Origin of the sequence: Algoriphagus boritolerans DSM 17298 = JCM 18970, from assembly GCF_900108085.1 — a bacterium.
Taxonomy (GTDB): domain Bacteria; phylum Bacteroidota; class Bacteroidia; order Cytophagales; family Cyclobacteriaceae; genus Algoriphagus; species Algoriphagus boritolerans.
Map to the genome: position 1 here is coordinate 1 of NZ_FNVR01000012.1, position 57,671 is coordinate 57,671.

Annotated in this window: 50 protein-coding genes (1 of these 50 running past the window's edge); 24 read left to right on the forward strand and 26 right to left on the reverse strand. The window is 43.8% G+C overall.

The features are described 5' to 3' along the window. From C4S61_RS11675 to C4S61_RS11725, 11 genes are all read right to left on the reverse strand, one after another. Positions 1 to 323: hypothetical protein (locus C4S61_RS11675; RefSeq protein WP_200820574.1), on the reverse strand; the 323-nt coding region annotated here is incomplete at its 3' end. A 202-nt stretch (positions 324 to 525) separates the two neighbouring features. Then, positions 526 to 795 (reverse strand): Txe/YoeB family addiction module toxin, encoded by a 270-nt coding sequence (locus C4S61_RS11680; RefSeq protein ID WP_103924987.1) that lies wholly within the window; start codon positions 793 to 795, stop codon positions 526 to 528. Next, the gene (locus C4S61_RS11685; protein ID WP_103924988.1) at positions 792 to 1,052 is read right to left on the reverse strand and encodes a hypothetical protein; all 261 of its coding nucleotides are present in this window, start codon (positions 1,050 to 1,052) and stop codon (positions 792 to 794) included. Before C4S61_RS11685 ends, C4S61_RS11680 begins: the two co-directional genes overlap by 4 nt. A 202-nt stretch (positions 1,053 to 1,254) precedes the next feature. Beyond that, a complete protein-coding gene (locus tag C4S61_RS11690) occupies positions 1,255 to 2,418 on the reverse strand; it encodes a Gfo/Idh/MocA family protein (RefSeq protein ID WP_407640577.1) in 1,164 nt (387 codons plus the stop codon). Between the two features lie 182 nt (positions 2,419 to 2,600). Next, complete coding sequence (locus C4S61_RS11695) at positions 2,601 to 3,623, reverse strand: sugar phosphate isomerase/epimerase family protein (RefSeq protein WP_200820575.1); 1,023 nt, start codon at positions 3,621 to 3,623, stop codon at positions 2,601 to 2,603. Between the two features lie 194 nt (positions 3,624 to 3,817). Then, positions 3,818 to 5,026, reverse strand: coding sequence for a cupin domain-containing protein (locus C4S61_RS11700; protein ID WP_103924990.1), 1,209 nt, complete (start codon positions 5,024 to 5,026; stop codon positions 3,818 to 3,820). 240 nt (positions 5,027 to 5,266) lie between these two features. Continuing rightward, entirely contained in the window at positions 5,267 to 6,325 is a 1,059-nt protein-coding gene (locus tag C4S61_RS11705; RefSeq protein ID WP_103924991.1) for an aldose 1-epimerase family protein, read from the reverse strand. Positions 6,326 to 6,544: 219 nt separating this feature from the next. Then, on the reverse strand, positions 6,545 to 7,285 hold the full coding sequence (locus C4S61_RS11710; RefSeq protein WP_103924992.1) for a 3-keto-disaccharide hydrolase: 741 nt from the start codon (positions 7,283 to 7,285) through the stop codon (positions 6,545 to 6,547). Positions 7,286 to 7,408: 123 nt separating this feature from the next. Continuing rightward, positions 7,409 to 10,096, reverse strand: a complete 2,688-nt coding sequence (locus C4S61_RS11715) for a c-type cytochrome (protein WP_103924993.1) — start codon at positions 10,094 to 10,096, stop codon at positions 7,409 to 7,411. 325 nt (positions 10,097 to 10,421) lie between these two features. Then, the gene (locus C4S61_RS11720; RefSeq protein ID WP_103924994.1) at positions 10,422 to 11,933 is read right to left on the reverse strand and encodes a RagB/SusD family nutrient uptake outer membrane protein; all 1,512 of its coding nucleotides are present in this window, start codon (positions 11,931 to 11,933) and stop codon (positions 10,422 to 10,424) included. 45 nt (positions 11,934 to 11,978) lie between these two features. Then, the gene (locus C4S61_RS11725) at positions 11,979 to 15,017 is read right to left on the reverse strand and encodes a SusC/RagA family TonB-linked outer membrane protein (protein ID WP_235009959.1); all 3,039 of its coding nucleotides are present in this window, start codon (positions 15,015 to 15,017) and stop codon (positions 11,979 to 11,981) included. A gap of 411 nt (positions 15,018 to 15,428) precedes the next feature. On the opposite strand from C4S61_RS11725, the gene C4S61_RS11730 reads away from it, so the two are divergent. From C4S61_RS11730 to C4S61_RS11765, 8 genes are all read left to right on the forward strand, one after another. Next, a complete protein-coding gene (locus C4S61_RS11730; RefSeq protein ID WP_103924996.1) occupies positions 15,429 to 18,584 on the forward strand; it encodes a PVC-type heme-binding CxxCH protein in 3,156 nt (1,051 codons plus the stop codon). A gap of 369 nt (positions 18,585 to 18,953) precedes the next feature. Next, on the forward strand, positions 18,954 to 20,066 hold the full coding sequence (locus tag C4S61_RS11735; protein WP_103924997.1) for an FG-GAP repeat domain-containing protein: 1,113 nt from the start codon (positions 18,954 to 18,956) through the stop codon (positions 20,064 to 20,066). 118 nt (positions 20,067 to 20,184) lie between these two features. Then, positions 20,185 to 21,609 (forward strand): PQQ-dependent sugar dehydrogenase, encoded by a 1,425-nt coding sequence (locus C4S61_RS11740; protein ID WP_103924998.1) that lies wholly within the window; start codon positions 20,185 to 20,187, stop codon positions 21,607 to 21,609. Between the two features lie 216 nt (positions 21,610 to 21,825). Next, entirely contained in the window at positions 21,826 to 21,972 is a 147-nt protein-coding gene (locus C4S61_RS11745) for a DUF2975 domain-containing protein (RefSeq protein ID WP_103924999.1), read from the forward strand. Positions 21,973 to 21,974: 2 nt separating this feature from the next. Further along, a complete protein-coding gene (locus C4S61_RS11750; protein WP_103925000.1) occupies positions 21,975 to 22,181 on the forward strand; it encodes a helix-turn-helix domain-containing protein in 207 nt (68 codons plus the stop codon). Positions 22,182 to 22,399: 218 nt separating this feature from the next. Then, a complete protein-coding gene (locus C4S61_RS11755; protein WP_103925001.1) occupies positions 22,400 to 23,041 on the forward strand; it encodes a YdeI/OmpD-associated family protein in 642 nt (213 codons plus the stop codon). A gap of 215 nt (positions 23,042 to 23,256) precedes the next feature. Next, the gene (locus tag C4S61_RS11760) at positions 23,257 to 23,592 is read left to right on the forward strand and encodes a HopJ type III effector protein (protein ID WP_103925002.1); all 336 of its coding nucleotides are present in this window, start codon (positions 23,257 to 23,259) and stop codon (positions 23,590 to 23,592) included. 38 nt (positions 23,593 to 23,630) lie between these two features. After that, entirely contained in the window at positions 23,631 to 23,897 is a 267-nt protein-coding gene (locus C4S61_RS11765) for a hypothetical protein (RefSeq protein ID WP_103925003.1), read from the forward strand. 11 nt (positions 23,898 to 23,908) lie between these two features. Here C4S61_RS11765 and tamL read toward each other — a convergent pair whose 3' ends face one another. Together tamL and C4S61_RS11775 are read right to left on the reverse strand one after the other, a co-directional pair. Continuing rightward, positions 23,909 to 26,200, reverse strand: coding sequence for a translocation and assembly module lipoprotein TamL (gene tamL / locus C4S61_RS11770; RefSeq protein WP_235009939.1), 2,292 nt, complete (start codon positions 26,198 to 26,200; stop codon positions 23,909 to 23,911). Then, on the reverse strand, positions 26,187 to 31,103 hold the full coding sequence (locus tag C4S61_RS11775) for a translocation/assembly module TamB domain-containing protein (RefSeq protein ID WP_235009941.1): 4,917 nt from the start codon (positions 31,101 to 31,103) through the stop codon (positions 26,187 to 26,189). The genes tamL and C4S61_RS11775 overlap by 14 nt, the downstream gene beginning before the upstream one ends. Positions 31,104 to 31,514: 411 nt before the next feature. Between C4S61_RS11775 and C4S61_RS11780 the strand changes: the two genes are divergently transcribed. Further along, a complete protein-coding gene (locus C4S61_RS11780) occupies positions 31,515 to 32,543 on the forward strand; it encodes a glycosyltransferase family 4 protein (protein ID WP_103925005.1) in 1,029 nt (342 codons plus the stop codon). Here C4S61_RS11780 and C4S61_RS11785 read toward each other — a convergent pair. Next, positions 32,540 to 33,187: a Crp/Fnr family transcriptional regulator gene (locus C4S61_RS11785; protein WP_103925085.1), complete on the reverse strand. Its 648-nt coding sequence runs from the start codon at positions 33,185 to 33,187 to the stop codon at positions 32,540 to 32,542. The two genes, C4S61_RS11780 and C4S61_RS11785, sit on opposite strands and share 4 nt — an antisense overlap. Before the next feature lie 96 nt (positions 33,188 to 33,283). On the opposite strand from C4S61_RS11785, the gene C4S61_RS21830 reads away from it, so the two are divergent. The 11 genes from C4S61_RS21830 (at position 33,284) to C4S61_RS11840 (ending at position 44,883) form a co-directional block, all read left to right on the forward strand. After that, positions 33,284 to 33,481 (forward strand): hypothetical protein, encoded by a 198-nt coding sequence (locus C4S61_RS21830; protein ID WP_160111235.1) that lies wholly within the window; start codon positions 33,284 to 33,286, stop codon positions 33,479 to 33,481. Continuing rightward, positions 33,478 to 34,872 carry a cytochrome ubiquinol oxidase subunit I gene (locus C4S61_RS11795; protein ID WP_103925007.1) on the forward strand — a complete coding sequence of 465 codons (1,395 nt, stop codon included), beginning with the start codon at positions 33,478 to 33,480 and terminating at the stop codon, positions 34,870 to 34,872. The genes C4S61_RS21830 and C4S61_RS11795 overlap by 4 nt, the downstream gene beginning before the upstream one ends. A 2-nt stretch (positions 34,873 to 34,874) precedes the next feature. Beyond that, positions 34,875 to 35,951 (forward strand): cytochrome d ubiquinol oxidase subunit II, encoded by a 1,077-nt coding sequence (gene cydB, locus C4S61_RS11800; RefSeq protein WP_103925008.1) that lies wholly within the window; start codon positions 34,875 to 34,877, stop codon positions 35,949 to 35,951. Between the two features lie 210 nt (positions 35,952 to 36,161). After that, entirely contained in the window at positions 36,162 to 36,809 is a 648-nt protein-coding gene (locus C4S61_RS11805; RefSeq protein WP_103925086.1) for a peroxiredoxin, read from the forward strand. 634 nt (positions 36,810 to 37,443) lie between these two features. Further along, a complete protein-coding gene (locus tag C4S61_RS11815; RefSeq protein ID WP_103925010.1) occupies positions 37,444 to 38,163 on the forward strand; it encodes a VIT1/CCC1 transporter family protein in 720 nt (239 codons plus the stop codon). A gap of 8 nt (positions 38,164 to 38,171) precedes the next feature. Further along, complete coding sequence (locus tag C4S61_RS11820; RefSeq protein ID WP_103925011.1) at positions 38,172 to 38,954, forward strand: DUF5995 family protein; 783 nt, start codon at positions 38,172 to 38,174, stop codon at positions 38,952 to 38,954. Positions 38,955 to 39,149: 195 nt separating this feature from the next. Next, positions 39,150 to 39,680: a GNAT family N-acetyltransferase gene (locus tag C4S61_RS11825; protein ID WP_103925012.1), complete on the forward strand. Its 531-nt coding sequence runs from the start codon at positions 39,150 to 39,152 to the stop codon at positions 39,678 to 39,680. A gap of 59 nt (positions 39,681 to 39,739) precedes the next feature. After that, complete coding sequence (locus C4S61_RS11830) at positions 39,740 to 40,546, forward strand: metallophosphoesterase family protein (RefSeq protein ID WP_200820576.1); 807 nt, start codon at positions 39,740 to 39,742, stop codon at positions 40,544 to 40,546. Between the two features lie 122 nt (positions 40,547 to 40,668). Further along, positions 40,669 to 41,112: an aldo/keto reductase gene (locus tag C4S61_RS22315; protein WP_235009943.1), complete on the forward strand. Its 444-nt coding sequence runs from the start codon at positions 40,669 to 40,671 to the stop codon at positions 41,110 to 41,112. A 224-nt stretch (positions 41,113 to 41,336) separates the two neighbouring features. After that, positions 41,337 to 41,552 (forward strand): hypothetical protein, encoded by a 216-nt coding sequence (locus tag C4S61_RS22320; protein WP_235009945.1) that lies wholly within the window; start codon positions 41,337 to 41,339, stop codon positions 41,550 to 41,552. Between the two features lie 370 nt (positions 41,553 to 41,922). Continuing rightward, a complete protein-coding gene (locus C4S61_RS11840) occupies positions 41,923 to 44,883 on the forward strand; it encodes a DNA polymerase III subunit alpha (protein ID WP_103925013.1) in 2,961 nt (986 codons plus the stop codon). A 59-nt stretch (positions 44,884 to 44,942) separates the two neighbouring features. Here C4S61_RS11840 and C4S61_RS11845 read toward each other — a convergent pair whose 3' ends face one another. Further along, on the reverse strand, positions 44,943 to 45,587 hold the full coding sequence (locus C4S61_RS11845) for a hypothetical protein (protein WP_103925014.1): 645 nt from the start codon (positions 45,585 to 45,587) through the stop codon (positions 44,943 to 44,945). 51 nt (positions 45,588 to 45,638) lie between these two features. After that, entirely contained in the window at positions 45,639 to 45,869 is a 231-nt protein-coding gene (locus tag C4S61_RS11850) for a hypothetical protein (RefSeq protein ID WP_146064386.1), read from the reverse strand. Between the two features lie 527 nt (positions 45,870 to 46,396). Here C4S61_RS11850 and C4S61_RS11855 point away from each other — a divergent pair. Both C4S61_RS11855 and C4S61_RS11860 read left to right on the forward strand, forming a co-directional pair. Beyond that, positions 46,397 to 46,858 (forward strand): antitoxin Xre/MbcA/ParS toxin-binding domain-containing protein, encoded by a 462-nt coding sequence (locus C4S61_RS11855; protein ID WP_103925016.1) that lies wholly within the window; start codon positions 46,397 to 46,399, stop codon positions 46,856 to 46,858. Positions 46,859 to 46,863: 5 nt separating this feature from the next. Beyond that, positions 46,864 to 47,319, forward strand: coding sequence for an RES family NAD+ phosphorylase (locus tag C4S61_RS11860; RefSeq protein WP_103925017.1), 456 nt, complete (start codon positions 46,864 to 46,866; stop codon positions 47,317 to 47,319). 41 nt (positions 47,320 to 47,360) lie between these two features. On the opposite strand, the gene C4S61_RS11865 is transcribed toward C4S61_RS11860, so the two are convergent. The 5 genes from C4S61_RS11865 to C4S61_RS11885 all read right to left on the reverse strand — a co-directional run bounded on the left by C4S61_RS11865 (position 47,361) and on the right by C4S61_RS11885 (position 51,515). Next, positions 47,361 to 48,032, reverse strand: coding sequence for a 3-keto-disaccharide hydrolase (locus tag C4S61_RS11865; protein ID WP_103925018.1), 672 nt, complete (start codon positions 48,030 to 48,032; stop codon positions 47,361 to 47,363). Between the two features lie 66 nt (positions 48,033 to 48,098). Then, positions 48,099 to 48,332, reverse strand: coding sequence for an acyl carrier protein (locus C4S61_RS11870; protein ID WP_103925019.1), 234 nt, complete (start codon positions 48,330 to 48,332; stop codon positions 48,099 to 48,101). Positions 48,333 to 48,704: 372 nt separating this feature from the next. Next, complete coding sequence (locus C4S61_RS11875) at positions 48,705 to 49,745, reverse strand: hypothetical protein (RefSeq protein ID WP_103925020.1); 1,041 nt, start codon at positions 49,743 to 49,745, stop codon at positions 48,705 to 48,707. 131 nt (positions 49,746 to 49,876) lie between these two features. Next, positions 49,877 to 50,272, reverse strand: a complete 396-nt coding sequence (locus C4S61_RS11880; RefSeq protein WP_103925021.1) for a group III truncated hemoglobin — start codon at positions 50,270 to 50,272, stop codon at positions 49,877 to 49,879. Position 50,273: 1 nt separating this feature from the next. Further along, complete coding sequence (locus C4S61_RS11885; RefSeq protein ID WP_103925022.1) at positions 50,274 to 51,515, reverse strand: alkaline phosphatase family protein; 1,242 nt, start codon at positions 51,513 to 51,515, stop codon at positions 50,274 to 50,276. A gap of 251 nt (positions 51,516 to 51,766) precedes the next feature. Between C4S61_RS11885 and C4S61_RS11890 the strand changes: the two genes are divergently transcribed. Together C4S61_RS11890 and C4S61_RS11900 are read left to right on the forward strand one after the other, a co-directional pair. Then, positions 51,767 to 52,447 carry an OmpA family protein gene (locus C4S61_RS11890; protein ID WP_103925088.1) on the forward strand — a complete coding sequence of 227 codons (681 nt, stop codon included), beginning with the start codon at positions 51,767 to 51,769 and terminating at the stop codon, positions 52,445 to 52,447. Between the two features lie 226 nt (positions 52,448 to 52,673). After that, the gene (locus C4S61_RS11900) at positions 52,674 to 53,345 is read left to right on the forward strand and encodes an OmpA family protein (protein WP_103925024.1); all 672 of its coding nucleotides are present in this window, start codon (positions 52,674 to 52,676) and stop codon (positions 53,343 to 53,345) included. Here C4S61_RS11900 and C4S61_RS11905 read toward each other — a convergent pair. The 5 genes from C4S61_RS11905 to C4S61_RS11925 form a co-directional block, all read right to left on the reverse strand. Beyond that, positions 53,342 to 53,866, reverse strand: a complete 525-nt coding sequence (locus C4S61_RS11905) for a GNAT family N-acetyltransferase (RefSeq protein ID WP_160111236.1) — start codon at positions 53,864 to 53,866, stop codon at positions 53,342 to 53,344. The two genes, C4S61_RS11900 and C4S61_RS11905, sit on opposite strands and share 4 nt — an antisense overlap. Positions 53,867 to 53,996: 130 nt before the next feature. Then, on the reverse strand, positions 53,997 to 54,854 hold the full coding sequence (locus C4S61_RS11910; RefSeq protein WP_103925026.1) for a bile acid:sodium symporter family protein: 858 nt from the start codon (positions 54,852 to 54,854) through the stop codon (positions 53,997 to 53,999). A 161-nt stretch (positions 54,855 to 55,015) separates the two neighbouring features. Beyond that, positions 55,016 to 56,149, reverse strand: coding sequence for a DUF819 family protein (locus C4S61_RS11915; protein WP_103925027.1), 1,134 nt, complete (start codon positions 56,147 to 56,149; stop codon positions 55,016 to 55,018). 43 nt (positions 56,150 to 56,192) lie between these two features. After that, entirely contained in the window at positions 56,193 to 57,284 is a 1,092-nt protein-coding gene (locus C4S61_RS11920) for a DegT/DnrJ/EryC1/StrS family aminotransferase (protein WP_103925028.1), read from the reverse strand. Further along, positions 57,265 to 57,671, reverse strand: partial view of a glycosyltransferase family 4 protein gene (locus tag C4S61_RS11925; RefSeq protein ID WP_103925089.1) — the final stretch only. It continues 883 nt past the right edge of the window; the window shows 407 of its 1,290 coding nt (coding positions 884-1,290); the start codon falls outside the window, past its right edge; its stop codon occupies positions 57,265 to 57,267. Before C4S61_RS11925 ends, C4S61_RS11920 begins: the two co-directional genes overlap by 20 nt.

Sequence of the window (57,671 nt, forward strand, 5' to 3'; positions counted from 1 at the left end):
TCAAACTGTACTTCAATCACCTTCTTTCCATCAGATTGATGGTACACCTTGGATTTGGACCAGTCTGGTTTTCCTTTGCCATTTTTGACCTTTCTGGCATTTTCATCCCCTTGATTTTGCATCTCAAAGGCGTCATACCAGGATTTAGCCGCTTCAATCTCTGAATTTTTAAGCTCAGAAACTTGCTCAATTTCTTCCTCTATACAGGAAGTAGCCAGCCATCCCATCAAGACTGCGATCAGAATACCAAATAAACTAAATAAAGGTTTAGTTTGGTTTGGTTTGGTTTGGTTTGGTTTGGTTTGGTTTGGTTTGTATAACATAGAATTAATAGTTTATTGCTCCTAAGAAATTATTTTCGTTTTAATTTTCCAAAAAGAATTTGAAGAAATTTTTAGACAAAAAAACTAACTGCTTATTTTATTATTCAAGCATGAAATAATCAGGTATAAAAAAACTCCAAGCGGTTCGACTCGGAGTTTTGAGGGTATGGAAGTTTAAAATGCCCCTATCATTTCAAACAACTTAATAATGGCTAAAAGCTGAAACCACTGTAACTATTACTTTATCCCCATCAATGGAATAAACGAGGCGGTGTTCTTGGTTTATCCTTCTTGACCAGAATCCTGAAAGGTTATTTTTCAAACGCTCTGGCTTGCCTGTTCCCGTTTCTGGATGTTCTTCAAGTTCTTCTAAAAGTTTTTTTAACTTTTTAATTAACGGTTTATTTCCAGATTTAATGATTTTCTCAATATCCTTTATCGCATCTGGAAGAAAAACAATTTTAAATTTCATATTCCTTCCATAAGCTTCTTAAATGCTTCTTCAGATAGCGTTACTGACTCAATATCTCCAGTTTCCATTTCTTTTTTTCTTCGAAGAATTTCCTTGACATTTTCAGGATTGTCAAAAAATAGATCACCGCTCGGAGATGGATTTTCACTTTTGGTCAATTTCCATTCTCGGAAGCTCAGCTTATACTTACGCGCAAGTTCCCTGAACTCATCCAATATTTCAGGCTTATCAGTCTCTATTTCAAATAATTGCTTCATATTTTAAAGTCACGATTTAATTGCTAAACGGTTTAAATTCTGAATAGATTCAGCCGATGGTTCTTTTTTTACATTTAAGGAAGCTACTAAAATTCTTGTTCAATTTTCCCAAAAAAACAAGAGCACTTCAGCTTATGACTTATAAATAAAGCAAAATCCAAGCCTTTCGACTTGGATTTTTTCAGATTTCATACTTAAGCCTTCAAACCTTCTCCACCCACTCCACTCCGGTATCTTTCCATGATCTGGAGTTGGCTGATTCGATGACTGCTTCACATACTTTCTGGGTTTCAAATGCATCTCTGAAAGTAGGATGACAAGGTTCACCGGTCTGCAAGCTCAGGAAGAAATCAGAAACCTGATGGATGAAGGAATGCTCATAGCCGATGGAAGTTCCCGGAATCCACCAGCGCTTCATATATGGATGATCCCCATCCGTCACATGAATGGATCGCCATCCCCTTACTTGACTTTCATCACCATGATCAAAATATTCCAATCGGGTCAAATCATGTAGATCCCATCGGATCGAAGCATGCTCCCCATTGATCTCAAACGTATAAAGTGCCTTATGGCCACGGGCATAGCGAGTCGCCTCGAATAGCCCCAAGGAACCGTTATCAAAATGGCAATGAAAAATACAGGCATCGTCGATTCCGACTTTTTGCTTTTCCCCGGAACCCACATGAACCCGTTCTTTAACAAACGTTTCTGTCATTGCTGATACGTCTTTGATTCCTCCATTGAGCCACATCGCAGTATCGATGCAGTGTGCCAAAAGGTCTCCCGTCACACCCGAACCCGCAGCATCGACATCCAGCCTCCAAGTTCCGTCGCCTCCTTGCGGAAGATCAGGATTGATCGTCCAATCCTGCAGGAAGTTGGCCCGGTAATGAAAAATCTTCCCAAGCTTCCCGGAAGCGACAATGTTTTTTGCTAAAGTCACCGCGGGAACTCTTCGGTAGTTGTACCAAACGGTGTTTTTCACACCGGCTGCTTCCACAGCTTTTAACATTTCTTCTGCTTCGTCCACAGTTCGAGCCAAAGGCTTTTCGCAGAGAATCATCTTGCCCGCTTTGGCGGCAGCGATGGCGATTTCAGCGTGGGAATCGTTTGGCGTACAGATATCCACAGCATCGATATCGTCACGTTCAATTACTTTTCGCCAGTCCGTCTCAATGGACTTGTAACCCCATTGATCGGCAAATGCTTGCGCTCGCTCAGCTTTTCGGGAGCAGCAAGCCTGAAGCACGGGTACGTATTCGTATTCCGGGAAAAAGTCCGACAAACGCTTATAGCCATTGGTATGTATTCGGCCCATCAGCCCTGTGCCGATCAGTCCGATTCTGATTTGTTTTTTTGACATAATTGAAAGATTTGAAAATTGAAAGATTGGAAAATTGGGTTGGAAATTGGTAAGGTTGAAAGGTTGTAAGGTTTCCCATTTCAAAAGCTCAAATTCTTAAAATAAGGCTACCAAATTCCTGACCCTCGTAATTCGCACTTCGTAAATCGTACTTTTTTACTATTTACGACTTACTTCTTACCTCAGCCACGCCATCCATGTGCTTCCCGCACCTTCACCATCGCCGCCAGGATATCATTCCAGGTCTGCTGATTTTCCATCACGGCATTTGGGAACATACAGCCATCCCAGCAGATGTGCTGGAAAGCTTTGGTTAACTGACCTTTTTCGTCTCGAAGCCAATAACCGGCATCATGGGCAATGTCCAAGACACCATTTGGATCAGTGGCCTGGCAGTGTCGACCAGTTTTGTCATGGGAGCCTGAACCGAAAACAGAACCATCGTTCTGGGCGACATGGAAGTCAATCGTCCAAGGACGTAGCGCATTCGTCACCGTTTTTAATGCCGCTTTGATGGCTTCCCGATCCTTCAGATCTGCATCCGTAGCCAATATGCGATGCTCGGGTGCATTGTAACCCATCGTGTAAAGGAAGGTATGCGACATGTCTGCCTGAAAACCGATGTTTGGCCGATCTACCATTTCCAGTAATTCTACCATGTGCTTCCAGCTATGCATCGCGCCCCAGCAGATTTCACCTTCTGCGGCCAATTTCTCACCAAATCCCGCTGCTACATCGCAAGCCTCACGGAATGTCTCAGCAATTTGCTTCGTATTTGCAACCGGATCTTTTGCCCAATCGGAAACTCCGGCAGCAGAGTCGATCCGTACAACACCATAATGTCTCACCCCCAGTGATTTCAGCTTTTGGCCAAATTCACAGGATTTGCGAACCATATCAACAAAAGTCTTTCGCTGATCAGTTGTGCCCATGGCAGACCCTGCCCAAATTGGTGCGACAAGGGAACCTACGTTAAGATTGTATTTGGAAACTTTATCAGCAAGTTTTTTAGCCTCGTCAGGATTATTCAAGTCAAAATGCGGTTCGAGCAAGCCCACATCAATTCCGTCAAATTTCACTCCGTTTACTTCCGCTGCAGCGGTCATGGATAGGAGCCTATCAAAAGGAATGACCGGTTCGGAATCGGGGCCTTTGCCCACCAATCCCGGCCAGGTTGCGTTGTGGATTTTTGGGAAGTTGTTCATGGTTATTTTGGGATTTGAAAATTGAAAGATTGTAAAATTTGAAAATTAACGTTCGACAAAATAAATGTTATCGGACAGTAAACTTTTTTGTCAACTGTAGTCAGACCACCGCCCACAGCTTGAAATTTCTTACCTCAAGACCAAGATAGAAGTTTCTCAAGGGCATCTGTGGACTGTCGACCGTGGACCGTTGACTAAGAAATTGCTAAATCCGGGTTTCTAGGCCCGAAGTGTTTCAGCATCACAATCGGGTCTGTTTTAGACAAATTAGTGATCTTCACCCCAGCTTTGGCTGCATCTTCGGAGACAAAATACTCATCATGAGTCAATTGACCAAAGCGAATCAAGGCTGGAGTCTCAATATCCCAAGCTCCCATTTTGCCATAGCCCTGCATCATGATCATACCATAAGCCGCAGCATCCTTGACCACTACCGAATGTCCCGGTAAGACTGTCAATTCTTTAGCACTGTAGTCATGGGATCGATAGCAAATCCAGTTTTCATGATAGCCAGCTGCATGCATTTCGCTCACTGAATGAACAGGCTTTGGCTCCATGTAGTGATTGTCCATCAGGTTAGGATTCACATTGAGGTCCCAGTCAATCATATCCACGAGCAATTCATAGTCTCCCCATCGGTCCTTTGGAGTGGCATTCCAGAGTAATTCCTCCGGGATAATCGCCTCGTTGACCAGAGATTGATACATCGCAAAAATGTCCGACGCTTTCTGCGGCTCATAGGTACAAAGTGAACCCGGCGCATGGAGCATTCCTGGAGGAACATCCCAGCCAGTTCCCGGTTGCAAACGGAAAGCCTGGGAGTAATTTGTGATTTTATTGTCTCCTTTTTTGAAATCTTTCAGACACTGAAGAATGGTCTCTTTACTCGTACCCGGCGCGATGCCAAGGAAGGTAAAAGGAAAATCTCCACCATGATTATTTACCTGAGGCGGGAAATAATACGCTTCCGGTTTGCCGTTTTGATTGGTCAGCTTCCCAAATTCATCCGAGGGGTGAATGTGATGCGGAAGTGGACCCATGTTGTCAAAAAACTTGGAGTACATCGGCCAAGACTTGTATTGATTCCAAAGTCTGGAACCAACGATCTGAGCACCCAATTCATCGATGGCATCTTTCAAAAGAAAAAGTTGGGTCTTGCCACCCTCTTCAAAGGCGATATGACTCAACCCTTCGTTTTTGGAGGTAAGGGGACCGTTTTCTGCGGGTGTAGTTGAAGAAAACCAGCGTTCATCGATTCCGCCCCGCATTCCTCCAAAGGAATAGTAATCATCGGGATGCAACTTGATTCGTCGACCGGGTACGCAGAACGAACGTGGTACCCAGGTTGGGGTTAATCTCAGTATTCCTTCGCCCTGTTCAAGGGCTTTTTTTGCTAGGCTCATGGTGAGGGTATGGTTATTTGTTATTGGGTTACTTTCTTCGATGTTCGATATTCAATATTCGATATTCAGTATTTGGTTATTAGTTATTAGTTATTGGTTATTGTTGTACTATTCTTCGATGTTCGAAATTCATCATTCGATATTCGATAGTTGTTAAGCGTTAATTTGTCAATTGTTAAGATTGAATATTACAATTAGTCTTGTAAGCCTGTGCTGAGCGTAGTCGAAGCATCGTAATTTTTATATCTTAAATCCCTTTGCTTTCTCTCCCGACAGCACCTCCATCACCAGATCATAGGTTCTACGCTCTCCGGGCTCCAATAGAATCAAGGTACCGTTTTCCCGTGCCGCAGCTTGTCCGATGGGTGGATGAGTTGCCGGTTCCAAAGCGGTGACGTACTCGTTTTTCCCCCAATGCTGCCAGTTGATCAGCCAGGGCATTTGGGTTTTGGAAAAGGTTATCTTCAATGCCAATTCCAACTGGTCATTTGCGTAGCCACAAGTCACTTGATCACTGGAATCAGCTTTGGGATCGATAAAAGCCACATCTTCTCCAAATCCCGCATGTTCATCCATCGGTGCTGCACAACGGGTAAACTCATGCTTCCGGTTGAAATCTGTGTTGTTGACGTCTGTGGGCTTGGGCTTTTTCTCTCCTTGCCAAACTATCCGCGTGCCTTCATCGATCAGTGGCCAACCGCAATTGATATGATATAAAATCATGTGGGGGGCAGGAGAATTTCCCCGATTGGTGACGGTATCTTTGATGCGTATTTGTGCTGAACCAAGTGTCCCAGAGATACGTCTCAACAGCTCCAAACTTGGCCCAAATGTGGTGGTTTCCCTAACTTTGGCTACAATCTCAAAGCTCAAATCACCTGTGAAAATATCAGGCTGCTTGACAGAAATCAGTTCAGCGGGAAGATTGGAATAATTTCCATGCAAACCACAAGAGCCAGTCTCATCTGTATTTGGCGGTCCGGCATTGGAAAGTCCACAGGTAGTCAGCAAGCCTCCACCAAAAGTCCTCAACCAATCAATTCCCTGATTTGAAAAAGGCTGGGGTGCAGTCAACCCTGCATGAGAAATCCATGTGAGGTTATTTTCATTGAAAAATGCATCCAGAATATCCATTCCCCGATCTAAGACCAACTTATATCGGAGTCCCGTGCCTGTATTGACCCAAGCGATTCTAACTCCCTTCCCTGGACCGTTGTCTAGGATGGATGTTTCGATTCCGCCGATTTGATGGGAATTGGAGAGTTTATACTTCCAAGAACTGGGATCTTTAAGGTTCATTTTGGAAATTACAATACGTTTGGTAACCTATAAAAAAGCCACTCTGAGACTATCCTGTCCTATGCGGGTTGCTCAAAAATGACAGAAAAGGAAGTTAGCCAAAAAGACAAAAAGTAGCAGGCCACTCGTCAAAAAATCACTCCAGAAAAGAGTTGCCAAAACAGAATAGAAAAAAAGCGCAGATTTCTCCGCGCCTAGGTGTTTTTAAAGCTATTCAGCTTATAGCCTTTTCAATTCAATGTTTTTAAACATCACTTTCATCGGAGGGCCGACGTGCACCTGCATCCCGATTAGTCCTTTCATCATCCTGTTTTTGGTATCGTCATCAGTAACTTCACTCATAAGCGTACCATTAACATAATGCCGTAGCAGGTTACCCTTGATCACCAAGTGGATGTTGTTCCAATCGCCTTTTTTGATTAAGGCACCGAGTTGATCACGATCTCCAAGATCAGCAACCAAGTTTAAACCTTTCCAGGCATTACGCTCTACATAGCCGCGAACTTCAGTTATACTGTCCGGTTGAGAAGTGATTCTAGTCTTCTGACCTCGGTAGGCTAAAGTGGTTCGTTTCCGCTCTTCATAGTTTTGACCGGTATAGCGGTTTCCTCCGTCAATATCAGCCTGATAGCCTCTCAGGGCAAATGGCACTTCGGTAAATCGATCACTTCGATATTGAACGCCTGAATTACCGGTTTCGGAAACCCAGTAATCCATTTTCAATTCGAAATCTCCCAATTCCCCACCTTTCCAAATGATGAAAGTATTGTTTTTCAATATTGTCTCAGGTGTGATTTCCCCCACCATTGCACCGTCTTTGACTGTCCAATAGACTGGATCATATTCCCAGCCATTCAGCGTTTTACCATCAAAGATGGATTCGAAGTCCGCATTTTCTACTTTGGAAGAAATACAGCCGACGGATAAGACCGCAACTGTGACTATTACAGCTAATTTCATTTGTTTATAATTTGATTTTTATTGGTCAGATGGAATGCCCTTGATTCCCGATAGGTATCGGGACATTCCCCAGTGTGAGAACCTTTTCTCATGGGCATTTCCTTGTATTAAAAGTTAAGTGATTCATTTCTGAGCAGTTGGTTGCTTGTAAACAGCATGATCTGCATTTCCCCCTGATATTAAGTAAGCCATCAAATCCTTGAGTTCTTCTTCGTTTAACCTATTGATCAGGCCTGGCATCATGATGGATACCTCTGCGTTTTTCTTGAGGACCACGGTGTTTTTAGGGATTGTCTTAATATCATTGGGAGCAAAGGGATTTTGAGAAAGGTAATAGTTTGCATCATCCTCATCATTCAGTTTGCCTACAATGGATCCGCCCTCCTTGAGTTCCAGAACAGTCGCATGATATTGATCAGAGATCGTTTCACTGGGATTGATCGTTGCTACTAAAATATCCTTAGGTGAGAATCTGGTACCCAACTGAGTCAGATCAGGCCCAATGGCTCCTCCTTCACCCTGCATGGTATGGCAGGATTGGCAAAGTACCGCAGCATACATGGCTTTACCTTTAACGAGGTCTCGGCCATATAAATTTGCCACCAAAGGTTCAGCTTCTTCCACTGTCCATCTTCTGCCTGGACCTTCCGGCTGAACACCTGTTTCGATGATGTCATTTCCATTCGCTGTAAGCATTTTCCCCCCTGACATTTCATCATATTTCTCAAAATCAGCTTGATCTACACTAGCAAGTGCCATTTTTCTCGCACGATCTATAAAGCCGACATAACTTCTTCCGCCCTTATAGGCAGTTAAGGCATTGTTGATCCAGGAGAAATATTCATCCCGCTGTGCGGTAGTCCAACCTTTGTCAGCACCACCCAAAACTGTGGCGTAAAATGTCGCCTGTGCAGGTGGAACATTGGCAAGCATATTGGCGATGTCCATTCCATACTGGGGATTTCTGAAAATCAAATCCGAAGAAGCAGTAAATGTCTTCTGGTAATCAGGGTCATCTTTGGCAGTCTTTAGCAAAGCAAGAGTCTTCTCCACCGCTGATGGCGCATCAAGGTGTACCATCAAAATGCTGAGCGAACGATCAAGCATGTTGTCATTTGCAGGGTAGTTTGGATCCAAATAAGCAATTAATTGAGGCTTCACAGGTGCAGCACCTTTGTCATAGCGATAGAGAATCACCTCTATCGTTCGGAGCAGATCCTGCTTGTCTTTTGCATTTAATCCTGTGTAATCCACCTGCATCAGACTGGTCAGCATGGCGGCTGCATCAGCGTCAGTGGCATGGTGTGCTAAAGCCAAAATCGCGTGAATCTTTTTGACCGGATCAGTTTCAGCAATAGCCCTTTCTTTCCAAGAAGCTACGGGCTGATGCTCAAGAACTATCCTTGCGGCGTATTGTACAAAGCGGTCAGCATGTCCGAGTTGTGCCCAAGCCTTTTCCAAACCTTCAGCAGGAGCACCCGATTTGTGGTATTGCTCCAATTCTCTTCTCAATTTTGCTTCCTGAGGCAAATCAGCTTCAGTGAGGGGAGTGTAGGTATCCAACTCACCGGAATAAGTCACCCGATAAAGATCGGAATCCAACCTTCTTCCTCCCGTGGCAAAATAAAATGCCCCATCCGGCCCTATGATTCCATCTGTCAATGGAAGCGGGGAACCTGAAATAAATTCCTCAGCAGTAGCATCGTAAGTAGCACCGTTTGGGGTCAGATGGATTGCGTAGATAATTCCAAAACTCCAGTCAAAGGCATACAATGCTTTTTTGTATTTGCTTGGAAAATTAGCTCCAAAGCCAAACATGGCGTTGGTAGGTGAACCTTGGCCGATATTCAGTACAGCCGGTAAATTGTCCGGATAATTCGGAGACCACTTGGAGTTACCTGTTCTCCAACCAAATTCTGACCCACTGGTCACATGGTTGATACGTGTAGGCCGATACCAAGGCATACCAAAATCCCATTCCATATCGGCATCGTAAGCGAAGATATCCCCCACTTCATTGTAATCGAAATCAAAAGCATTTCTAAATCCTGCGCCGATCAATTCCCAGTCTTTTCCCTCAGGATCGATTCGGGCAATCCATCCACCCGGTGCCATTCTGTTGTTGGCATGCCCTCTTGGATCTTTGATCAACGGGAAGAGATTGTCTTCCTGCCATACATTTGGCAGACGGTAAGCATTCATCTCAGGAACGTCCACGTGGTTTCCGGCGATCAGATAGATTCCCTTTCCGTCAGGAGTCACTTTCATGCTATGAGGCCCATGTTCCCCTTGTTGGCCTTTCAGTTCACGGATTTGAGTGACTGTCTCAAATTGATCATCACCATCCAAATCCTGGATTCGATAAAGTCCAGTCGGCTGATTGAAAGTTTCATTCGGGTTGTGATTCACCATTACATACAGTGAATTGAAGGCGTAAAGCAAGCCTTGGGCATAACCCATACCCACTTGGGGTTCGGCTACATTTCCAACGATCAGTTTTTCGACTTTAGGCTTCACCGTGCTATCAGAACCTACAGGGGGAAGTTCCAATCGGTATAAAAATCCGTACTGGTCAGAAGTGATCATTCTTCCTTTGTTATCGAAAGTCATCGCCACCCAGGAGCCTTGGTCATTCATACCTGGGCTGTAGAGGTGCTCGGCTACAAATCCGTCCGGAAGCTTTAGCTTGTCTATTTTAGGATTGCCGGTAAGCTTCCGGCCAGATTCTTCTTCTTTTTTGGAGCAGGCAACTGAAATTGCCAGTACTCCAATAAGGAGGAAAAGATTCTTAAGCGTGCTTTTGCGAAACATATTTTTTTGGGATTATTGAATTGCGGGTAAATAAAATTTAATCTGTTTAAAATTTGATTTTCAATGGCCATCCCGATAGCTATCGAGAGGAATCTTCAAATAAATGATAATCATTCCACTATGTGTCGGTTACGACATGCTTGATTTTATAGAGTTCAAGTTGAGGAATATTTATTCAGGGGAAAAGCCATTCACGAAAGCTATTTACTTTCTGTCAAGTATTTAACTGTCCTGCTATCTCGGGGTAGGAAGAAAATAACCCAACAACTTTCGGATTATAACAATCTTACCGGATGTCGGGCTATTTGAATTGAAGAAAACCAACTTAGAAATAAGGACTCAAATCAGATTCAGCTGCGGGATAAGCATAAAACTTATTAAGATTTGTAAACACATTGTTTCGAGGTACAGCTCCGGCAATCGGCGGATAATAATAGGCTCTGGGGTTTGCCACTACCCGCTGACCGAACGGAACTATAATCTCCTGAATTCGGTCTGTCCGCTGAATATCAAACCAGCGCTTGTTTTCAAATGCCAATTCAACTCTTCTTTCCTTGAAAATAGCCTCGCGGACATCAGCTTGACCTGAGGCGGTGGTTGCTGCCAGTCCTGCTCTACTTCTGACTTGGTTGAGTAGAGGAATGGCCTGAGCTGTTTTACCCTGCTCATTTAGAGCCTCTGCCATGAACAGTAAAACCTCCGCGTAACGGTAAATCGGAAAGTTCATTCCGTGATTGTTATGCTGGGAATGCGCGCTTTCGAATTTTTTGATGTAGGGTAAAGTTTTTGGATCCTGAAAAGCTCCTGCCAAAAAGACGTAACCGATAGATGCATCTTTTCTCAGGTCTCCCTCTTCATAAGCCGCAATAATATCCGGAGTTGGAATATTATTTCCTTCACCGTCGATCGGCTGGGCATTGTTAGTCCCCATAATCGGCTGAAGTTCGGCAGCTGATATAGGCCTGGGCATAAACTGATACATGAAATTTCCCTGTAATCCTGCCGCTCCTTCAATAAACTGAACCTCAAAAACTGACTCCGCATTGTTTTTATTCGCAGCATTTTCAGAAAAGGCCATGTCATAAGAAGCCATCAAGGTATACTGACCACTGGATATTACCGGACTCAAGACCTGCTCGGCTTCTGCCCACTTTTTCTGATTGATGTAGACATTTGCCAATAGCGTACGTGCAGCACCGGAGGTTACCCGTCCTGGTTGCTGGGCAGCTTTGTCAAGCAATAGTGGAATAGCGGCCACCAAGTCAGTCTCAATCTGAGCATAAACTGCCGGTTCCGGAGACAAATCCAAAGCCGCCTCTGATCTTACTGCAACTGGTGTAAGATGAAGCGGAACACTTCCAAAATACCGAGCCAATTCAAAGTAGGCATAAGCTCTTAGAAAAAGGGCCTGGCCTTTCAAATTACCCTTGACCGCAGCATCAAAATTCACCTCATCAATTAATGCCAAAATTTGATTAGTCCTGGCAATAATCAGGTAATCCTGTCTCCATTGGTTGAGTACGTGTACATTTGCAGTAGTCCCATTTGATTCAGGCACCGAAAAATCCGCCAAATCTTCCTGATTATCTACAGCTCCGAAAAGTACATTTCGCACGTAGTAGGTATTGTCTGAATGCATTTCCGACAAAAGCCAAGAACGATCGTTGGTAATGGTACGCAATGGGGAATAAGCTGCATTGACAGCTTGCTCAAAGTCATTCTGATTTTTAAAGAAAGTGGCCGAGCTCAACTGTGTCTCAGGCACCACGGTCAGAAAGTCTTCACAGCTGGTCAGAAACAAACTGGCTGAAAGTAATCCTATGATATATTTTTTCATTTTTTTGTCTTTTGGAGTTTAATAAAACTGTCTGATACCCGGAGATTAAAAGTTCACATTAACCCCGAAGGTAATCGTGCGAGGCACTGGATATCCTGCCAGATCGATACCAGGGCTTAAGTTTCCTCCATCCCCCTGCCCATTATCCTGCATACTGACCTCAGGATTGGAGCCTCCCCAGTAGGGTGTAAATACCCAAAGGTTTTGTCCAGAGGCATAGACTCTTGCAGATTTCACAGACTTTGGAAGTTTTTTGAAGGTATAACCTAAAGTGATATTTCGAATAGTGAAATAAGACGCATCCCATACAAAGTTGCTGTTTGGCCAATCACGCTCCACACCGGTGACATTACCTCCACCTACCGTGGTCCCAAAGATTCCCGCACCGGGGTTTTCAGGTGACCTAAATCTATCCCTTGCTCTTCTCACCATGTTAAACACCCCATCCAGATTCGCTGTACTGAATAGGTGCCTCATGTAAAGCTCATTACCTTCAGATCCTGAGGCTGTTATGCTGGCGTCCCAGTTTTTAAATGTGAAATTATTTACAATTCCATACACAAAATCCGGAAATGGATTTCCGATGATTGTTCGATCGTCATTGTCTCCCCCAAAAGTGATCACCCCGTCTCCATTCACATCTTCCAGTTTGATGCTACCGACAGTAGATCTTCCTGGAATCTTTGGAGAATCGGCCAAATCCTCAGCGTTTGCATAATTCCCTAATTTATTTAAGCCATAAAACTGACCAAAAGGCTTGCCCACTTGGGTAATGTGAAACTGACCGTAAACTCTGTCAATCCCATCTGCCAAAGCAATCACCTCATTTCTGTTGAAGGAGATGTTTGCATTCACACTCCATCTGAAATTCGATGTGTTTACCGGAATTGCGTTTATCGCAAATTCATGTCCCCAAAACTTAATTTCTCCGATGTTATCATTGAAATTGGTAAAGCCGGACTCCTGAGGAATCTGCACCGCATAGAGCAAGTTGGTGGTGTTTTTAGTATAGAAATCATAGACAAAGGACACTCTGTCATCCCAAAGTCCCAAGTCCAATCCGATATCAAACTGTGAGGTGGTCTCCCATCCCAGGTTATTGTTTTGAAGTGAAGTGATGGCTGCACCGGGTACAATTGTATTTCCAAATACCGTGTTGATGGTATTATTGACCAAGGCATAAGAAGTATAGTTACCGATATTATTATTACCCGTAACACCATAACTGGCTCTTAACTTAGTAAATGAAATAGTCGGATTGTCCGCTAAGAACCCTTCGTCAGAAAGCACCCAACCCACAGAAGTGGAGGGAAATACTCCCCATCTGTTATCTGCACCGAATCGAGAGGAACCATCCGCTCTCATTGAAGCAGTAAACAGGTATTTGCTTTTGAAATTATAGGTCAATCGGGAAAAGACCGAGGTTAGCGACCATTCTTCCACACCACTGATGGTACCGCCTCTGTTGATGTTTAAAGCACCTTGGATGGTAGGAAGGCGATCATCCGCATAGGTATCTGCCTGAACTCGGGTACGGTCTCTTCTGAATGTCTGATTGGAAAAACCACCTAAGACCTGGAAGTTATGATCACCGATAGACTTATCATAAGTCACGATATTTTCATTCAACCAGGAAAAATCTTCGATGTCATCCCGAACAGAAACCGCAACGGTAGGAATCGCAACGTTGATTGCCGAGGTAGCTGTGGATGGGTTGAAAGAGAAAAATCTTGAATTCCGAGTTTCAGCATTAAAAGTTGATTTTACTGATAAACCTTTTATCGGTTTCCACTCCGCGTAAGTATTTGCTAACACACTGACTACCAGTGTTTCATTGGTGATTTCGTCAGCAGATCTTAGCCAGTTGGGATACGCAAAAATGTTACCTGTATTTGCCGGAAAGCGATTGAAGAAGGTCAATTCTCCTTCCTCATCATATATCGGCATGACCGGCCAAGTATGCAAGGCATTAAACAAAATGCCCGTTCCTCTAGAACCGTCAGTTCGTGGCGTATTGTCTTTTACGTAGTTTGGGGCGACATTGACTCCAATATTTACTTTATCCGAAATTGCATAATCTGTATTCATTCGTAGTGAAAATCGCTCATAATCCGTATTTCTTACCACTCCCTTTTGATCAAACACGCCGGCAATAATCGCTGTATTGACTTTTTCTTTATTTGATGTAACCGTTAAGTTGTAACTGGTGATCGGAGCGGTCTCCAGCATGGCACCGTACCAATCATTGGTTTTCCCCCGGTATTGTGCAGGATTTTGAAAAACATCAGGAACAGGCTGTCCGGCATCTTCGTAGTACTCTTTTTTAAATTGAGCAAATTCCTCTGCATTCATCATTTCCAACCTCCCTTGTTCAGGTACCTGCTGGAAGCCTGTGAAAACATTTAAATTAACACTGGTTAGGCCAGCTTTTCCCTTTTTGGTTGTGATTAAAACTACACCATTAGCAGCTCTCGAACCATAAAGTGAGGTGGAGGCCGCATCTTTCAGCACAGAAATGTCCTCGATTTCATCCGGGTTGATGGAATTAATATCTCCAGTAATTGGAAATCCATCCACCACATAGAGCGGGGCACTTCCTCCGGAGACTGATAGTTGGCCTCTGATTCTGACATTCATCCCCTGACCCGGACGACCGGTTGTCTGATTTATCTGAACACCAGCAAGTCTGCCCTGAAGTTTTTGCGCTATAGAAGACACCGGCAAGTCGGCCAATTCTTTTCCGTTGACTGACTGAATGGAACCGGTCACTTCCTTTTTTATTTGGCTACCATAGCCGACTACCACTACTTCGGAAAGGTCCGAGGTGGAAAGATCCAGTGTCACATTGTAGGTAGTTTGTCCTCCTATTACGGCCACTTCTTTTGTGGTATAGCCTACAAAACTGACTACCAAAGTTTCACCTGCGGCAGCCTCAATGGAAAAATTTCCATCGATGTCAGTGACCGTACCACGCTGGGTTCCTTTGACCAGGACCAGAGCGCCCGGTACCGGTTCTCCTTCGGATGTGATTACACCCCGGACAGATTGGGTCTGCCCAAAACTCGTTACGCTTATGCAAAACATAAGCAACAAAAATCCGACTAGCCGGACTTTCATCTTAGATAGATAGTGGTTATTCATAGGAACGGGTTTAATTGTATTGAAAATAATTCCACCCAATTACACCATATAAATAACAGTCCCTATCCTGCCCAATCCTGCAAAACTTATTACAAATCATGGTTTTGGAGCAGGACAGGACAGGATGGTAATAGAAAAAAATAAGTTTCATTTTATCGTTTTTTCACTATCCTTCTATGTAAAAAAATAAAATAACAGGATACTACAGGACTGATATAATATATCATTTATAGAAGGTTTTTAAATACCCATAATTGTGCCTTTGGTTTTAACTATATTAAACTCACTTATATATATAGGAGTTGTAATTAACCATCTTTCTCCCTATACTTAATTCATATTTCAAATAACCCTATGAACTCACCCAAAATGCGCCTTGGCCAAGTCCTTTTTGTTTTAAGCCTATTCTTTTTTTCAGCCTGTACCAAAGAAAAAACACTAGAAATCCGAAAAAACTCACGAATCACGCTTGTTGGAAACAATCTCGGTTCCAGGATGATGCATTATGGACTTTTTGAAACTGAATTACACCTACGCTATCCTGATAGCACCTTATTTATAAGAAACCTCTGCGATCCGGGCGATACACCCGGCTTCCGTCCCCGATCCGGCACCAATGACCCCTGGGCCTTTCCGGGTGCTGCCGATTTTCAGACAGAATTTGCCACTAAATCAGGAAGCGAGGGCTTTTTGGAGAAACCTGATCAGTGGCTGACACGACTTCAGGCTGATATTGTGATTGGGTTCTTTGGGTTCAATGAATCGTTTCAGGGTCAGGATGGATTGGAAAACTTCAAAGCAGAACTCGAAGCCTGGATTCGTCACTCCAAATCCCAACAATATAACGGCAAAACTGCTCCTCAGCTCGCTTTGGTATCTCCCATTGCTTTTGAAGATATCACAGCGATAAAGGACGTTCCTGACGGAAAAAAGGAAAACGAAAATCTAAAGCTTTATACCGATGCAATCAAAGAACTGGCCGCAAAGCATGAACTTGTATTTGTGGATGCTTTCGCAGAAAGTCAAAAGTGGTACTCCCAATCGGATGAACCCCTTACCATCGATGGTTCGCAACTCAATGAAGCCGGCTACGCTAAACTGGCCGTTTTTCTTGCCGATAAGTTGTTTGGAAAAGAAGACCGAAAAGCGGAAGATAACCGGGATTTGATTCATCAAGCCGTGATGGAGAAAAACTGGATGTGGACCAATGACTACAAAATTCCGAATGGAGTTCATGTATTTGGCCGGAGATACGATCCCTTTGGTCCGGATAATTATCCGTTCGAACTGGAAAAAATCCGTCAGATGACCGCCATTCGCGATACCGCCATTTGGGAAGCTGCCTCCGGAAAGGTGAAAGATCTAGTTGGCGCAGACGCAAAAACCAGACCGCTCCCTGAGGTGGAAACCAATTACAATCCTCAAGCCAACGGTAGCCTGGAATACAAGTATGGAGAAGATGCTTTAAGCACTTTGAAAGTCCCTGAAGGCTACAAAATCGAGCTTTTTGCATCAGAAGAAGAATTTCCTGACTTGGCGAATCCTGTCCAACTTTCGTTTGACAACAAAGGTAGACTGTGGGTAGCCACCATGCCAAGCTATCCGCACTATAAACCCGGCGATCCCAGACCATCCGACAAACTCATCATCCTAGAGGATGTGGACGGAGATGGTAAGGCAGACAGACAGACCACTTTTGCAGATAATCTGCACATACCAGTCGGCTTCGAGATCGCTCCTGAGGGAGTCTATGTTTCCCAAGGAAACAACCTGATCATCCTGATCGATGAAAACGGCGATGACAAGGCAGACCGTAAAGAAATACTTCTCAGCGGATTCGACGATCATGACACCCACCATGCCATTTCGGCGTTCACCACAGACGAATCGGGAGCAATCTATATGGCTGAGGGAGTTTTCCTTCACACCAATGTTGAAACATCTTATGGCCCAGTCCGGGCTTCAAACGGTGGTTTTTATCGATTCGAACCAAAAAGACACAAGTTGGAGCGGGTCAGTCAGGTAAATATCCCGAATCCTTGGGGAATTGCTTTTGATGCCTGGGGGCAAAATTTCTATGCCGAAACCTCCGGTCCAAACGTCAACTGGATGCTTCCGGGCTCGACGTTACCCCGCTATGGAAACAGCAACTTCAAAGGTCCAAATCTGATTGAAAGGGCACACCTGGTCAGACCAACTTCCGGACTGGAATTCATTTACAGTCGCCACTTCCCGGATGAGGTTCAGGGCGATTTGATCATCAACAATACGATTGGCTTCCTTGGAACCAAACAGCATCAGGTTTTCGAAGACACGGTCGGATTTACCACCAAATGGAGACAGGATTTGATCGTGTCTGCTGATCGAAATTTCCGGCCTGTGGATATGGAGATTGCCCCTGACGGTTCACTTTACGTCGTTGATTGGCACAATATCCTGATCGGACACATGCAGCACAATGCCCGCGATCCGCTGAGAGACCATGTTCATGGCAGAATTTACAGAGTGACTTATCCATCGCGACCGTTGGTTACTCCGGCAAAAGTGGCAGGCGCAAACATTCCTGAATTACTGGAAAACCTGAAACTTCCTGAGTACAGAACTCGATACAGAACCCGTCGTGAACTTAGAGGCCGTGAAAAAGCGGAGGTCTTTTCAGCGGTGCAAGACTGGGTCAAGTCTCTGGATAAAAACGATCCCAATTACGAGCATCATTTGCTCGAGGGCCTTTGGGTCACCTGGGGTATCAACCAAGTAGATCAGGACCTGTTGAAACAATTGCTTCAATCCAAAGACCATCGGGTAAGAGCAGCAGCTACCCGGGTAGTAAGATACACCGGGCATCAGGTCAAAGACCAGGCAGACCTCCTAATGGCAGCTGCCAAAGACCCGCATGGACGGGTAAGAATGGAGGCGATTGCAGCAGCATCCTGGTTACCGAGAGCTATTGGGATCCCAATTTTGGCAGAAGCTGAAAGGCAACCCAAGGACAAAACTTGGATACCGGGAACGCTAGAAACTGCCGTCGCCCATCTGAACGGACTTTCTGTTCGGGAGAAAAAAGAAGAAGACATCAAATCCTCACTCACGGGATCGGATCGGGAGCTGTTTGTGCTGGGTAAAGAGATCTATGCCCGAGAAGGCTTCTGCAGCACCTGCCATCAGGCTGACGGTGCCGGCTTGACTGCTTCCCAATTCCCTCCGCTTCGAGGCACTCCCTGGGTGACGGGAAGCCCGGAGCGTTTGATCAAAATCGTGCTCAAAGGAATTATGGGACCTATCGAGGTGGCGGGGAAGGAATATCCCGGGCAGGTACCGATGACACCTTATGAGGGAATGCTCAATGATTCGGAAATCGCTGCTGTATTGACTTATGTCAGAAACTCATTTGGAAACCAGGCGAGCCCTATTTCTCCTGAGCTGGTTAGGCAAGTGCGGGAAGATGTGAAGGATAAAAGCGGCTTCTGGAGTCCTGAGGAGTTGCTGAAGGTGCATCCGATGGAGAAGTGATCTGATTGGAAGATTGAAAAATTGGAAGATTGGAAGATTGGAAGATTTCAGGCTTGAGAGATCTTCGATATTTGGCATCCAAAATTCGGATTGATGTTATTAAGTTATTTATAATTGGAAGTCCGGTGTTGGATGACAGATTTTCGATGTTTTCGAATTGGCTATTTGACATTCAGCGTTCGATATTCATTATTAGTCAATGATTAATAAACGTCACGATGAAGATATTGGGCGTCCTGCCTTGGATGGTAAGCTATTTGTTTAAAGATTATTTATCAAAAAAACGTCACTCACCTTAAACATGCTTGAGGTTCAATTTGGCCTCGTATTTCGTAAATCGTACTTCGTAATTTCCATCCAACGCTATTAATGAAACCCTTCGTAATCATTATCCTATTTGCCATTTCAACGGCAGTTTTTTCTCAATCCAAAAACATCAACTTCGAAAAACAGCTAATCGCATACGAAAGCTTTGAGTCCGTCGGGATAATGGACGTGGACAAAGATGGAATTCCGGATTTGGTGTCTGGCAGCTATTGGTACAAAGGCCCGAAATTTCTCGACCGCCAACTGATCGGTCAGGTGAAACGGTATGGGGAATACTATGAGGATTTCGCTACCATCCCGATGGATGTAAATGGAGATGGAAATATAGATTTCATCACGGGAGGTTGGTTTGAAGGCACGTTGACTTGGAAAGAAAACCCTGGAAATGGCAAAGAGTGGACCTCCCACCTCATCGCCGAAACTGGCAATATCGAAACCATCCGCGCCTGGGATATCGACGGAGATGGTACCCTCGAAATAGTCCCCAACACCCCTCGCAAACCCTTGGCCTTTTTCAAATGGGTTGGCCCAAATCAGTTTGAAAAGTATGAAGTCTTCGAAACGCAAGGCCATGGACTTGGCTTCGGAGATATCAACGGAGACGGCTGGGGAGATTTGATCAGTTCTTTTGGCTGGTATGAGGCACCACCGGATCTACGCTATGGAGAATGGATCTTTCACCCAACTTTTGAACTAGGAGATGTGAGTATTCCGATCATCGTCACCGACCTGACTGGAGATGGGATGAATGATCTCATTGTTGGAAATGGCCATGACTATGGACTCTTTTGGATGGAGCAGCAGCGCGATGCGGAAGGAAAAATCACTTTTATGAAGCATGATATCGACCCCTACCATGCGCAATACCATGTGTTGGAATGGATAGACTTAGACGGAGATGGCCAAAACGAACTGATCACCGGCAAGCGCTATCGTGCACACAATGGTAAAGATCCCGGTGGAAATGATGAAATCGGACTCTACTACTTCAAGTGGAATGGGAGAACCTTTGTCAAAAATGTGATCAGCTATGGACCATTTGGAGAAGGAAAAGGAACAGGGCTGTACTTTTCCATGGGAGACCTAAATGGTGATGGAAAAATCGATATCGCGGTAGCGGGGAAAGATGGCTTGACGGTCTTTTATCAGAAATAGAAATGTTGGCTGTCTGGCATCGGATGACCGATGTTTAAGCTAATCGAGATCTAATACACTTAGCCCGCGAAAAGAATTCCTTATCTTCATAAAGTAAATATCTTAAGTAAACCTCACCATGAAAGCTTCACACTCAATAGCCTTTTTGACAGGTTTAATCCTTGCTGCGTTCTCTGCTTCAGCCCAAAGTGGTGAGAAGGTGTATAAAATGTACTGCACGGGCTGTCATGGTGCTGACCTCAAAGGAACACCGGCAGGCACCTCACTTTTGGCAGAAAGTTTAAAGTATGGGAATGAACCTGCCGATATCAGCAAAGTCATTAGCAATGGGATTCCCAATACGACCATGATCAAGTGGAGTAATACCTTGCCATCACACGAAATCGGGGAACTTACCGAATACATTATAGGCATCAGAAAAAACCAAACAACCCAAGAAAAATCCACTGAAAACCTGGCTTTTAGCACCGAAGACTATACGCTCAAGGTGGAGAAAATAGTCACTGAAGGGTTAGTTTTTCCGTGGGGAATTGAGTTTGTAGACACTCAACGGGCCCTAATCACAGGAAACAAAGGGGAGTTGTATTGGGTGGTCGATGGCAAACTCGATCCCAAACGAGTGACAGGAATTCCTTTTATCTATGGAACAGACTTGGTTGGTGGGATGATGGATTTGGCTTTGGATCCAAACTACGCGGAAAATGGCTGGATCTATTTCGCCTACAGCCATAATCCAAAGAACACCGCGGACAAAACTTCGCCTGCAATGACCAAGTTGGTGCGGGGCAAAATAAAGAATTACCAATGGGTAGATCAGGAGACACTTTTTGAAGCTCCGGATTCAATCTTGGTCAGTGGGGGAACACGTTGGGGAAGCCGCCTTTTATTTGACACCGAGGGATACCTATATTTCACCACCGGAGACATGCAACAAAGCATAGCGGAAGGGATTAATCCTCAGTTGCCATCGCGGGCAGAAGGGAAAATATTCAGAATCTATCCGGATGGAAGCATCCCTAAAGACAATCCCTACTACGGACAAGAAGGGATGCTTCAGGGAATCTATGCGGTGGGCACCCGAAATGTCCAAGGTCTTGCCCAACATCCAATCACCGGAGAAATCTACTTTACTGATCATGGACCCAAAGGCGGAGATGAAGTAAACCTGCTAAAAAATGGCGGGAATTACGGTTGGCCGATAATCACCTATGGGGTGAATTACGATGACAGTCCCATCACGAGTTTGACTGAAAAAGAAGGCATGGAACAACCCCTAACCTACTACGACCCATCCATTGCAATCTGTGCGGCTGAATTTATCTACGGGAAGATGTTTCCGAAATGGACCAATAACCTGTTGATCACCGCACTAAAGGATCAGGAAATCCGAAGATTAGTGATAGATGGGGAAAAAGTTGTAAGCCAAGAAGTCATTATCAAAGGAATCGGGCGAGTGCGGGATGTCAAAATCGGACCTGACGGGGCTTTGTATGTATTGACAAATTCACCGGATGCGCTGCTTCGCGTGACACCGACGAAGTAAGGAGTTGACAATTTAATCTGGGGCTTTTTTACATCCTCGACCACTGGAAAGGGAGGTTTTTGAATCTATTGAATTTCAGGGGTTGATGAAAAAAGCAATTTGAAACAAACCAATTAGCTTAGATTAGGTAAACTCAGGTATTCATAGGCTGGAATTAGCTCCACCACCTCCCGTTCTCTTCAAATCTATCTCGCTCATCGATACGCCCAAAGCTTAGTGAAACGTGGCTATGATGTGGATTCCGTTGGACAGTTTTGGGACGACTATTCTGCTTTTTTGATGATGGCTGCAGTAGTCTTTGTAATCGCCCAGATTTTCAAAAAAGGCTTGGAATTGCAATCTGAAAATGATCTTACCGTCTAACTATGCCAATCATAGTAAACCTTGATGTCATGATGGCCAGGCGGAAAATGTCCCTCAACGAGCTTTCCGAAAAAGTAGATATTACGCTTTCAAACCTTTCCATTCTCAAAACGGGAAAAGCAAAAGCGATCCGATTCAGCACCTTGGAGTCAATTTGTGCAGCTTTGGAATGCCAGCCGGGGGATATTTTAGAATTCAGAGAAGAGTGAAAGAGTATCAAGTAGCTGGTATCAAGCATCTTGATCTTCGGTGTTCATTATTCATCATTCTGTGTTCGATATTTTTAAATTTCGAACTTCGAATATCGAATATCGAATGATGAAGAAAGAAAGGCGGAACCTTTAACTAGTTAACCATTAAACCTTAACTTATTTAACTTCGACTATTGAACATCGAATTTCGAATCAAGAACTTCGAATATCGAATAATGAATCAGCCCTTGCCCCAGCCCAATCCACAAGTAGATCAATTCCTTCTCGAAGGCTGCATGCGCTGCGAAAAGGGAGCAACACCAGCCTGCAAGGTTCATCGCTGGACGGAAATCCTCGAAAAACTCAGAATGATCCTCCTCGAAACTGAACTGATCGAGGAGCGGAAATGGGGCGTTCCGGTTTATACTTTGGGAGGAAAAAATGTAATTCTTCTGGGTGTCTTCAACGACTCCTGTGTGATTAGCTTCCTCAAAGGCAGCCTAATGAAAGATCCGGAAAATTTACTCGAACTTCCCGGCCCCAATTCCAAAGAAGGTCGAATCTTAAGGTTTACAAAAATGGAAGATCTCAAAAAGGTGGAATTGCATCTTCCCAACTACATTAGAGATGCCATAGAAATCGAAAAATCAGGCAGAAAACCCGAGGTACCTGTTCGTGGTGGAATGGAAATTCCGGAAGAATTATCTGAGAAATTTAACGAGCATGAAGGTTTGGAAAAAGCATTTTTCGCACTCACTCCCGGTAGGCAGCGAGGTTATCTGATTCACTTTACCGGAGCGAAACAAGCCGCAACCCGGCTAAGTAGAATCGAAAAGTGTGTTTCGAAGATCATGAACGGTAAAGGGATGATGGATTGACAATGATCAATTTTCAATGGACAATGATCAATTTTCAATGAGCAATTCTCAATGGAAAGCAACAAGTATCCACTTTCTTGAAATAATTTATTGAGTTTAACCATTGATCATTGATTTCCTTCCATGAAAATTGATAATTGAGTTTGATAATTGAGTTTGATAATTGAAAATTGAAAATTGAAACCGTTTCTATCTTGCACAAAAATTAAAGTAACATGACCCTTTTGGATAAAATCCAACATTCCTCTGAATCCATTTCCTTCTCAGAAGTCATTTCCCACGTCGATGCCAATTTCGACTTCACCCCTACCCGATTCACCAACGGCAATGCCGTCAATGAAGCCGGACAAAACAACGGGAGCTGCAAAATATTCGCTTTTGCGAAGCTGAACAACTTAACTGAAAAGCAAATACTGGCACTTTTTGGCGACTACTATCAGCTCGATGTTCTTGGTAATCCCGAGGGCTCGGACCATCAGAATATCCGCAATTTCATGAAGTCAGGATGGAAAGGAATTCGATTGGAGGGGAAGGCTTTAAGTCCAAGGTAAGCCTGATCCTTCAAAATTTTCCTCACACTCTCATAAATATGGAGGCAGATGAAGGAACTGGTGTCACCTTGGAAGTAAGCGCTGAAATAGACGGAGCTTGGAGCATAATCAAGACCGAGGAAAAATGCGAATTGATCCCAACTAGCCCTTCAAACCCCAAAGCCAAAGTGGCTATGAGCCCTGATACCGCATGGAAGCTGAGCTCCAAAAGTTGGAAACCGGATCAAATATCAGCCTTGGTTAAGATATCAGGAAATCAGAAATTAGATGCCAAGATTTTGGAAATCACGCGTTTTCTCGACTAAGAAAGGATTTCTTAAAAAGGGAACCCAATTGCAAAGTTGAAAATCAGGTTGTCACGTCTCCAGCTTTTGTCACCAAAGTCAAAATTGCGGACCCAACGCTCATTTTCAGGCAGGGAAGGGATTCGAAGCGGAGTGGCTAAGTCAAAGCGAATCACAAAAAACTCAATGTCAACACGCAGTCCAATTCCAGTTCCCACCGCAAGTTCATCCCACCAGGAGGAAGTGAATTTCCCGCCGGGCAGTGATTCATTTTCATTCATCAGCCAGAGATTTCCTGCATCAAAGAACGCAGCCCCTTTCAAAACAGAAATAATAGGAAATCTGTATTCAAGATTTCCTTCCAGCCGGATATCACCAGCCTGATCAAAGAAAGATGCCTGGTTAAAAACCTCCGGTCGGTAGGTACCCGGTCCCAGAGACCTGATTCTAAAAGCCCGGATACTGTTGGGTCCTCCCGCAAAAAACTGCTTGACATAAGGTAATGAAACAGAACGCCCCAGGGGCTTGCCTACTCCTGCCAAAAATCTGGTGGCCAGGGTGTGCTCTTTGGAAAATCTGAAGTAGTAGCGCAGATCCAAATCAGCTTTGGCATAATGGGCGTAAGGCATTCCTAAAAGTTCCCCGGATTTTGACCCGATGATATTGCTCACCGCATTTAGGCCACTTCCTGCCAAATCCAACCCGACTCCCACAAAAACCGCATGCGTTCTGAATTTGTCTGCGAGTTTATTATAATTGAAAGTATAATTCACCCCCGCAATGAACTGACGTTGGAAGCTGTTCCGAAGAAAAGGATTGGAATCCAAGATGGATTCAAATTCCTCGGACGTTTTGGTCAGGTTTACTACATTGATGCTCACCGGGTTGATTTCATGGTAAACAAAACGATTTGCGTTCCAGAAATACCCATAATTTCCCGAGAAGGTATTCAGACGGTACAAGCCCCCGCGATCCAGAAATTCAGTTCCCAAACTAATTTTCGTTTTAGGGACTGAGTAGCTAAAACGTTCCTTGATCGGAATAAAAAATATCACTCTGGGATAGATCAAATCGGCTTTCAATCCTAATTCCACTGAATTCAAACCTTGCACTCCCCCTCTACCCACCTGAAATTCATAGGCAAACTTCCCGGTAAGATTCAGTGTCTCACCGCCATCAAAGAGGTTTCGGTTTCGGTAAATAACATTTACCGCAGGGCCGGCAAAATTGTTGGATTTGGAGATTCCCTGAAGTTCCGCTCGCAGGGATCGCTTGGCCATAGGAGAAAGGTAAATATTGGCTCGCAGATGCCCTAGTGTGTCGTCTGCCTCCAGTTCCTCATACCGCAGATTCACGAAACGGTAATTGCCAATCGAGCTTAGGCGATTGCTGGAAAGCCTCGATTTAGTCGGATCGTAAAGTGAATCCTTTTCGATCAAAATGTAATCGTCCAATAAATTTGGCTTAAAAACCAGCTCCCCCTGAATAAAATTCTTTCCGTTGAGCGTTACGGTATCGATTAACTCAGCTTCATCATCAATGGAGTAATTGGGAAAAACATTGATTTCATCCACTTTGTAGGGAATAATTCCTGCCTTAGAGACGGAATTCTTGAATCTGAGGTACAAGTTGAAAGTCCGTGCGGAATCGCCTGAATTGGTATCAGCCTCAAAAATCAAGTACTCATCATTGAAGTTGTAATAACCTCTGCTTTTGAGTGCATCTTCGATTCGGACCCGTTCAGTGTTTAGTTTTGATAAGTCAAAGCGCGTACCGGGCTTCAATTCGGTATCTTTCAATAACTTGATGATTTCCCGATCGATCTCCATAGAGTCCCGATCCACCATCAAACTGTCCATCAGGTAAGGGCTGGATATCTGAACGGTATAAGCCAAGTCAGCAAACTTACCCTTTCGGCGGACGTCAGAACTGGTGATGCTGTAGAAAAAACCTCTGTTTTCGAGTCGGTTGAGAATGAGCTCCTCCGTTTGAGGGGGATTTACTTCACTAAAATAGATGGGTTTTTCTCCCAGTTTTTTATTCAAAAACCGATTGATAAATCCCGGTTTTTCTTGAGTGCCTTTGTAGTAGGCCCAAAGCCCAACGTACATCCCAAGTATTTTTTTATTAGGCTCAGGCCGCAAGAGTGCCTCCACTTCTTCGGTTACTTCTTTGATGTCATTGATATCATCACCGGACTTCAACTCTAGGGTAGCTCCCGTGTAGAGGTATTCATCTTCAGGAATAAATTTCTTTACACTGCACCCAAAAGTAAGCGCAAGAATAAAGGTCATTCCGGTGAAAAAAGCGCTAAAGGTCTTCATTTTCCTCCTTTTTGGTTTTACCTCGCTTTTCGAGTTCATCGATAGGATTTAGTCGGTTTTTTTTTGCCTCCGATTCTTTCCACAATTCCAGAAATGAGTTGAATTCCCGGGTGAAAATCACTCCAAATCCTGTCACAATCAATTGACCGTCGATGATACTTTCAAACTCATTTCGCTGAAATCCTCTTAATCGGTATCGCCCATTTTCTGTCAGTAAATACTCGATACTGACATTTCCCAAAAGCGCGTTGCCCTGTTGCTGATTTTGGGGGCTTCCTTCAACATCGACTTGACTTCCCACCTGCACCACAAGTCGATCATTAAACAGTTGCTTTCTGGCGCTGACATTCAGCTGAGTCCGTTCTTGGGGTGAATTTCCCTGATAGTCCGTAAAGCTGTCCAAGTCAAAGTCTAACTCAAAGCCGCTCTTTCCGAGCAAATTGCTCGAAAGTGCATTGAGCTGTCCTGATAGCACCTGGCTCACACTACTTCTTGCGATAGCTTCTGTGCCTCCTCCGGATCCATCACTTCCTGTAGATGGGAAAAACCGGTTCAAGACCAAAAGTGAAAACACCTGTTTGTTCAGCTCATCTTCCTGTTCGTTGACTTGCAACACTCTGGAATAGACATTTCCGCCCAAGGCACCTCGCTGCGCCTCCGGCATATCCAGTCGAAAAGAGATTTCGGGACGAAGCAGCTCGCCGTTGACATTGAGGTAAACGAGGAAAGGAAGCTCCTGAAAATATTGATTTCTGGACTCTCCCGACGCACTGGTCAGCTGCGAAGACATCAATTCACTCGAGGCAGTTCTGATCTCATAGATTGCGTTTATCGCCAATGTGGCATCCATTGGATCTCCATTCCAAGTGATCCGACTTCCCTGACCAATGGCAAATTTCCTGCTGACAAGGTTATACAGCGACATTTCATAGTGTCCGTCTCGAACTTCATAGTTTCCGCTTAGGGTAATCCTTCCGTTTGGATTGATTTCGAGATTAAGATCTGCACTGCCAGAAACGAGAAGATTATCCCCTGACCGCTCATCGACGACCAATCGAAATGATGCTTTTGGGTCAGCCTGAATAATTGCCCGAATGTCATATCCCACAAACCCACTCGTGGTCTCATCGGTCGCTCGGGTAAGGATGTCATAGGGATCACTTCGATTCACAAATACCACTACGCCATCCCGCTCCACGAGATCAAGTTGTGACTCCGGGATGATGATGGTCAATTCGGTATTCTCTTTAACGGTCAGATTTGCCACTACTTTGGGCAAATTGAGATCTCCCGTAACGGTCACATCAGCATCAATGATCCCCTTTCCAAAAAACAGATCGTTGTCCTTTCGGGTGGAATTAACCACTGAAAAATCTTTGGCAAGAAGCTTAAGATCAAAGGAAGGATTGATCAGACTTTCGGTGATAATCGCTCCCTCGATTTCGAATGTATTGTTGTTCTCATCACGGATCGTAAAGTCCCGAAAATAAACTCCTTCATTGTCCAATAAAATAGCTTCTTCTGAAAGCAGGTAATTTGCATTGAGCTGGGAGACGACAAATGCAGCCTCATTAAATTTGATTTCGCCCGTGTAATTGGGTTCTTGGGTAGTTCCACTTGCCTCTATTACCCCCGAGATATATCCGGAAGCATTCTCCAATTCACCTCCCGAAAGTCCGGCAAGGACTTCCATATCGATCTGATTTAGGTCTAATCGGACATTGAAGATCCCTCCGGCTTCAGCTGCTTTGAAATCCCCGCCCAAGTCCAAATTCATTCCACCGTCTTTCAGACTCATGGCTAGAATATAATCGCCAAGCGTCTCAGAAGTGGCCTCGAGATTCAAATTTCCCAACGGAACTTGTAGCAAATTCAAACTATCCACCTGCAATTGACCCAGTATACCCGGTGCACCAAATGGATTTTCCAATACCAATCTTCCATTGACAAAACCCGAGGCTATCAATTCATGTGGATTGAGCAAGCTGGTGAAAGTTTCCAATCTGAAATTGTCAAACTGAATCGCCAGGTGTTCATCGGTGATATCCACCAAGTCATTCCGAAGCGACAATTCCTGCTGATCGCTGAAAAATCTAAACTCCTCAAAATCAACAAACTTTTGGGCGATCTGAATGAGGTTGTTCTCCGGTATACTCCACTCCTGTGAATTCACCAGAAGGTTTTCGGGAGATACATGGATGCTCAGTGTATCCCCGGAATAGCCGATGTCGGTCGCGATGTGAACTGATTTTTCCTCTCCGGAAAATGAATTGAAGTCAAAGTAGAGCCTGGATTGCTGAAGTATTCCTGTGAAATAAGTCCGGTCCATGGCCAAAGGGCCGGAATTAAGCGCTAAAAATCCAAAAGCAAGGTCTAAATCATCATTGCTGGAATCGATCCTGATTCCCAAGCTATCGACTTCTGTTCCACCATATTTCACATAAGGAAAATCAATCCTCGCGAGCAGCTTGTCAGCCGGCTGGCTAAAATCCACCTGGATTCTAGCGCTATCCAATTGATCCAAACCCAGAAGAAGCACTTGATTAAGTATAGGTGCCTGATTGATTAAGAGATCCATTTCCATGGTAATGCCTCCCAAAGACTGACCCATGGTGTCTAGTTCATCCAGATGTTGTTTGAAATGCTGGGTAACCGCTGTAATCAAACTGTCAGGGGAAGTGTTTGATCGAAGAAAACCATTTAAAAGAAGACTTTTGATGGAGATGCTTGTGGAATCTTCCCGGATTCGTGCATTCAGATCCAAGGGGCCAAGGGGATAAGTTCGTTGATCATACAACACAATGGCATCGCTAAGACTGGTAGTCAAATCGAAATCAGAAGGGTTTCCTTCAAATTTTGCTTGAAAAAGCATTTTTGCACGGGTAGTTTGCCCGGCAAATCCCAACTTGTACAAATCGATGCCTTTCAAATCCAGGTTTAAATCAATAATTGACCGGGCTGTATCCAAACTCAAATTGGTCAACAGGTCGAAATTCAGAAACTCATCCTCCAGCCACATGTGGACATCGCCGACTCCATTTTCCAGCTGACCTTCCAAAGCCAATCCGGAGTAATCATTGCCATTGATTCGCAATCTGTCAAAGGAGGAGCTCAGCTGCGCACTCAGGTCATTCAATGTCGTACCGGAACCTTTGGCGGAAAGTTGAAAAGACAAGGTGTCAAGTCCGGCATTTCCCAAAATTGCTCCCAATTGGAGTTGATTTATACCCAGATCCGCATCAAAGGCCAAAATCTCATTGTTTTGAAAACTGCCATTCAGCAGGATATTTCCCAATTCCGTATCCAGTTCGACCTTAGCCAACACATCGTCCAGCTTTCCGGCTGCATTCGCGCTCAAGTTGATCTCTTGCGGTAAATTGAAATTGGCAAACTGAGATTCATCCATGAACCTGAATAGGGTCTCCCGATCGGTTCTTAATCCCAATTGCGGAAAGTCAAAAGTCAATCGCTCCGGATCCAAAACATGGGTCAACTGGCCATTTCCACGAAAAACCGATTCCCTCCATTTCAAATCCAGTAAATCTATGGCTAGCGAATTGAGATTTCCATTGGCTTTGAGCTGCGCATAAATTGGAGCGGTGGCGAGTTCACGCAAGAGCGTATCGTCTGCAAGCTCAGGCACCAAGAAATAACTGTCTTTGAGGTCAAGCCGGGTTTCGGTCAGGGAAATATCGAAGTCGGCTGTTTCGGGATTGTCCATGAGAAGCTGAATTGACTGAAAGCCCAATTCCGCCAATCCCTTCACTTGACTCTTGTTAGTTTCAATCCATAGATCTTGCAGCTGGGACGAGGACTCGGATAGAGAAAAGTCAAACCTCAGATTTTTCAATTCAAATCCTCCCGCTTCGACAAATCCCGCATCCCGTACCTTCAGCCCTGCCAGGTTATTTTCGAGAAATAAATCCTCACCGGAAAATCGAATATTTTCGATGAAAAGCACTTCAGGATTGAAATAGCCCTGTTGAGTCTGAAGGTCAGCCGTCTTTAAATCAACCGAGTTATTTTGTAGGGAAATGCTCCCAACCTGCACATTCCAATCGGGCCATACAAAGGGGATTGATTCGGCAGCAAGTTCCTGAACTTCTTCATCGACTCCGAAGTCATGAAATAAAATTTTTGAATCCAGCAGGCTGATCGTACTGAGTTCGACGATCTGATTTTGAAGATCAATTTTGGGAGCCTGAAGTATAAAGTTCCCGATTTTCAATTCCGCACGCTGTTGATCAACTCTGTTGAAATAGCTCGCAGTTACCTCATCCAGAAGGACATGATCAAGAATCAAAAACGGCAAAATCCCCTCTACAGAATCTTCCTCACTTGGTTCGAAAGGCTTGGTTTGAATGTAGGAAATTTGGGAATTATGGAGCGAAAAGTCTGAAATCCGAAATTGGGATTGTCCCAAATTGAAAAGCGGGATCGCAATCTCCAAAGCCCCAAGTCTCAGGGAGGCATCAATTCCCAGGGCTTCATCACGGTATCGAAGGTCAAAATCTTTCAGAGAAACAGGAGACAAGGTAATGGACAGGGCTGTGGTGTCTGCCTGTACGGGCGATTCATCTTTTATCGTCACTTCCCCATCTTGTGAAACAAATGCCTCAATTAAAAAATCAAAATTAAATTCCTCGGATAGCTCTGATCTGGAAATTGTTGCTTTTAGTCCCTCCCATTCCAGCTTGGTGATTTCGATAGCACCTGATTGGATCCATGGAGTAATTGCGACCCCCACCTCCAATTTGCGCGAATAAAGCAAGGTATCACCTGCCTTATCTTCCAAATAAAGGCCTTCGAGATACAGATTTCCTCCAAAGGTCAGGAAGAATTTATCCACAGAAACCTTGGTGTTGGTCTTATTGGACACATAGCTTGTGGCCTTTTTGACCACAATGCTTTGGCCCCAAGGACTTCGAATGAAAAGCAACAAAATAACCGCGATAACCAAAAGCGAGGCTATCGATACACCTAAAACCTTTAAAAATGTCCTGATGAATCTTTTGATAGGATTTAATTTTACTTTTTGGATTGAGGAGTAACCGCCTTTTCTTAATTAATAGTCAAGAAATTTGCCAAAAAGGGTTCAAAAAACGATCATTTATATAATCGGTAAACGATCAACATGTTTGACAATACTACGAAATTTGTGCAACATTCGGGTCATACGGGATAGGTACTGTCAAATCAAGCCAAGTAAACCCATGCGGAAAAACCATGAGAATTCAAGCGTTGATCCTTCCGGTTGATCATAATCCAGGTTAAACTTTTTACTTTGTAGGCCGAGTTCCGTTTCAACAGATCGATGATCCTATACATCTTCCCCGTTCGCACCGCATTTATCGACCGAGATTTGGAAATGATCAGTCCAGTGGCAAAGATCAAACCCTTGGAGTTTACGCAAAGCCCTGTTCTTCTCCCGTTTTACTTTATTCTTCAGTTTTTTCAGTTGCTTTGGTTCTTGCCTGTCACCTGCCAATACCTCTGTTTTTTTGGAGGATATCACAGTGTTTTGCCGGTTTGGTTTGGGCGGATTTTAGGTAAAAAATGCACCATTCAGGCAGGAGGTACGGACTGTATCAATATGCCGGAGATCGGCTATGGAAATTTTCGGAAAAAGTGGCTTCGGAAAGCTACGGTCTATTCGTTCAAAAACTGCTCCCTGATCCTGCCTGTAGCAGACGCCTTAGTCAAACAGGAGTACGCCTATGATCCGAAGATCAACCCCAAGCAAGGCCTATTGAATTTGATTCCCGATCTGAAAACGCCCATTCAGGTCATTCCAAACGGTTTCGATACCGATTTTTGGAGGGATTTAGGCAGAGAGCGAAGGCCTTTCAGTTTTATTTCCGTCGCCACAGGAACATCCAATCCATCCCGGGCAATTGTCAAAGGTTACGATCTCGTTGAAAAATTAGCCAAAAATCATCCGGATTGGTCCTTCACTTTGGTAGGGGATCCTGCCTACATTTCTTCAAATTCCAATGTGAAAATCTTGGGGAAACTAAAGGCTACCGAACTCTTGAAACAATACAACACCCATCAATTTTACCTTCAACTCTCCACTTCGGAGGGGTTTCCCAACGCCTTAGGTGAAGCAATGGCCTGTGGCTGTGTGCCAATTGGCTCGGCTGTAGGGGCGATTCCGGAGATCATAGACAAGACTGGATTTCTACTTTTTCGAAAAGAAATTAACGAGTTGGAAGCGCTCATTCTAGGTTTTGACTTATCAAAATCGAAGCAACTTTCGGCTGAAGCCTCTTTAAGAATAAAAAATGAATTCAACTTTGCGCATCGAAAAAAAAAGCTTCTAAAAGCACTCCTCCGGTCTTAGGAAAGTAATTCGATTTGATTCCGACTTACACGGACTACTCCACGCTGCTCTAATTTTTTGAGCAATCTGGTGATCACTTCCCTGCTTGAATTCAATTCTTGCGAAATCTGCAGGTGGGTTTTGTGGACAGTGGCGTTTTGGCTTGCCTCAGCATTTTTCTCCAAATACTCAATCAATCGCTCATCCATCCGATGAAATGCGATTCCGTCCACCACTTTAAGCAATTCTTCAAAGCGATCCTGATACGTGTCCATCACAAAATAATACCAGGACTTGTACTTGGGCATCCAAAGATCAAGCTTATCAATCGGTACCACAATCACGGTGGTTTTTTCCTCGGCAATCGCCTTAATCTTGGAATAGCCCTCACGGGCAGAGCAAATCATGGTTATGGCACAGGCCTCACCTGGACCGAGGTAATACAAGAATAGTTCATGATCATCCTCATCTTCTCTGAAAACCTTAACACAGCCTGAAACTATGAGGGGAATTTCCTCCACTTTCTGACCAATATCCATCATCAGGGTGTCCACAGCCAAGATATTTAATCTGGAACAGGCAAGGATTTCAGCTTTCAAATCTTTTTCAAATTGAGGAAAACACTCCTCCAGAAAATTCCCCAAATTATTTTTATTATCAGTCATGGTGATTGAATTTATTTCGGGTGACATCGATCACTTAAATCTATTTATTGAAAGTTAATTTTGGTAAAGTTTGTTCCAAATGAAAATCCCCAATTGATGAAATCGCGAATAAATATTCTTTTTCTGATTGGTATGGGATTGATGTTTTTGTTTCGGATTCTTACAAAAATACCGGACTTACCCGAAACAGTTTTTGGCTTTGATACACCAAAGCTATTGAAGATTCTCTTTGGACTGATTTTCATTATTGCCAGCTTGATTATTTACAGAAAACCAAAAAAATCCGCACCATGAATTGGGATGTAGAGACACTTTCAAGGATTCAATTTGCTTTTACTATCATGTTTCACTACATCTTCCCGCCATTCAGTATTGGATTGGGCTTATTGCTGGTGATCTATGAGTCACTTTTCCTGATCACTAAAAAGAAAATCTATGAAAAGATCACCCGGTTTTGGATCAAGATTTTCGCTGCAAATTTCTCTGTAGGAGTAGCGTCAGGTATTGTTATGGAATTTGAGTTTGGCACCAACTGGTCCACCTATGCGCGGTTTGTTGGAGACATTTTCGGTTCTCCGCTCGCTGCCGAGGGGATTTTTGCCTTTTTTCTTGAATCGGGTTTTCTGGCGATACTCTTGTTTGGATGGCATCGGGTCAAGCCCGGGATGCACCTCTTTGCCACCATTATGGTTGCCGCCGGGAGTATCCTCTCCGGCTTTTGGATCGTGGTGGCGAATAGCTGGCAGCAGACTCCTGTCGCCTATGATATTGTGGTGGATTACGGAATCAGAAGAGCAGTCATCACAGATTTCTGGGCGATGGTATTTAATCCTTCAGCCATGGTCCGATTTACGCACGTGATTATTGGAGCTTGGATTCAAGGAGCTTTCTTGGTCATGAGTGTCTCGGCTTATTATCTGGTCAAAAAAATCAATGTAGAGTTTGCCCAAAAGTCTTTTGCCATTGCCCTAGGAGTAGCCGCTGTTTCTTCTTTAGCTCAGCCTTTTATCGGGCATGAGCATGCCAAAATTGTCAGCGAGTGGCAACCGGCAAAACTTGCCGCCTTTGAAGGACTATACGAAACCCAAACCAAAGCGCCACTTTACCTCTTTGGATGGACTGATCCTGATACACGAGAAACCTCCGGTGTAGCCATACCGGGAATGCTCAGCTTTTTGGTGCATGGAGATTTTGACGGAGAAGTCAAGGGCTTGGAGGAATTCCCCGAGGAAGACTGGCCTGCCGTGAATGGAGTCTTTCAGAGCTATCACTTGATGGTGGCACTGGGAATGTTATTCATCGGAGTCACACTGCTGAGCTTGTTTTTACTTTGGCGAAAGCAGCTTTTTACTCCAAAATGGTCCTGGCTGATGAAACTTTACATTCCCGCAGTAGCCTTACCGGTGCTAGCCAATCAATTGGGTTGGGTATCCGCAGAGCGGGGCCGGCAACCTTGGATTGTGCAGGGACTATTGAGAACAAGTGAAGGAATATCCAAGTCTATCTCTGCCCCGGAAGTAATGATCTCATTGGTTTTGTTTGTCCTTGTGTACATCCTCCTGTTTTTCGTTTGGCTCTATGTGCTGGATCGGGAAATAAAGCACGGGCCAGAGCACTTAAGCACAGGTGTGGAAGCCGGATATCATAAAAAATCAGAACGAATGGACGTCATTAAACCGCATTGATCATGGATTTTAACGTAGTATGGTACATTTTAGTCGGGGTTTTACTTGTTGGCTATGCGATTCTGGATGGCTTTGATCTGGGGGTGGGGATTCTTCACCTGCGAAGCAAAGGAGATCATGACCGTCGCATCCTGATGAATGCCATTGGGCCAGTTTGGGATGGAAATGAAGTATGGCTGATCACAGCAGGTGGGGCACTTTTTGCAGCTTTTCCCAATGTGTATGCCACTGCTTTCTCCGGATTTTATCTCCCTTTCATGGTGCTGTTGATTGCTTTGATTTTTCGGGCAGTTTCGATTGAGTTTCGCAGCAAGGAACCGGGGAAACGCTGGAGGAGCTTTTGGGATGGAGGTTTCTCTATTGGATCGATTGTGGCTGCCTTTCTATTTGGAGTAGCCATTGGTAATATCGTCATGGGTTTCCCCATCGGCGAGGACATGGAGTATCAAGGGACGTTTTTCGACTTGCTCAACCCCTATTCCATAGCCTCAGGTTTTTTTGCCTTGAGCATGTTTGCGCTTCATGGAGGGATTTATCTCAATATGAAAACTGAAGGTGAGCTTCAGAAGCAAGTCCAAGGCTGGATCAAGCTGAATTACTGGATTTTCGTGATCTTCTTTGTGATCTTCTCCGGTATGACACTCTATCTGAAACCGGAAATGATCGCCAATTTTTCCTTTGGAAAAATAGATCTTCCGGGCAACAAACATGAACTGGTCGAAAATCACGAAACCATGATTTCGGTCTTTGCCTGGACAGTTGTGGTCCTGAATATTCTGGCCATTGCCAACATTCCGAGGATGCTTTCAAAAGGTCGGGAAGGTTGGGCCTTTATTTCTTCAGCAAGTATGATCGGTGCAGTGGTGATGCTGTTTGCCTTGGGTATTTTTCCAAACCTGATGGTTTCTAATCTCGATCCCAAGTTCAACCTGGATATCTACAACGGTGCCTCTTCGGCTTACACGCTAAAGACTATGGCCATTTTGGCGTCATTTGGGCTACCATTTGTCGTATCGTACACCACCATCATCTATTGGACCTATCGGGGAAAAGTGAAATTAGATGATAGTAGCTATTAAAAAGTATTCTTTCGAAAAGTCCTCAAAATATAACGAAGAAGAATGCTCAGCACCTCTCGAGAAATCTAAACAAAAATCAGAGTAGTCAGCGGCTTCAAATTGTAGAAAGATCCCCAAATCAGACTTGGATGTGAGTTTAGTCACCAGTAAATGAATTTTCAGCAGGTAGATTTGTTCTATCAGATTTCAAAAACGATAAATAATCATATCATGGAAGATCAACAATTAACTATGCCAAGAATCGGGGATATGGCTCCTGATTTTGTAGCTATGACTACCACTGGAAAGATGCAATTTTCCGAATACATCAAGGGAAAATGGGTAATTCTATTTTCACACCCAGCTGATTTCACGCCTGTCTGTACTACTGAAATGAGTGGATTTGCTTTGGAACAAAAGTTCTTTGACGAGCTTGATACCAAATTGGTCGGCTTGAGTATCGATAGTATCCATTCCCACATTGCTTGGGTGAATAATGTAAAGAAAAACACCGGGGTTCTGTTCGAATTTCCAATCATTGCAGACATAGACATGAAAGTATCGAAGCTATACGGAATGCTGCAGCCTGGAGAAAGTGAAACTGCCGCAGTCCGTGCAGTATTTTTCATAGATCCAAGCGGAAAAATCAGATTGATCATGTACTACCCGCTCAATGTAGGACGAAATATGGAAGAGATTAAGCGCGTCTTGCTAGCCTTGCAAGCTGCTGATAAATATAAAGTAGCGATGCCTCTGAACTGGAAGCCTGGAGAAAAAGTAATTGTACCTCCACCAAAGACAGTAGAAGAAATGCTGGAGCGTGAAGCGAGTGATTATGAGATGGTGGACTTCTATTTGGCTAAAAAAGAGCTCGTTTAGCACTTAATTTGGATTAAAGGGTTAATTAAATGGGAAAGCCTTTTCGAAATATTCGGGAAGGTTTTTTTGTTTTCAGGCCAAAAATCAGAATCTTCTGGAAATCGATTTCAGAAAACTCCAAAAACCAGATTTTGAACTTTTCACACTTTTTTGTTAAAAAAGAGCAAATTTTTAAACCAGTTTTTAAATTTTTGACATAAATCAAAAACTGCTGGGCAAAAAATAAGGGAGCCTTTTTAAAATTAGGCTCCCTATCAGGGTTTATTGTGAATGGATTAAAACCATATAAACTTTGGCAAAGCACTGGGTTAAACAATTATTCTGTTTGCTAAAGTTTATTAAACCTATTAAAACCAAACAAACAATCAAAATTTCAGTTAAAAATTTTTGATTTATTTTTAAATCCAGCTTTTAAGATTTCGCAACTTCTCGGTCAACTTCATTCAATTTTTCAATTAACTTGAGTACAAACCCGCCACTTAATGAAAAAAAACTTCCTTTCCCTGGTAATCCATTTTGTCATCGGGATCAATACCGTCCCACAATCTAGCGAGGCCAAATGAAATCCCGTAAAATCTGCGCAGGAACGGGAGAAAATGTTAAGCGCTTTTTCCTTGAAAATCTAAAGTAGGACATGGAAAACAACATTCATTTACCCAAAACAAATTTTGGAAAGCTACAAGAGTACCTGCGGGAATTTGTCTATGGTGGGATTGATGGAGCGGTGACTACCTTTGCCGTGGTGGCGGGAGGTTTTGGAGCCAATTTGAATCCGGGAATTCTGATTATTTTGGGCCTTGCCAATTTACTGGCGGATGGTTTTTCGATGTCTGTCGGAGCTTACCTCTCTGCCAAAAGTGAGGGCGATAATTTTGGCAAGCATGAGAAAATCGAGTATTGGGAAATCGAAAATCTCCCTGAAATGGAGCGGGAAGAAATTGCCACTATCTACCGTAAAAAAGGTTTTAAAGGCGAACTTTTGGAGAATATCGTGAATCACATCTGCTCAGACAAAGACTTGTGGGTAGCAGAGATGATGAAGGACGAACTTGGAATGATGCGGGACAGCAAAAGTCCATTTAAGATTGGCTTGGCCACCCTGATTTCCTTTGTGTTGGTCGGCTTCATTCCACTGATGGTCTACCTCTACGATTTCTTTTTCCCAACAGATCTCAATATTTTTCTTTGGACCAGCATACTTACCGGACTCGCCTTCATGATTGTCGGCTGGCTCAAAGGCATTGTAAACCAAACCTCCAAGCTTAGAAGTGTTTCCGAAACCTTAGGACTGGGGCTTCTGGCCGCAGTAGTAGCCTTTTATGTCGGAGATTTGTTAGAAAGCTTTTTTATGTAAAATCAAGGATGAAAACCATTCAAGAAGTATTGATCCGGCTGGATCAAATCATAGCCGAATGCCAAAGCGAACAATCCCGAATCGGCTATTTTGCAATCCTATACCGTCAAGTTACGCGCAGAGTTCGAGACGGAATTTTGGCGGATGAATTTGAAGACAATCCAAGAATGGAAATCTTGGACGTCCTTTTTGCAAAGCGGTTTGTCGATGCCTATGAACTTTGGAAAAGTGGCGCCAAGCCCACCGAAAGCTGGAGGCTGGCTTTCGAAGCAAGTAGAGATTCTGGACACCTCGTTTTGCAGCATTTATTCCTGGGAATCAATGCCCACATCAATTTGGATTTGGGAATTGCAGCTTCCGAAACCATGTTGGGGAAAGACTTGGCCGGAATCAAGGGAGATTTCAATAAAATCAACTCAGTCCTGGCCGAGCTGTTGGACGGGGTCAAAGCAAATATCAGCACAGTCTCCCCTATTTTCGGATGGCTGATCCCTTTGGCCAAAGGGCGTGACGAAATGCTGCTCAACTTTTCCATCCAAGTTGCCCGGGACGGCGCTTGGAAATACGCAGGAGAATATCATTTGGACCCGCACAAGGATTTTCAGGTCAGAGAACGTGATACCAACATCTCCAAACTGGCAAAAAAGCTAATCAATCCCGGAAAGTTTCTGGCTTTTATAGTGAAAATAGTTGCTTTCGCAGAGTGGAAATCTGTATCCAGAACAATGGAACAGCTGGATATAGTGGCCGAAAAAACGCAAAACAACCTTCAAATTGATTCAAAAATTTAACTTACAAATAATTCAAGGCAAAAGGCCGAGATAATAGTGATGATCTACACCTACTGAAGTCCTAAATAAAAGTCTTTTGATGCGTTTTAATTCACAGACATCTAGCTCAAAGTAGCGAACATCCCTATCCGAATTTTGAATACTATACAATTCGCAGTACCTTTTGATCGAAGCCCATACAACCCTATCCAATAGATGAACCTTCACAACGAACCTTTTTTGATCAGAGAAGCGAAGTCAAAGGAATTTGAGGAAACAGGGAAGATGATGGTAGGGGTGTACTCCGGGCTAAAAGGTTTTCCTCAACCTGAGGATTTTCCGCAATATTATGACCTCTTGCTGCATATAGGGAGACTCACCGAAAAACCGAAAACCTCACTTTTGATCGCCTCAGACAACAATAAAGCTGTATTGGGTGCCGTAGTTTACTTGGGAGATATGAGCAACTACGGTTCCAAAGGATTGGCAACACAAGAAAAAAATGCCGCAGGAATCCGATTTTTGGCAGTTTCTCCCAATGCCAGAGGATTGGGAATCGGAAAAGCTCTGACATTTGCCTGTATCCAAAAGGCAAAGGATTCCGGCTTGGCCCAAGTGATCCTGCACACTACCTTGACGATGATGACTGCCTGGAAGATGTACGAAAAAATGGGCTTCCAGCGTGCTTACGAATTGGATTTTGATCAGGGTGATTTACATGTCTTTGGCTTTAGGCTGCTGCTATAAGTAACGAATACTTTCAATTGCAATTCCTGTTTTTAATTGAAATCCTTTAATTTGAAATCATGCAAAGACGCCCCTTTCTTCAGAAAATCAGTTTGATCAGCTCCTCCCTGATGACCATGCCTTTTATCTCCTTCGGAAAAAAAGATTTCCCCAAATCCACCCAACTTAAGTTCATCACTGCTTCGGATGGACACTATGGCCAACCCAATACGGACTATGAAACATCCCACCGACTCCTGATCGATGCTATCCATCGCGAGGAAAATGTGGATTTTGTGGTCTTCAATGGCGATCTGATCCACGATGAGCCCAAATGGATGCCTGAAGTCTTAAAAGTCTATGAAACACTAAAAGTGCCCTACTATGTCTGCAAGGGCAATCATGACCGCATTTCGGAGGCTTCTTGGCTCCAACTCTGGGGACAACCCGCTGATTTTTCTTTCATCCAAAAGGAACAGTACGGTTTCATTTTGATGAACTGCTCCAACGAGGCCGGAGACTACCTCTGTGCCAACATCAGTTTTGCAAAGGCGATCTTGGAAGAATATGCCCGACTTACCCATGTTTTTCTGTTTGTCCACATTTCCCAAAACGATTGGACCAGGCACGGAGTCGCCTGTGATGATTTACTGAAACTCATCGCCAGCTATCCGAATGTAAAGGCAACGTTTCACGGCCATGATCACGATGTAGATGGAATCATGATCAACCGAAAGAAGCCTTATTTTTGGTCCGGACATTTCGGCGGCAGTTGGGGCAATCCCTTTACAAGTTATCGGGTATGCGAAGTAGGTGAAGACGGCAAGACGGTCACTTACCTCAAATCAGTCAAAGACGGGGCGATCCTGAATGGACATACCCTTTGATGTTTTTAGTTTTGGCTACGAAGACATTAAGGCGCTAAGTTTTCTTCCCACAAAGCAAAATAGATTTTGGGTTGGAAGCTTCTTGATCTCCGTTTTAACTCCACTTCCAAGGAAAAACAGGCATGGAAATCTCCGTTCTGGGTTTTGGGGCATCTCCCATCGGCAATGTGTTTGACCCTGTCGATGAAAAAGAAGGAATCACCGCTGTGCATTATGCACTGGATCAGGGTGTGAACTTCTTCGATGTTTCACCCTTTTATGGGATTACTTTGGCAGAAAGTCGACTGGGAAAAGCGCATGAAGGATCAAGGAAAAACATCATTCTAGCCGGCAAATGTGGTCGCTATAACTTGCATCGTTTTGATTTTTCCCGAAAAAAAATCCTGAAACGTATCGACGAATCCCCCACTCGACTCAAAACTGACTACCTGGATCTTTTTCAGTTGCACGACATTGAGTTTGTAGATAAGGCGATTTTAATCGAAGAAGTAGTACTCGAAATCCAGGAGGTGGTAAAATCTGGAAAGGCCCGATTCCGGGGAATCACAGGCCTTTCGGCCCGTTAGCTCACCCAAATCCCACGCGAAACAGATCCGGATACCGATCCTATCGTGGGGGCATTACAACGCTTGAAGACGAAATTACTGATGAACTCGTCCCGATTTCTCTGGAAATGAGTTTCGGACTGATGAATGCAGAACCACAGTTAAAGCGTTTCGGATAGTAACTTGCCACCTTGGCATCGATTCCCACCTGAAGTCAAGTCCATGCAGCCCACTTTACTCGAGCTTTGCAAAAACTATGGAGTCAAACGCAGCGCTGTAGCGCTCCGCCATACGATGGATCTCATCCCTATATCGCGACCACGATAATTGGCATGTGCGAACTTGAAGTGGTCAAGCAAAATGTCGCCGCTTTGGATTTTGAGATTCCTAATGAACTCCTTCAAAAAATCAATCACAAAATCAGGAGAATTACCCCCTCAAATACACTGAAAATCAAATAGAAAAGGGAATAATCAGAGGAATCTCAGTGATTTTTTATTTCCAAAGCGTGATCGTTTGGTCCAAACATCATCCTCACTTTCCCGACATTTTCCTCCAAAAATCAGTCAAGCCCTTGACATGATTCCAATCCTTTTGTCTAATTTATAAACATTATAATGTTAAAATAATTAACATTTAACAATTGGGTTACTCGGGATTTGTAATCCCGAGGTCCGATCTCAGAATTTCTAATCCAAATTCAATCGTTGGCTAGCTTTTCTGGAAGTGACCAATTTGTCCAGCTTCCGGAGAAGCAAGACAACGTAAACGCATATTTCGAGAAGCGCATTTCCGCTTTTCGTATTTCATACCTCATACTTCGTATTTCCAATGTTTCTCAACTGCCATTCTCACTTCAGCTTCAAATACGGGACGATGTCTGTGGAAGCGCTGATCGCTGAGGCGAAAGGTAAAAAACTCGATGCGCTCGCCCTCACCGACATCAACTGTACGGCAGGGATTTTTCCCTTTATCCGAGCTGCGCAAAAAGGCGGCATCCATCCCGTGATCGGCATCGACTTCCGCAATGGAACCCAACAGCAGTACATCGGCCTGGCCCGCAATCAGGAAGGATTCTACGAGCTCAACCGGCATCTCTCCGATCATCTCGTTCACAAAAAGGAGTTTACGTCCAAAGCTCCTGCTTTTGAAAACAGTTTCGTCATCTATCCCCTGCCGCCAAAGCTGATTCCCCTGCGGGAAAATGAATTCATCGGCGTACATCCAGGGCAGCTCAATCGGCTGATTTCTTCCCCTTGGTTTCGAAAAAAAGAGAAGCTCGTCCTGCTTCAACCCGCAACGTTTTCATCCAAAGTCCAGTTTAGCGCGCATCGCCTTTTGCGAAGCATCGATCTAAACATGCTCCTGAGCAAGCTTCCAAAAGAAGCCCAGGGCGATGCCACGGACCAATTCTACACCTATGCCGACTTGGTCTCCCGCTGCGAAAGCCACAGCTACCTTCTTGTCAACGCCCAAAAACTTCTGGAACAGTGCCAATTTTCGTTTTACTTTCAGGCTGTCAAAAACCGACGCGATATCCTGGGCTCGGACTGGGAGGACTTTGACTTTCTCCGACAGGAAACCTTCAAAGGGGCACTCCGACGCTATCCCGCCCTCCAACCGGAAGTCAGCAAGCGAATCGAAAAAGAGCTTGAACTCATCCAGCAAAAGGGCTTTGTGTCTTACTTTTTGATTAATTACGACATCGTCACTTTTGCGCAGCACCGCAACTTCTACCATGTCGGTCGGGGTTCCGGCGCCAACAGCATCGTGGCCTATTGTCTCGGCATCACGGACGTGGACCCGATCGAGCTGGACTTGTATTTTGAGCGGTTTATCAATCTCTACCGGGAAAATCCCCCCGACTTCGACATCGACTTCAGCTGGACAGATCGGGATGAGGTGACGGATTACATTTTCCAGAAGTACAACCGGGGCAAAGAAGAGCATGTGGCGCTTTTGGGTTCCTACAGCACTTTTCAGTACAACTCGGTCTTTCGCGAACTGGGAAAAGTCTTCGGGCTGCCCAAGTCAGACATTGAGTCGCTGATCCATTTTGCAAAGAAGGAAGGCTATGAACCCGATCAATTCGGTAAGCTGATCATTAAATACAGTCAAGTGCTTCACGACATGCCTTCGCACCTCACGATACACGCCTGCGGGATCTTGATCTCGCACAAACCTATCCACTATTACACGGCGACAGATATGCCGCCCAAGGGCTTTCCCCTCGCCCACATCGACATGCATATCGCAGAGGACATCGGCCTGCACAAGTTTGACATTCTGAGTCAGCGGGGGCTGGGCCACATCAAGTCTGCAATCGAGACGATCTATCAAAATCAAGGTGTGAAAGTGGATATCCGCGAAGTCGACAAATTCAAAAAAGATCCGAAAATCAAGGAGATGCTGCGGACAGGTCACACGATCGGTGCCTTCTACGTGGAGTCTCCGGCCATGCGGATGCTGCTCTCCAAGATGAAAGCCGACACCTATCTGGAACTCGTGGCTGCCAGCTCGATCATCCGACCGGGAGTCGCGCGATCCGGAATGATGCGGGAGTACATTTTGCGCCACATCGACCACGAGCGACGCAAAACCGCCCATCTTGTGATGGCTGACATCATGCCTGAGACCTACGGGATCATGGTCTATCAGGAGGATGTGATCAAGGTCGCGCACTACTTTGCCGGACTGAGTCTGGGCGAAGCGGACGTGCTGCGCAGAGGAATGAGCGGCAAGTCCCGCTCCAAGGATGAATTCCAGCGGGTGAAGGACAAGTTTTTCGAAAACTGCAAGAAGCTGGGCCGTGAGGAAAAAGTCGCCGCAGAAGTCTGGCATCAGATCGAGAGCTTTGCGGGATATTCCTTTGCCAAGGGACACTCGGCTTCCTTTGCGGTGGAGAGCTACCAAAGTCTGTACCTCAAGGCCTACTTCCCGCTGGAGTTTATGGTCGGCGTGATCAACAACTTCGGGGGATTTTACCACACCGAATTCTATGTGCACGAGCTCCGTATGAACGGAGCCGACATCCAGGCTCCTCATCTGAACGAGAGCGAATACCTGACCCGAATCGCCGGCAAGACCGTCTATCTGGGCTTGATCCACATGAAATTCTTGGAAAAAGCGACCGTAGAAAAGATTTTGGTGGAGCGACGGGAAAACGGGCATTTTCTAGGTTTGGCGGATTTTGTGGCGCGGGTGGCAATCAGTCTGGAGCAATTGCTGATCCTGATCCGGATCACCTGCTTTCGCTTTACGGGAAAAACCAAGCAGGAACTGCTCTGGGAAGCTCACTTTATTCTGAACAAGAAGAAGTCCATTCCGGCCACCAATGAGCTTTTCCGCTCAGGAGGACTTTCTTTTGGTAATCGCCAGCCCGAAATCCCAGTATTGGAGGATACGGATGTCCGGCAAGAAATTCTTGATCAGATCGATATCCTGGAGTTTCCGCTAGACTCCCCTTTTCACCTGGTCAAAGACCAAAGCATTCAAGGTATCAAAGCCAAAGACCTGCAAAGTCATCTCGGGAAAACGGTGATGATTCTTGGCTATCTCGTGACAGTGAAGTACACCCGGACAGTGAAGGGCGAAGTGATGAACTTCGGGACTTTTCTGGATCGGGAAGGTGACTGGATTGATACGGTTCACTTCCCTCCTATAGTCAAAAAACATCCCTTCAAAGGCAGGGCAATCTATCGCATCGAAGGAAAGGTGACGGAGGAGTTTGGATTTTACTCTATCGAAGTTAATCTGCTGGAGCGAATGGCGTATTGGAATGCGGGGGATTGAGCTTGTTTTGCCACAAAGGAAGGAAGATGCTAAGATATCCTACTGATCGGGGAATGACGTCATTCCTTCATTTTGTACACTACAGAATATTTCAGGCCAGCAGAATTCTTACCTGGTCTAAGTACCTCCTCAGGTTTCCGACCATCTGGATACAAGAGATAAGTATATTCTTCAATTTTTCCACTTATAAAAGTACTATTAAAGGTGTTTTGAGTTTCAGGGTTAACATTTTCCAGAAATTTGATTCCTATAAATATGCGTTCTTTTGGTTCCAAACTGATTTTCTTAGAAGATAAATCAATAAATAGCCGATTTTCTAACTTACTTTTCACTAAATATTTTTCCGGAAAATCGGTGTATTTTCCTACGGGTAAGCCATCTTCTTCCCGGACCATAACAGGTAATACATAAAAGCCTGAGGAATCCTGAACCCAATCATAGTTGAAAAATAATTCCAGCCCATCCAATTCAATAGCTGATTCTTTTGGGTTTACAAAACCTGTCACTGTAGCAATTTTACTTACTCCAACCCCTGAAAATTTAGCACGCAGATCTTGGTGCCTTTTGGAGAAATTTGAATAAACTAAAATCTGATCAGTAGGAATAATCTCTACAACGTCCAATTCAACAACTTTACTATCTTGACTCCAAGCCCTACAAGCAAAGAGAATAGCTAAAAGAAATAAAAACAAAGTTTTATTCATATTCTAGATTAGTTAAAGTAGAGTGAGTTGGCCATTCTCACTCTATTAAAATTAATTCATTGGACAATCTGATATTTGAACATCAGCAACAGTAGTTCCAACATTAATCCAGAAGAATCGCTGTTTACAAATTGTTGTGGTGGTCACGCATGAACTACCACCTCCCGAAATTACCGTTTCACATTCCTGACCAAACATTTTTGCATCAGCCTTAGTCGGTATGAAAAACATACCTGCAAACATTAAGGTAATTATACCTTTTGAAAATTTTGTAAGTTTCATTTTAATGAAAGTTAACTTTATTCCCTTTCGCACCATGCCGGGCGGGATTGTTAAACCCGTTCAAAAATCAAAATTTTGGCACCTGATCTGATTTTGAACTAAGATACCCCCCCCTGAAACTACAAAAGCAACTATTTTTGAAACTATTTTTCTTATTTTTTGAAAATTACATAGTTCATCCTTCGCTATAGGAAAAAAATAGATCCAGTTAATTGGAATTTGCCATTGAATCGCACGAATTAGACAAGTTTTTTTTAGTCACTATGCAAGAAGACGCTAAGAGGAGTTAACAAAGTGACACCTGAGTTAATTGATGCCAATAGGAAATCAACATCACACAAAAACCAAGGTGGATTAACTCATGCCCTTCCATTGAAACCTGCGTTTTCTGTGATAAAAACAGGAGCAAGGTCTAAGAGAAACTTCTCTTCCTTCCAATCTCTGGGACATTTTCACAAAAAACTTAGGAAAATTAATCAAATCAGGACAAATTACGTTATCTTAAAGGACAAATTACCGATAAAACGATGGCAAAGAAAATCTCCAAAGTCACCGAGCCAGCAGTAGCCGTCTATCAAAAGGCGCATTTATCGATTCAGGATATCCTCAGAGTAGATCGTGACTGGCTGGATGAGCCACTCAGTCGGGTGAACACATTTCGCAATGGCCTCGACAAAAGCTCCTTTGAGAGCTTCAAGGAGCTGTCAGGACTTGACTACGAGACCCTTGCTTCCGCTTTGGGAGTCTCTGCCAAGACCCTGCAGCGCAAGGATATTTTTGACACCGGTCAGTCTGAGCGGCTCTACGAATTGGCTGAGCTCTATGCGATCGGAGTCAATTACTTTGGACGAGAGGGCTTCCGAAGATGGATGGAGCGTCCGCTTTTTTCCCTTGGTAATCGCATTCCTTTGGATCTAATCGATGTCTCGGCGGGACTAGACCTGCTCAAGGCAGAGATCATGCGACTTCAGCACGGGATCGCTATTTGACGGGGATGAAAGTCTACCGACTTGCACTCACTCAATACTGCGACGCGAGTGGTGAAGGAGCCAAAACCTACGGAGGTAGATGGAATCTTCCTGGTACACCGGCTGTGTATGCAGGATCGAGTGTCTCAGCTTCATTTTTGGAACGCTTGACTATTGACCCTGAATTACTTTCCTCTGAGCGATATATTCGCTATTCTGTTATGGAAATCAGCATTCCAGATCACCTGATCTTCACTCCAAAAACTTATGATTTACCATTGAACTGGAATCAAATCCCAGCTGTGAGAGCATCTATGGAATTTGGAACACAATTGCTTAATTCAGGAATCCTTTGCTTTGCTGTACCTTCCGTAGTAGATCCGAGCTCCTTGAATTATGTCGTCAACCCACTTTCTGAAAACTTCAGCTTGTCAGAATTTAGAGTCTATCCACTTGAGCTTGACAAGCGACTTTTGAGGTGATTTTTTGAATTGGTGAAAATTCAAAACTGAATTATTTCTCACTAATTCAAACTCTCCAAAACAATTTTCTTGAATTCCACTTCGGCACCTTCTGCCTGCAGGGCGATTTGCCCCTTTTGTGCAGTTGCACCAAAGCCGTCATTGACCAGATCTCCATTAACCCAAACGGTAATTCGATCACCTTCGCATTTGATTTTCATTCGATTCCATTCTCCAAGGGGCTTCTCAGACCCGTCAGTGAGGTTAATGATTCGACGCTCCTTGCCCTCGGTCACACCCCAATTCTCTTTTGGGCCACGTCTTTTTTCCATATCATCGACTTGAATATCTTCCTGAATACACCAAAAATCCCCCGCATTGGAGTGCATCATCTGGACTTCAATGGATTTGGGAAACATACCATAGAGTGCCCTGGGTGAGGATGCATGAACCAACACCCCACAATTACCAGGTTCGCCTACAAATCTGTAGTCAAACTCCAAGGTGTAGTTTTTATAGCTATCCTCGGTAATCAAATGCCCGCCAGGGGTGCCCAAACTAACCAAAAGACCCTCTCGAACAATAAACGGCCTTCTCAAGCTACTGTCAGCCTGAAGATCAGGAACATCCATATACCAACCGGATAGGCTTTTTCCATCGAATAAAGACACCTGTGAAAAAACAAAGGTTTGTAAGCCAAGGAATAGTACAAATAGGAGTATAATATTTTTCATCGGACAATTAGAAACCCCAATCTACCCAAAAGTTTTTCTAACTCAAATTGAAATTTAAGCCATGGCTTAGTCTTTAAATGATCGAATCACGTCCAATGGGGAATGAATTTTTTTATTATCCTCCTCTTCCAGCAAGACCCCCAACCGACACTCCAACTCAAACAGAATTCCTTCCACGTAGAATTTATCAACTGGGATTTCAGAATAAAACTGTTTTTGTTTTCTTTTACCTGTGATCGGGATTCCAAACTCTCTGAATACGGAAATTAATATTCTGGATTTTCTGATTCGACTTTTCATTATTTCTAAAATTTAGAAGGTGGTGGCTTGAGCTATTGCTGAATTTAAAATCTGTCAAAAAGGAAAAGTTAAAAAGTGATGTGCAAAAATCTAATTGATAGGGAGTCGACTTCTTACCTTATCGATTAAGTCTGAAAAGTCAAATTTAAAAAATACCCTTATGATATCTTTTGGCTTACACGCTAATTGATGTTGGAAATTAGTCAGTTATGCAATTAGAGTGGCAAAACGAATGCAAGAGTGGATCGATTTAATTATTAAAAACACAAGTAAACAGTCTTTCGACCCTGCAAAAATTGCAGGAATCAAGAAATGGACTTTGAGATCCATGATTTTTGGTAAAATCTGCAAAAAATAGGGATTCCCCTCGTTCTAGTTTTGCACAGAGCCGTCGCTGGCTCTGCAAGCCTTCAAAACATTTTCTCTGAACAGTCGGTCATTTTTCAAAATATCAAAAAACCCCTTTAGAAAATTCTTGGTCATCTTCATATCTCCTTCAGATATGTAGGCTTGCTGCGCATCTACAGTATTCCAGAATTGCTCTTCTTTAGCCAAAAACTCCTGACGGATCATTTGCAAAAACGCCTCATCCCTACAGAATCCCCTATACAGACGGTCAGTGACTGACTTAATATTTAGCTGAGCACTCACCTGAGCGTATGGAGGATTCACCAGACCGCTCATATCAAAATCATAGGCTAATGGAATGACAGTATCATCGGGAAGCTTAAGTACTTTCTGATTATGTAAAAAAAGTGTGGAAAAGTCAGTGTTACCGATCAAGTACTGAAAGAAATTCTGCCTTACTGTCGCGGAATCCTGCATAAATGAAGGAGGAATTCTCCTTCCCTCCAGGATTTCTCCATCAAACCGGTCAGCTACTTTATCGTCATCCTGGATAAAAAAGCCGAGTAGCTCAATTTCTTCTCCCTTTTTATCATCAAGGTTAGTGAATTTGATTTTAACCAGTCGCGTATCAAAATAGTATTGAGTAATGTCTTCAAGAAGTTGATAGGCTAGATACTCCTTTCCTATAAACGAATCTACCCCTTTACCTTTTTGACAGGGCATGACCAACTTTAAACTTTTATTCTTTTCGAAAACGGTTCCATTGATATTCTTATTCTTGAATTTGAAACGAATGGGCGGATAGAAGCAATTATCCAGTCTAAAGTTGCCTCTTGTTCTCATTTCAAGTGGGATAGTATCCCATTTGCCAGGACTGGACTCCAGCAGGAGAAATGAATCCATGAAGGTGGAATCATTGGTATTCTTTCTAAGATCCTTGATGGAAAATGACATCTTGATCGGTAAAGGTTCCTGACTTGAAAAAAGAGGACTGGTTTGGAAACCCAAACTTAAATTGACTGCATTAAAAAACAGTAAACTAAGTATTAAAAAGAATTTTTTCATAGAATAGTGGATTATAACAACATTAAATTACGATTTATTTTAATCCAAAAATTCATTTCAGGTAATTAAAAATGTATTATGAATCAGTTTAACCTACAAATTGCATCTCCTAATCGAAAAGAGCGATTAATTTATTTCAACCTTACTTCCCAAATTCTCATAAACAGCACATGCGCCATCCTTCGTGCATGCTCTTTGGCATAGGCTGCATTTTTACCTTCAAAAAGCGCATCGATTGTCCCAAACCACAACTCCAGCCAGTTACCAAAGTGGGCTTGTTCAATTGAATTATCCACTGCTTTGTCTACTTCCAGATGGACTTTAACAGGATTAAATTTTCCTGCTCCGGGTCCAGTCTGAAGGAGTATCATTTCCCAAAAATCAGAAAGGTGAATCAGATGTGCTTCCCAATCCGTCACTACTCCGTTGAATATCGGCCCTAAAACCGGATGAAGTCGGACACGTTCATAGAATTTCTTGACCAAAAGGTCCACTTGCGCTCTGGATTCAATCTGGGTTTTTTGCATCTCAATATTTCAAAATCGGAGTTAAAACTTCCATTTTCCCATCAATGCCGGCTGGAATCTCCAAACCTAAAAGTTGGCAAAGCAAGGGATAAATATGGATATTCTGAAATGGTTCAATGCGATTTGCTGCTTTGATCCTTGGACCTTGGGCATAAAAAATTCCCCACATTTCCTTGTTAGTGGGACTAAAACCATGTTCGCCAAAAACCTCCGTCTTCAACCTCGCCGAGTTGTTTTGGTAACGCATCATGCCTCTATTATCCGCCAGATAATACCCAAACTCCGGAATAATAATAAAATCACCAAATCGCTGTGGATAGATGGAAGTATCGGTATAATTTGATTTTTGGGTAAAATCATCAAAAGAAACATGCGGACTTCTCGACCGAATCAAATCCATGACAGTCTGTTTATCCCCCGGATTTTCCAAATGAATATGTGCCAAAGCGCCATTGTTTACCACTTTCGCGTGGATTCCTTCAGTCAATAGATCCAAATTGATCAGCTTATCCTTGTGCACATCAGCCATACCATGATCGGATACCAAGATCACAGAAATAGGAAGATCAAAACTCTTGATCCCTTCGAAAAGCGCACCTAATTCCCGGTCAAGCTTGTAAAGTCTTTCTTCCAATTTCTCATCGTTGGAGGGTCCGTAGGCATGGCCTACATTATCCATATCTGAGAAATATAAAGTGATCATCCTGGGGCGCTCCGTATCCGGAAGCTGCAACCATTTAAAAACCTGTGAAATACGGGTAAGATTTGGGACCTCTGCATCATAATCGAAATATTCACTCGGCCTAATCCCTTTCACAGGAGCTTCGGATCCCACAAAAAAGTAACTGGCCGCCTTTAGGCCATTTTCCTCTGCCAGCACCCAGATCGGTGTCCCTCCATACCAATAGCCATCCTGTACAATATCCCGATTTCCCATCGTATACACTTGATCCTTGAATGGCTCATAGAAGGAATTATCCACCAAGCCGTGATGCTCCGGAAGCATTCCTGTGGCAATCGTATAATGGTTGGGGAAAGTCTTCGTGGGAAAAGATGGAATCATGGCCTCTGCTGAGGTTCCTTCGGAGATAAATCTGAGCAAATTTTCTGGTTGAAAGCGCGCTACATAATCATATCGGAATCCATCCAGAGAAATCATGATTACGATAGGCTCTTTCTCTTGCGCGAAAATCTGAAGGGTAGTTCCTCCCAGAAGCAGGTAAATGAAAATAATTCGACGCATGTTTTTTATTCAAAAATACCCCGACTGATTTACCAAACCAACCTTTCTATAAAGAATGGAATGGATCGGCTACGAAACGGGAATTTCATTCAAAATGGGGCATTTATTACCCAGTCTAACGAATGAAATCCGTCTGTATTCATCCGAATCGTGCTGGTACACCTATTGATTAGAATAGATAATGGCCTTTCACAAAAAACACTACGATAATTTCAATCATGAAACAGCCATTAAAAGAAAAACAAAATCATATGAAAACGAACAATAAGATTTTAAGTCTGCTCCTGATCAGTTTGCTGACTTTTGGAATTCTCGGTTGCAAAACAAGTAACGCACTGAAAGGTGGGGCAATTGGTGGTGCTGCAGGTGGTGTGTTAGGTGGACTTCTTTCCAAAAATAACACCGCAACCGGAGTAATCGTCGGCGCAGCCATCGGAGGATCCGCAGGTGCAATCATCGGTCGAGAAATGGATAAGCAAGCAGAGGAGTTGGAAAGAGAATTAAAACAAGCAGAAGTTGAGCGTGTAGGTGAAGGAATTAAAGTGACTTTTGATTCAGGATTGTTGTTTGACGTCAATAAATCTTCGCTGAATACGATGGCCAAAACCAATCTCGACAGCTTAGCCAAAACACTGAACAAATATCCAGAAACGGAAATCGTCATCGATGGTCATACCGATGATACCGGTGCAGAAAAGTACAACATGAAGCTCTCCTTAGAACGCGCAAATACAGTTCAGGACTACCTTCAAAATAAAGGCGTGAACAATTCCAGAATTGTGACTCGTGGATTTGGTGAGTCCCTTCCCAAGTCGGATAATATGACTGATGCAGGAAGAAGCGAAAACCGAAGAGTTGAAATCGGAATTGTGGCTAACGAAAAAATGCAGGAAGAAGCCAAAAAGGCTGAGGGAGGCTCCATCCAGCCTTAAACCCGGGTTTTTAATTTTGAGATCTGTAATGGATACCAATCCATAAATCAGTTAGACTCAAATCTTGAATTGATTTTTTTGACATTTTTTCATTGAAAATGGGGAAAGCTGCACCGAAAATGGTCAGTTTTCCCCATCTTTTTTTCCAGTTCTTTGAGCATAGCCCCAATTTCCGCTTGGAATGAGAATTGATCCCCAATGAGGTATTAACACAACCTCTAATCTTATGAAAACCAAAAATCAGTTTTTATCGCTTTTTCTAATTTTAACCCTGTCAGTTTTCAGCCTAAATTGTAAAACGAGTAATGCTGTAAAAGGCGGGGCCATCGGAGGAACTGCCGGTGGAGTCATAGGTGGATTGCTCTCTAAAAAGAATACTGCTACAGGAATCATTGTAGGAGCCGCCATTGGAGGATCTGCCGGTGCAATTATCGGTCGAGAGATGGACAAACAAGCCGAGGAACTGAAAAGAGATCTCAAAGGGGCCAAAGTTGAACGTGTCGGCGAGGGTATCAAGATCACCTTTGATTCAGGAATTCTCTTTGCTGTAGATCAGTCGACACTTAATTCAGCTTCCCAAAACAACTTGGAAAACCTTGCAACCACACTCAAAAAATATCCTGATACCAATGTAGTCATTGAAGGGCATACAGATGATACCGGGACGGCTGAATACAATCAAACTTTATCTGAGAAAAGAGCTAGTACAGTCCTGAGATTCCTAAGCGATTCAGGTGTGGCAGGCAAGCGTCTTCAAAGTCAGGGATTTGGCGAAGAATTGCCTGAGGTGCCCAATACCTCGGATGCTGCACGAGCTCAAAATCGCCGGGTTGAGGTAGCGATTTTTGCCAACAAAAAGATGCAGCGAATGGCCAAAAGAGGGGAATTGGGATCTTAAAAATCCACTCGCATTAGATAATCCGTCTGGATTTCGTCTCCAAAAGGAAAAGGATGGCTTCCGAAGATTCGGAGGCCATTTTTTTCATAAAATCGGATCGCTCTTGCATTATGCTCCCACACGCCTAGCCAAAGGTATTTTTTCTGATTTTGCTTCGCAAAGTCAATGGCTGTATCGAGCAACCATTTACCCAAGCCACTCCCCAAGTGCTCTTCCAACACATACAATCGGGCAATTTCCAGACTTTCCGGATCATGCACGTCAGTCTGGGCTGGCACCAGATTGACTTTGGTGTAGCCAATGATTTCTTTTGCTTTTTCTGCCACAAAAAAAATCGAAGCAGGTTCATCCAATTCTTTCTCGAGTTGCTCCAAGGTGAAAGCTTCGTTGAGATACGCTTGGACATTTTCAGATTTATTGCCTGCGGAAAATGCCTGAAGAAAAGCAGTACGGGCAAGATCAAGTAAGTCAGCAAGATCTTCTCTTGAAGCTTTTCGGATTGTCAGTATAGTATCCTCCAAAATCAGAGTTTTTTAAGTGCAACATCGATTTGCGAAATGGGATTGGCAGAATACAGAAAAAGACAAAAGAAATCCAACTAATGAAAATATTGATTTCACAAATACAACTCAATTAATCTCGAAAATAAGCTCAATTTCTTCGATTTCCCCAAAAAATAATCAATCCAGCTGTCCCAAACATCAGCAATCCATAGATCGCAGAAGGAATGGTCATGGTAGAATTTACCAGAAGCGTTGCTGCAATAGTGATTCCCAAGGTGCCATTTTGAATTCCTGACTCGATCGCAATCGTTATGCTTTGCTTTTTGCTCAGGCCAAAAATCCTTCCACTAAAATACCCCAATCCTAATGTGGCAAGATTAAGCGTGAGAGCTACAGGACCCGCTTCTGCAAAGTATTCCACGAGATTTGCCCGCTCTTTCAGAATTGCAGCAAGCAAAATGACCACAAAGAAAACTGCGGAAATCTTGCGAAAAGGTGCATCCCATTTTTTTGCGAGTTGAGGAGCCCTTTTCAACACCATCATTCCAATGGCCACCGGGATAATGGTAATAAATATGACGGAAATGACTGTCCCGAATACATTCAGCTGCTGTTCTTCTCCGCTTGGAATAAAATACAGGATCGCAAAATTGACGATAAACGGAATAGTCAGCACCGTGATTAAGGAAGAAAAAGCTGTCAAGGTAATCGATAAAGCGGAGTCACCTTTGGCCAGATGGGTTATCAGATTCGATGTGGCTCCTCCGGGACAAGCAGCCAAAATCATAAGACCGACGGCTAGTTCAGTTTGTAAACCAAAAACCTTGATTAAGCCAAAAGCCACGATTGGAAGAACAATAATTTGATTGCTTAGTCCTATTGCAACGGCTTTGGGATAGATCAAAATCCGCTTGAAGTCCGCAAACCGCAGGCTCAATCCCATACCAAACATAATTACAGCCAAGGCTAGCGGAAGGAAAAGTTGGGTCAAAATGCTCGATTCCATAGTATTTGGGATTATTGGTTATCGGGTTATTGGTTATTAAGTTATTCGGTAATCATTCCCTGAGAATTGAAAATTGGTCATTGAAAATTGAATAATCTTGCTTCTTGTCTCTCGATTCTTGTGTCTAAATTCTTGATACTTATGTCTCACTACTTGCTACTTCACAAAAATCCCGCTACCGCAAATCCCACATACGTCCCTAGCGCGTTCCCCAAACTCCCCACCAACACACCTGGAATCAGCAAATCGGGTCGATTCAAACTCTCAGCAGCCGCAATCGCCGTCGTATTTCCGCCCACATTAGCCTGAGAAGCTACCGCAATCACATCCCAATCCATCTTAAATAATGCCCCAACCCCAAAAATCACCAATCCGTGAATCAGCACCAGCAATCCCACAAACAGGATCAGCGTCCCCGCCAAGCTTCCAACTCCCGACAAAGCCCTGAAATCACATAATGTCCCGATCACAGCAAGGAAGATCAAAATAAAGAAGAACCCCAGCGTATGCTTACCATATAATTGTTGGACTGAGGGGAATTGGGCAAGAATCAAGGCTAAAGTCGTAAGGAAAATTATCTCAGGAACTTGAGGGAAATAGGAAACCAATACCTTGCTCACAGTCATCCCCAATAAGCCCAGGGCTAAAATGGAAGCCAAGGAGCTGATTGAAATCGATTCGATCCCTTCATTTTTTGCCGCTGAAGCTGCAGACGCCAGCTTCTTTCTCGGAAACCATTTCTGTAAATATTTTGGCAAAATCAGCGTGGCGATGATCCATGGGGTTCCGATCAGATTGTCAACGACGGTTGTTGCCGCAAACAAGTTTCCGGCTTCGTTCACTTTGTAATGCAAGGCGACCGCATTGAAATTAATCGATCCACCGATGTAAGTCCCGGTAAACATTCCCGCCACAGCCGGAGCTAAATCCCCAATTTCCACAGCGGGATTGACAACAAACCAAGCTACCAACACCCCAACCACAGTACCTATCGCCCCCAAAAGAAACATCAGCAAAATTGGCATTCCCGCATTTTTTAGACTTTTCAGATCCACTTCCAACAAGGCAATAAAAATCCCTAAAGGCGCCAAATACACGAATACCCCATCATAAACCGGACTTCCATCCATCGCACTTGGGATAATTCCGATGTTGGAGAAAATAGCACAAAGTACGATGACCAAAATAGGAATTCCGACGGTTTTACCCCAAGGAAAACGAGTCAGCCAATTGGCGAAAAAGACAGAAATACAGAGTGTAGCCGCAATAAAAATTGGCTCTTGGGTAAAATTCATTCAGGAAAGTAATGAAAAAGTCAGGATTTGATCCCTGCAAAATTTACCACCTGACAAAAAAATTCAAGATCATTTCAATAATAAACTCCACTTCCTCCTTTTTCAAATAAGGATTCAAAGGCAATGACAGACCAGTCTCTGCCAATCTTCTTGCGTTGGCAAAATCACCTTCCGAACGGTAAGGTAGCATATCCGGCAAAATCATCGGATAATGAATCGCTGTTCCGATACCTTTTTCTTCCAAAAAAGCCTTAAGCTCGTCTCTCCTCTCCGTTTTGATCACAAAAAGATGGGCATTGTGAGCTGAGTCCAAAATTCCAGTCGGCAATCTTAAGCCTTCAATTCCGGAAAAAGCTTCTAAATACTGTTTAACGATTGCTTTTCGCTTTTGCTGATTAACCTGAAGGTCTTCCAAGATCACGTTCAAAAAAGCTGCCTGTATCGAGTCAATCCGACTGTTTCGACCTACCACCTCATGCTGATCTCGAATGGGTTGTCCATGATTCAAGAGAAGTCGAATCTGGGTTGCCAAGTTTGCATCCTGAGTCAGGCACATTCCGGCTTCTCCCAAGGCACCGAAGTTCTTTGTTGGGTAAAAACTCAAGCAACCTACATCGCCCCAAGTCCCGGCTGCTCTCCCATTCTGAAAAGCTCCAAAAGCCTGTGCTGCATCTTCGATCACAAAAAGACCGCTAAACTTGGCCTTTTCGGTTAAATCCACCATCTCCAACATTTTTCCATAGAGGTGGACAGGAATGACTGCTTTGGTTTTTGAGGTAACTGCCTTTTCCCAGTCGTTTCTCAACAAACCAGCTGTATCCGTATCCCAAAAAACCGGTTTGGCTCCAACTAATACGACCGCTTCTGCTGTACTCACCCAAGTCATCGCAGGGACGATCACTTCATCACCCGAACCGATATTCAAAGCCCGCAGCGCCAATTCCAGTGCATCAGTGCCATTGGCACAAGGAATGGAAAATGCAGAATTGAGAAAGCTCGAAACTGATTTTTCGAATTGTTCAACTTCTTTTCCACCCGAAAAAACCCCGACCTCCAAAACCTTCGCGAAGCGATTTTTCAATCGTTCTTTGAGGCTTTCTTCTATTCGGCTCAGATCAAGAAAGGGTATGTTCATCGAGAATTTTTCCAAGTTGAAAACTGAGAGATTTGCGGGAATACTTCTCCAATCCACCGGACGATGTTTTGCTTGAAGAAGCCCCCATCAAGTAGCGAAGTCGACTTCTTATTCCCTGCAAATCGGTATGAGCGATCACCTCTCCCGCGCCGGAATCGGCCAAAATCTGAGCAGAATCACCTTTGGGATCACCCAAAGCCAACACAGGAATCCCGGTTGCCAAGTATTCAAACAGCTTTCCCGGGATATTGCCTTTTGCGTTTTTGGAATCGGTCAGGATCAAAACCAAGGCATCAGCTTTGGCATAAAATCCAAAAACCTCCTGATGTGAAACATAGCCTGCAAAGTGAATTCGGGTAATCAACCATGGATCTGACTTCACGTAGT

Coding starts and splice junctions, on each gene's coding strand:
- C4S61_RS11680 (WP_103924987.1), bottom strand. CDS start 795: ATGAAATTTAAAATTGTTTTTCTTCCAGATGCGATAAAGGATATTGAG.
- C4S61_RS11685 (WP_103924988.1), bottom strand. CDS start 1,052: ATGAAGCAATTATTTGAAATAGAGACTGATAAGCCTGAAATATTGGAT.
- C4S61_RS11690 (WP_407640577.1), bottom strand. CDS start 2,418: ATGTCAAAAAAACAAATCAGAATCGGACTGATCGGCACAGGGCTGATG.
- C4S61_RS11695 (WP_200820575.1), bottom strand. CDS start 3,623: ATGAACAACTTCCCAAAAATCCACAACGCAACCTGGCCGGGATTGGTG.
- C4S61_RS11700 (WP_103924990.1), bottom strand. CDS start 5,026: ATGAGCCTAGCAAAAAAAGCCCTTGAACAGGGCGAAGGAATACTGAGA.
- C4S61_RS11705 (WP_103924991.1), bottom strand. CDS start 6,325: ATGAACCTTAAAGATCCCAGTTCTTGGAAGTATAAACTCTCCAATTCC.
- C4S61_RS11710 (WP_103924992.1), bottom strand. CDS start 7,285: ATGAAATTAGCTGTAATAGTCACAGTTGCGGTCTTATCCGTCGGCTGT.
- C4S61_RS11715 (WP_103924993.1), bottom strand. CDS start 10,096: ATGTTTCGCAAAAGCACGCTTAAGAATCTTTTCCTCCTTATTGGAGTA.
- C4S61_RS11720 (WP_103924994.1), bottom strand. CDS start 11,933: ATGAAAAAATATATCATAGGATTACTTTCAGCCAGTTTGTTTCTGACC.
- C4S61_RS11725 (WP_235009959.1), bottom strand. CDS start 15,017: ATGTTTTGCATAAGCGTAACGAGTTTTGGGCAGACCCAATCTGTCCGG.
- C4S61_RS11730 (WP_103924996.1), top strand. CDS start 15,429: ATGAACTCACCCAAAATGCGCCTTGGCCAAGTCCTTTTTGTTTTAAGC.
- C4S61_RS11735 (WP_103924997.1), top strand. CDS start 18,954: ATGAAACCCTTCGTAATCATTATCCTATTTGCCATTTCAACGGCAGTT.
- C4S61_RS11740 (WP_103924998.1), top strand. CDS start 20,185: ATGAAAGCTTCACACTCAATAGCCTTTTTGACAGGTTTAATCCTTGCT.
- C4S61_RS11750 (WP_103925000.1), top strand. CDS start 21,975: ATGCCAATCATAGTAAACCTTGATGTCATGATGGCCAGGCGGAAAATG.
- C4S61_RS11755 (WP_103925001.1), top strand. CDS start 22,400: ATGAATCAGCCCTTGCCCCAGCCCAATCCACAAGTAGATCAATTCCTT.
- C4S61_RS11760 (WP_103925002.1), top strand. CDS start 23,257: ATGACCCTTTTGGATAAAATCCAACATTCCTCTGAATCCATTTCCTTC.
- C4S61_RS11765 (WP_103925003.1), top strand. CDS start 23,631: ATGGAGGCAGATGAAGGAACTGGTGTCACCTTGGAAGTAAGCGCTGAA.
- tamL (WP_235009939.1), bottom strand. CDS start 26,200: ATGAAGACCTTTAGCGCTTTTTTCACCGGAATGACCTTTATTCTTGCG.
- C4S61_RS11780 (WP_103925005.1), top strand. CDS start 31,515: ATGATCCTATACATCTTCCCCGTTCGCACCGCATTTATCGACCGAGAT.
- C4S61_RS11785 (WP_103925085.1), bottom strand. CDS start 33,187: ATGACTGATAATAAAAATAATTTGGGGAATTTTCTGGAGGAGTGTTTT.
- C4S61_RS21830 (WP_160111235.1), top strand. CDS start 33,284: ATGAAATCGCGAATAAATATTCTTTTTCTGATTGGTATGGGATTGATG.
- C4S61_RS11795 (WP_103925007.1), top strand. CDS start 33,478: ATGAATTGGGATGTAGAGACACTTTCAAGGATTCAATTTGCTTTTACT.
- cydB (WP_103925008.1), top strand. CDS start 34,875: ATGGATTTTAACGTAGTATGGTACATTTTAGTCGGGGTTTTACTTGTT.
- C4S61_RS11805 (WP_103925086.1), top strand. CDS start 36,162: ATGGAAGATCAACAATTAACTATGCCAAGAATCGGGGATATGGCTCCT.
- C4S61_RS11815 (WP_103925010.1), top strand. CDS start 37,444: ATGGAAAACAACATTCATTTACCCAAAACAAATTTTGGAAAGCTACAA.
- C4S61_RS11820 (WP_103925011.1), top strand. CDS start 38,172: ATGAAAACCATTCAAGAAGTATTGATCCGGCTGGATCAAATCATAGCC.
- C4S61_RS11825 (WP_103925012.1), top strand. CDS start 39,150: ATGAACCTTCACAACGAACCTTTTTTGATCAGAGAAGCGAAGTCAAAG.
- C4S61_RS11830 (WP_200820576.1), top strand. CDS start 39,740: ATGCAAAGACGCCCCTTTCTTCAGAAAATCAGTTTGATCAGCTCCTCC.
- C4S61_RS22315 (WP_235009943.1), top strand. CDS start 40,669: ATGGAAATCTCCGTTCTGGGTTTTGGGGCATCTCCCATCGGCAATGTG.
- C4S61_RS11840 (WP_103925013.1), top strand. CDS start 41,923: ATGTTTCTCAACTGCCATTCTCACTTCAGCTTCAAATACGGGACGATG.
- C4S61_RS11845 (WP_103925014.1), bottom strand. CDS start 45,587: ATGAATAAAACTTTGTTTTTATTTCTTTTAGCTATTCTCTTTGCTTGT.
- C4S61_RS11850 (WP_146064386.1), bottom strand. CDS start 45,869: ATGAAACTTACAAAATTTTCAAAAGGTATAATTACCTTAATGTTTGCA.
- C4S61_RS11855 (WP_103925016.1), top strand. CDS start 46,397: ATGGCAAAGAAAATCTCCAAAGTCACCGAGCCAGCAGTAGCCGTCTAT.
- C4S61_RS11860 (WP_103925017.1), top strand. CDS start 46,864: ATGAAAGTCTACCGACTTGCACTCACTCAATACTGCGACGCGAGTGGT.
- C4S61_RS11865 (WP_103925018.1), bottom strand. CDS start 48,032: ATGAAAAATATTATACTCCTATTTGTACTATTCCTTGGCTTACAAACC.
- C4S61_RS11870 (WP_103925019.1), bottom strand. CDS start 48,332: ATGAAAAGTCGAATCAGAAAATCCAGAATATTAATTTCCGTATTCAGA.
- C4S61_RS11875 (WP_103925020.1), bottom strand. CDS start 49,745: ATGAAAAAATTCTTTTTAATACTTAGTTTACTGTTTTTTAATGCAGTC.
- C4S61_RS11880 (WP_103925021.1), bottom strand. CDS start 50,272: ATGCAAAAAACCCAGATTGAATCCAGAGCGCAAGTGGACCTTTTGGTC.
- C4S61_RS11885 (WP_103925022.1), bottom strand. CDS start 51,515: ATGCGTCGAATTATTTTCATTTACCTGCTTCTGGGAGGAACTACCCTT.
- C4S61_RS11890 (WP_103925088.1), top strand. CDS start 51,767: ATGAAAACGAACAATAAGATTTTAAGTCTGCTCCTGATCAGTTTGCTG.
- C4S61_RS11900 (WP_103925024.1), top strand. CDS start 52,674: ATGAAAACCAAAAATCAGTTTTTATCGCTTTTTCTAATTTTAACCCTG.
- C4S61_RS11910 (WP_103925026.1), bottom strand. CDS start 54,854: ATGGAATCGAGCATTTTGACCCAACTTTTCCTTCCGCTAGCCTTGGCT.
- C4S61_RS11915 (WP_103925027.1), bottom strand. CDS start 56,149: ATGAATTTTACCCAAGAGCCAATTTTTATTGCGGCTACACTCTGTATT.
- C4S61_RS11920 (WP_103925028.1), bottom strand. CDS start 57,284: ATGAACATACCCTTTCTTGATCTGAGCCGAATAGAAGAAAGCCTCAAA.